Annotated in this window: 47 protein-coding genes (1 of these 47 running past the window's edge); 15 read left to right on the forward strand and 32 right to left on the reverse strand. The window is 66.4% G+C overall.

What is annotated here, in order from left to right; genetic code table 11:
* Positions 1-33 precede the first annotated feature (33 nt).
* From RM50_RS16065 to RM50_RS16090, 6 genes are read right to left on the reverse strand one after another with little or no spacing between them, the layout of a single operon-like run.
* Positions 34-366, reverse strand: coding sequence for a metal-sulfur cluster assembly factor (locus RM50_RS16065; protein ID WP_018761278.1), 333 nt, complete (start codon positions 364-366; stop codon positions 34-36).
* Positions 367-378: 12 nt separating this feature from the next.
* Positions 379-1,173, reverse strand: a complete 795-nt coding sequence (gene sufC, locus RM50_RS16070; protein WP_043454759.1) for a Fe-S cluster assembly ATPase SufC — start codon at positions 1,171-1,173, stop codon at positions 379-381.
* Positions 1,174-1,215: 42 nt separating this feature from the next.
* Positions 1,216-1,572, reverse strand: coding sequence for a non-heme iron oxygenase ferredoxin subunit (locus tag RM50_RS16075; protein ID WP_043454760.1), 357 nt, complete (start codon positions 1,570-1,572; stop codon positions 1,216-1,218).
* 20 nt (positions 1,573-1,592) lie between these two features.
* Positions 1,593-2,834: a Fe-S cluster assembly protein SufD gene (sufD, locus tag RM50_RS16080; protein WP_043454762.1), complete on the reverse strand. Its 1,242-nt coding sequence runs from the start codon at positions 2,832-2,834 to the stop codon at positions 1,593-1,595.
* The gene (gene sufB, locus RM50_RS16085) at positions 2,834-4,297 is read right to left on the reverse strand and encodes a Fe-S cluster assembly protein SufB (RefSeq protein ID WP_043454764.1); all 1,464 of its coding nucleotides are present in this window, start codon (positions 4,295-4,297) and stop codon (positions 2,834-2,836) included. The genes sufD and sufB overlap by 1 nt, the downstream gene beginning before the upstream one ends.
* Complete coding sequence (locus RM50_RS16090; protein ID WP_043454854.1) at positions 4,297-5,103, reverse strand: helix-turn-helix transcriptional regulator; 807 nt, start codon at positions 5,101-5,103, stop codon at positions 4,297-4,299. The genes sufB and RM50_RS16090 overlap by 1 nt, the downstream gene beginning before the upstream one ends.
* A gap of 156 nt (positions 5,104-5,259) precedes the next feature.
* Between RM50_RS16090 and RM50_RS16095 the strand changes: the two genes are divergently transcribed.
* The 3 genes from RM50_RS16095 to RM50_RS16105 are packed head-to-tail and all read left to right on the forward strand — an operon-like array spanning position 5,260 to position 7,962.
* Entirely contained in the window at positions 5,260-6,228 is a 969-nt protein-coding gene (locus RM50_RS16095) for an ABC transporter ATP-binding protein (RefSeq protein WP_043454765.1), read from the forward strand.
* Positions 6,225-6,992, forward strand: a complete 768-nt coding sequence (locus tag RM50_RS16100) for an ABC transporter permease (RefSeq protein ID WP_043454766.1) — start codon at positions 6,225-6,227, stop codon at positions 6,990-6,992. The genes RM50_RS16095 and RM50_RS16100 overlap by 4 nt, the downstream gene beginning before the upstream one ends.
* A 7-nt stretch (positions 6,993-6,999) precedes the next feature.
* On the forward strand, positions 7,000-7,962 hold the full coding sequence (locus tag RM50_RS16105; RefSeq protein ID WP_043454767.1) for a COX15/CtaA family protein: 963 nt from the start codon (positions 7,000-7,002) through the stop codon (positions 7,960-7,962).
* 139 nt (positions 7,963-8,101) lie between these two features.
* Here RM50_RS16105 and RM50_RS16110 read toward each other — a convergent pair whose 3' ends face one another.
* Together RM50_RS16110 and RM50_RS16115 are read right to left on the reverse strand one after the other, a co-directional pair.
* Positions 8,102-10,366 carry a SulP family inorganic anion transporter gene (locus tag RM50_RS16110; RefSeq protein WP_043454768.1) on the reverse strand — a complete coding sequence of 755 codons (2,265 nt, stop codon included), beginning with the start codon at positions 10,364-10,366 and terminating at the stop codon, positions 8,102-8,104.
* Between the two features lie 204 nt (positions 10,367-10,570).
* A complete protein-coding gene (locus RM50_RS16115) occupies positions 10,571-11,530 on the reverse strand; it encodes a heme o synthase (RefSeq protein ID WP_043454769.1) in 960 nt (319 codons plus the stop codon).
* 518 nt (positions 11,531-12,048) lie between these two features.
* Between RM50_RS16115 and tkt the strand changes: the two genes are divergently transcribed.
* Genes tkt through pgl form a run of 6 tightly spaced genes read left to right on the forward strand, consistent with a single transcriptional unit; the run spans position 12,049 to position 20,266 of the window.
* Positions 12,049-14,166 (forward strand): transketolase, encoded by a 2,118-nt coding sequence (tkt, locus tag RM50_RS16120; protein ID WP_043454856.1) that lies wholly within the window; start codon positions 12,049-12,051, stop codon positions 14,164-14,166.
* A 27-nt stretch (positions 14,167-14,193) separates the two neighbouring features.
* Positions 14,194-15,309, forward strand: coding sequence for a transaldolase (tal, locus tag RM50_RS16125; protein WP_043454770.1), 1,116 nt, complete (start codon positions 14,194-14,196; stop codon positions 15,307-15,309).
* 5 nt (positions 15,310-15,314) lie between these two features.
* Entirely contained in the window at positions 15,315-16,946 is a 1,632-nt protein-coding gene (locus RM50_RS16130; protein WP_043454772.1) for a hypothetical protein, read from the forward strand.
* A gap of 14 nt (positions 16,947-16,960) precedes the next feature.
* Complete coding sequence (gene zwf / locus RM50_RS16135; RefSeq protein ID WP_043454773.1) at positions 16,961-18,520, forward strand: glucose-6-phosphate dehydrogenase; 1,560 nt, start codon at positions 16,961-16,963, stop codon at positions 18,518-18,520.
* The gene (locus RM50_RS16140) at positions 18,517-19,458 is read left to right on the forward strand and encodes a glucose-6-phosphate dehydrogenase assembly protein OpcA (RefSeq protein ID WP_043454775.1); all 942 of its coding nucleotides are present in this window, start codon (positions 18,517-18,519) and stop codon (positions 19,456-19,458) included. The genes zwf and RM50_RS16140 overlap by 4 nt, the downstream gene beginning before the upstream one ends.
* Positions 19,448-20,266, forward strand: a complete 819-nt coding sequence (gene pgl / locus RM50_RS16145) for a 6-phosphogluconolactonase (protein WP_043454776.1) — start codon at positions 19,448-19,450, stop codon at positions 20,264-20,266. Before RM50_RS16140 ends, pgl begins: the two co-directional genes overlap by 11 nt.
* On the opposite strand, the gene RM50_RS16150 is transcribed toward pgl, so the two are convergent.
* From RM50_RS16150 to RM50_RS16230, 17 genes are all read right to left on the reverse strand, one after another.
* Positions 20,219-20,614, reverse strand: coding sequence for an RNA polymerase-binding protein RbpA (locus RM50_RS16150; RefSeq protein WP_043454777.1), 396 nt, complete (start codon positions 20,612-20,614; stop codon positions 20,219-20,221). The two genes, pgl and RM50_RS16150, sit on opposite strands and share 48 nt — an antisense overlap.
* Positions 20,615-20,739: 125 nt before the next feature.
* Positions 20,740-20,997, reverse strand: coding sequence for a preprotein translocase subunit SecG (secG, locus tag RM50_RS16155; protein WP_043454779.1), 258 nt, complete (start codon positions 20,995-20,997; stop codon positions 20,740-20,742).
* Positions 20,998-21,045: 48 nt separating this feature from the next.
* Positions 21,046-21,861, reverse strand: coding sequence for a triose-phosphate isomerase (tpiA, locus tag RM50_RS16160; protein WP_043454780.1), 816 nt, complete (start codon positions 21,859-21,861; stop codon positions 21,046-21,048).
* A gap of 109 nt (positions 21,862-21,970) precedes the next feature.
* The gene (locus RM50_RS16165; protein ID WP_043454781.1) at positions 21,971-23,197 is read right to left on the reverse strand and encodes a phosphoglycerate kinase; all 1,227 of its coding nucleotides are present in this window, start codon (positions 23,195-23,197) and stop codon (positions 21,971-21,973) included.
* 10 nt (positions 23,198-23,207) lie between these two features.
* On the reverse strand, positions 23,208-24,218 hold the full coding sequence (gene gap / locus RM50_RS16170) for a type I glyceraldehyde-3-phosphate dehydrogenase (RefSeq protein ID WP_043454782.1): 1,011 nt from the start codon (positions 24,216-24,218) through the stop codon (positions 23,208-23,210).
* A gap of 259 nt (positions 24,219-24,477) precedes the next feature.
* The gene (locus tag RM50_RS16175) at positions 24,478-25,104 is read right to left on the reverse strand and encodes a superoxide dismutase (protein ID WP_043454784.1); all 627 of its coding nucleotides are present in this window, start codon (positions 25,102-25,104) and stop codon (positions 24,478-24,480) included.
* A 102-nt stretch (positions 25,105-25,206) separates the two neighbouring features.
* Positions 25,207-26,187 carry a DNA-binding protein WhiA gene (gene whiA / locus RM50_RS16180; RefSeq protein ID WP_043454785.1) on the reverse strand — a complete coding sequence of 327 codons (981 nt, stop codon included), beginning with the start codon at positions 26,185-26,187 and terminating at the stop codon, positions 25,207-25,209.
* Positions 26,188-26,196: 9 nt separating this feature from the next.
* The gene (locus tag RM50_RS16185; protein WP_043454786.1) at positions 26,197-27,213 is read right to left on the reverse strand and encodes a gluconeogenesis factor YvcK family protein; all 1,017 of its coding nucleotides are present in this window, start codon (positions 27,211-27,213) and stop codon (positions 26,197-26,199) included.
* The gene (rapZ, locus tag RM50_RS16190) at positions 27,213-28,136 is read right to left on the reverse strand and encodes an RNase adapter RapZ (protein WP_043454788.1); all 924 of its coding nucleotides are present in this window, start codon (positions 28,134-28,136) and stop codon (positions 27,213-27,215) included. The genes RM50_RS16185 and rapZ overlap by 1 nt, the downstream gene beginning before the upstream one ends.
* A 68-nt stretch (positions 28,137-28,204) precedes the next feature.
* On the reverse strand, positions 28,205-30,232 hold the full coding sequence (gene uvrC / locus RM50_RS16195; RefSeq protein WP_043454790.1) for an excinuclease ABC subunit UvrC: 2,028 nt from the start codon (positions 30,230-30,232) through the stop codon (positions 28,205-28,207).
* A gap of 83 nt (positions 30,233-30,315) precedes the next feature.
* Entirely contained in the window at positions 30,316-30,984 is a 669-nt protein-coding gene (locus RM50_RS16200; protein WP_043454791.1) for a lysophospholipid acyltransferase family protein, read from the reverse strand.
* A complete protein-coding gene (locus RM50_RS16205; protein WP_043454793.1) occupies positions 30,971-31,687 on the reverse strand; it encodes an HAD hydrolase-like protein in 717 nt (238 codons plus the stop codon). Before RM50_RS16205 ends, RM50_RS16200 begins: the two co-directional genes overlap by 14 nt.
* 79 nt (positions 31,688-31,766) lie before the next feature.
* Positions 31,767-34,691: an excinuclease ABC subunit UvrA gene (gene uvrA, locus RM50_RS16210; RefSeq protein ID WP_043454795.1), complete on the reverse strand. Its 2,925-nt coding sequence runs from the start codon at positions 34,689-34,691 to the stop codon at positions 31,767-31,769.
* Positions 34,692-34,738: 47 nt separating this feature from the next.
* Positions 34,739-35,119: a GntR family transcriptional regulator gene (locus RM50_RS16215; RefSeq protein WP_043454797.1), complete on the reverse strand. Its 381-nt coding sequence runs from the start codon at positions 35,117-35,119 to the stop codon at positions 34,739-34,741.
* Positions 35,116-36,927, reverse strand: coding sequence for an ABC transporter ATP-binding protein (locus RM50_RS16220; RefSeq protein WP_043454799.1), 1,812 nt, complete (start codon positions 36,925-36,927; stop codon positions 35,116-35,118). Before RM50_RS16220 ends, RM50_RS16215 begins: the two co-directional genes overlap by 4 nt.
* Complete coding sequence (locus tag RM50_RS16225) at positions 36,924-38,672, reverse strand: ABC transporter ATP-binding protein (protein ID WP_043454801.1); 1,749 nt, start codon at positions 38,670-38,672, stop codon at positions 36,924-36,926. The genes RM50_RS16220 and RM50_RS16225 overlap by 4 nt, the downstream gene beginning before the upstream one ends.
* 137 nt (positions 38,673-38,809) lie before the next feature.
* A complete protein-coding gene (locus tag RM50_RS16230; protein WP_043454803.1) occupies positions 38,810-39,589 on the reverse strand; it encodes a trans-aconitate 2-methyltransferase in 780 nt (259 codons plus the stop codon).
* 97 nt (positions 39,590-39,686) lie between these two features.
* On the opposite strand from RM50_RS16230, the gene RM50_RS16235 reads away from it, so the two are divergent.
* The 3 genes from RM50_RS16235 (at position 39,687) to RM50_RS16245 (ending at position 44,164) form a co-directional block, all read left to right on the forward strand.
* Positions 39,687-42,230, forward strand: coding sequence for a DEAD/DEAH box helicase (locus tag RM50_RS16235; RefSeq protein WP_043454805.1), 2,544 nt, complete (start codon positions 39,687-39,689; stop codon positions 42,228-42,230).
* Between the two features lie 70 nt (positions 42,231-42,300).
* Positions 42,301-42,816, forward strand: coding sequence for a GNAT family N-acetyltransferase (locus RM50_RS16240; RefSeq protein ID WP_043454858.1), 516 nt, complete (start codon positions 42,301-42,303; stop codon positions 42,814-42,816).
* Between the two features lie 64 nt (positions 42,817-42,880).
* Positions 42,881-44,164, forward strand: a complete 1,284-nt coding sequence (locus RM50_RS16245) for an alpha/beta fold hydrolase (RefSeq protein WP_082007115.1) — start codon at positions 42,881-42,883, stop codon at positions 44,162-44,164.
* On the opposite strand, the gene RM50_RS16250 is transcribed toward RM50_RS16245, so the two are convergent.
* Together RM50_RS16250 and RM50_RS16255 are read right to left on the reverse strand one after the other, a co-directional pair.
* Positions 44,150-45,541 carry an MFS transporter gene (locus RM50_RS16250; RefSeq protein WP_052260291.1) on the reverse strand — a complete coding sequence of 464 codons (1,392 nt, stop codon included), beginning with the start codon at positions 45,539-45,541 and terminating at the stop codon, positions 44,150-44,152. The genes RM50_RS16245 and RM50_RS16250 overlap by 15 nt on opposite strands.
* 129 nt (positions 45,542-45,670) lie before the next feature.
* Positions 45,671-46,699 (reverse strand): TerC family protein, encoded by a 1,029-nt coding sequence (locus RM50_RS16255; RefSeq protein ID WP_043454809.1) that lies wholly within the window; start codon positions 46,697-46,699, stop codon positions 45,671-45,673.
* A gap of 303 nt (positions 46,700-47,002) precedes the next feature.
* Here RM50_RS16255 and RM50_RS16260 point away from each other — a divergent pair, with 303 nt between their 5' ends.
* Positions 47,003-48,322: an ABC transporter substrate-binding protein gene (locus RM50_RS16260; protein ID WP_043454812.1), complete on the forward strand. Its 1,320-nt coding sequence runs from the start codon at positions 47,003-47,005 to the stop codon at positions 48,320-48,322.
* Between the two features lie 91 nt (positions 48,323-48,413).
* Here the strand turns inward: RM50_RS16260 and uvrB are convergent, their stop codons facing one another.
* The gene (uvrB, locus tag RM50_RS16265; protein WP_043454814.1) at positions 48,414-50,528 is read right to left on the reverse strand and encodes an excinuclease ABC subunit UvrB; all 2,115 of its coding nucleotides are present in this window, start codon (positions 50,526-50,528) and stop codon (positions 48,414-48,416) included.
* Positions 50,529-50,609: 81 nt separating this feature from the next.
* Entirely contained in the window at positions 50,610-51,824 is a 1,215-nt protein-coding gene (gene coaE / locus RM50_RS16270; RefSeq protein ID WP_043454817.1) for a dephospho-CoA kinase, read from the reverse strand.
* A 61-nt stretch (positions 51,825-51,885) separates the two neighbouring features.
* Between coaE and RM50_RS16275 the strand changes: the two genes are divergently transcribed.
* Positions 51,886-52,575 carry an IMPACT family protein gene (locus RM50_RS16275; protein ID WP_043454818.1) on the forward strand — a complete coding sequence of 230 codons (690 nt, stop codon included), beginning with the start codon at positions 51,886-51,888 and terminating at the stop codon, positions 52,573-52,575.
* On the forward strand, positions 52,559-53,059 hold the full coding sequence (locus tag RM50_RS16280) for a GNAT family N-acetyltransferase (protein WP_043454819.1): 501 nt from the start codon (positions 52,559-52,561) through the stop codon (positions 53,057-53,059). The genes RM50_RS16275 and RM50_RS16280 overlap by 17 nt, the downstream gene beginning before the upstream one ends.
* An 81-nt stretch (positions 53,060-53,140) precedes the next feature.
* Here RM50_RS16280 and rpsA read toward each other — a convergent pair whose 3' ends face one another.
* The 3 genes from rpsA to polA all read right to left on the reverse strand — a co-directional run.
* Complete coding sequence (rpsA, locus tag RM50_RS16285) at positions 53,141-54,616, reverse strand: 30S ribosomal protein S1 (protein ID WP_043454820.1); 1,476 nt, start codon at positions 54,614-54,616, stop codon at positions 53,141-53,143.
* Positions 54,617-54,842: 226 nt separating this feature from the next.
* Entirely contained in the window at positions 54,843-56,141 is a 1,299-nt protein-coding gene (locus RM50_RS16290) for a GNAT family N-acetyltransferase (protein ID WP_043454821.1), read from the reverse strand.
* Positions 56,142-56,219: 78 nt separating this feature from the next.
* Positions 56,220-57,671, reverse strand: partial view of a DNA polymerase I gene (gene polA, locus RM50_RS16295; protein WP_043454822.1) — the 3' portion only. It continues 1,191 nt past the right edge of the window; 1,452 of the gene's 2,643 nt are visible here — the last part of the coding sequence; its start codon lies off the right edge, out of view; its stop codon occupies positions 56,220-56,222.

Consider the following 57,671-nt stretch of genomic DNA (forward strand, 5'->3'; position numbering starts at 1 on the left):
AAGGTAACCGCCCGTCGTCGTACTTCAGGCCTGTCAGATGTTGAAGCCGAGGGCCCGCATCTGGTCCTTGCCGTCGTCGGTGATCCGCTCGGGACCCCATGGCGGCATCCAGACCCAGTTCAGCCGCCAGTCGTCCACGACGCCGTCCAGCGCCTGGCCCACCTGCTCCTCGAGCACGTCGGTGAGAGGGCAGGCGGCGGTGGTGAGCGTCATGTCGATCAGGAGCGCACCGTCGTCATCGGAGTATTTGAGGCCGTACAACAGCCCCAGGTCCACCACGTTGACGCCGAGCTCAGGGTCGATGACGTCCTTGAGCGCCTCTTCGACGTCCTCCAGGGCCGTCCGGCCCGGCTTGATTTCGGTCATGACAAGTCCTAACTAGGCCTGTACTGCGGCGGGAGCCGCGACGGTGGCTGCGCCGGCGCCCTTGGCGTACCGGTCGTAGCCTTCTTCCTCGAGGCGGTCGGCCAGCTCGGGGCCGCCTTCCTCGACAACCTGGCCGTCCACGAACACGTGCACGAAGTCAGGCTTGATGTAGCGCAGGATGCGCGTGTAGTGGGTGATGAGCAGCGTGCCCATGTTCCCCTCGGAGTGCGCGCGGTTGACGCCCTCGGAGACGATCTTGAGCGCGTCGACGTCCAGGCCGGAGTCGGTTTCGTCCAGCACGGCGAACTTGGGCTTGAAGAGTTCCAGCTGGAGGATCTCCACGCGCTTCTTCTCACCGCCGGAGAAGCCTTCGTTGACGTTGCGCTGGGCGAAGTCGGCGTCGATGCGCAGCTTCTCCATGGCGTCCTTGACGTCCTTGGTCCAGGTACGCAGCTTGGGTGCTTCGCCGTCGATGGCGGTCTTGGCGGTGCGCAGGAAGTTGGTCATGGTGACGCCGGGAACCTCCACCGGGTACTGCATGGCCAGGAAGAGGCCGGCGCGGGCACGCTCGTCGACGCTCATGTCCAGCACGTCTTCGCCATCCAGGGTGATGGTGCCGCTGGTGACGGTGTAGCGGGGGTGTCCCGCGATGGTGGACGCCAGGGTGGACTTGCCGGAGCCGTTCGGGCCCATGATGGCGTGGGTTTCGCCGGTCCTGATGGTCAGGCTGACGCCCTTCAGGATCTCCTTGGTGCCCTGTTCCGTCTCAATGCTGACGTGCAGGTCCTTGATCTCAAGAGTTGACATGCTCTTCTTTCTTTTCGCTCGTAAGTCTGGTGCTGCGGGCGCTCAGTAGTTGTCTACTGCCGCGCCGTTCAAAACGTTGGTGACGTCCACGTAGACGTCGTCCCCGTCGAGTTCGACGGCGAAGACGGGCACGGGATCGTAGGCGGGGAGCTGGAGCGGCTGGCCGCTGCGCAGGTCGAACTGGGAGCCGTGGCCCCAGCACTCGATCGTGCAGCCTTCCACGTCGCCCTCGGACAGGGAAATGTCCGCGTGCGAGCAGGTGTCGCCGATGGCGTGGATGTCACCCATCGAATCCCGGACGACGGCCACAGGGTAGCCGTCGACCAGGATGCGCAGCGCCTGCTTGACCTGGATATCGCCGGCACTGCATACCAGCTCACCCTTGGGAGTCCCGCTCATACGTTCCTGCCTGCCTGTCCCTAGTAGTCGATTGCCGCGAGTTCGCGCTCAACAGCTTCGGTCAGCCGCTCTTCGAGGGCCGGGACCTTGATCTGCTGGATGATCTCGTTGAGGAAGCCACGGACCACCAGGCGGCGGGCGACGTCCTCGGGGATGCCGCGGGCCATCAGGTAGAACAGGTGCTCGTCGTCGAAGCGGCCGGTGGCGCTGGCGTGGCCGGCACCCTCGATCAGGCCGGTCTCGATCTCGAGGTTCGGCACGGAGTCGGCGCGGCAGCCGTCGGTGAGGACCAGGTTCTGGTTCTTCTCGTAGGAGTCGGTGCCTTCCGCCTGCTTCTGGATCAGAACATCGCCCACCCAGACGGTGTGCGCGCCCTTGCCCTGCAGCGCGCCCTTGTACAGGACGTTGGACGTGCAGTTGGGCTTGTTGTGGTCCACGAAGGAGCGGTGCTCAAGGTGCTGTCCGGCGTCGGCGAAGTAGAGGCCCAGGAGCTCTGCCTCGGCGCCTTCACCGGCGAAGCGGACGTTGGAGTTCAGGCGGACGATCTTTCCGCCGAGGGTCACCGCGATGTGCTTGTACACGGCGTCCTTGGCAACCTCGGCGTCGTGCTGTGCCAGGTGCTTGGCGTCGTCTTCCCAGAGCTGCACGGAAACCACGGTCAGCTTGGCGCCGTCGCGGACCAGGACCTCGACGTTGCCGTTGTGGTCGGCTGCTCCGTCGTGCTCGATGATCACCACGGCACGGCTGTTCGCGCCGGCTTCGATGACGAGGTGCGAGTTGGTGCGGCGGCCCGCGCCGTTGCCGGTCAGGACCAGGCGCACGGGGGCGTCAAGTTCGGCGTTCGCGGGGATGGAGATGAGCTGGGCGTCCGCGGCGTTGGCGGAGGCCACGACGGCGGCACGGTCAGCCGGCACCAGGGTGGCGCCACGGGGGGCCTCACCGGCGCGGAGGGTCCGCTGCGTCACGGATGCCGGCGCCTCTACGGTGACGCCCAGGGCGCCGTCCTCCGACGGGGTGTCGGACAGCAGGTTGGCCAGTTCGCGCACCGGGGTGAAGCGCCATTCCTCTTCCCTGCCGTTGGGCAGGGCGAAGTCGGCCACGTCATGGCTGGTAAGGCGTTCGGCGCGCGAGGACATGACCTGCGTGCCGTGGCTGTGGTGGCGGTCAACCTTGGAGGCGACGAGGTGTTCGCCCTCCTCGGTGAAACCGGCGATCGACGGCGCGCCGATGCGGGCCTTCTCGGTAGTTGCTTCGGCAGTCATTAACCGACGGATCCTTCCATCTGGAGTTCGATGAGGCGGTTCAGCTCAAGGGCGTATTCCATGGGCAGTTCACGGGCGATCGGCTCAATGAAGCCGCGCACGATCATGGCCATGGCCTCGTCCTCGGGCATGCCGCGGGACATGAGGTAGAACAGCTGTTCCTCGCTGACGCGGGAAACGGTGGCCTCGTGTCCCAGCTGGACATCGTCCTCGCGGATGTCGATGTACGGGTAGGTGTCAGAGCGTGAAATGGTGTCCACCAGCAGGGCGTCGCAGCGCACGGTGTTGGCCGAGTGCTTGGCGCCTTCGCGGACCTGCACAAGGCCGCGGTAGGCCGCACGGCCGCCGCCGCGGGCAACGGACTTGGAGATGATGGAGCTCTTGGTGTTCGGCGCGATGTGCACCATCTTGGAACCGGTGTCCTGGTGCTGGCCTTCGCCGGCGAACGCGATGGACAGGGTCTCGCCCTTGGCGTGCTCGCCCACCAGGTAGACGGCCGGGTACTTCATGGTCACCTTGGAGCCGATGTTGCCGTCCACCCATTCCATGGTGGCGCCGGCTTCGCAGACCGCGCGCTTGGTCACCAGGTTGTACACGTTGTTCGACCAGTTCTGGATCGTGGTGTAGCGGACGCGGGCGCCCTTCTTGACGATGATCTCCACCACGGCGGAGTGCAGCGAGTCAGAGGTGTAGATCGGCGCGGTGCAGCCTTCGATGTAGTGGACGTAGGAGTCCTCGTCGGCGATGATCAGGGTGCGCTCGAACTGGCCCATGTTTTCCGTGTTGATGCGGAAGTAAGCCTGCAGCGGGATGTCCACGTGGACGCCCTTGGGCACGTACACGAAGGAGCCGCCCGACCAGACGGCGGTGTTCAGCGACGCGAACTTGTTGTCGCCCACCGGGATCACGGTGCCGAAGTACTCCTGGAAGATCTCCGGGTGTTCCTTCAGTGCAGTGTCCGTGTCCAGGAAGATGACGCCCTGGGCCTCGAGGTCCTCACGGATCTGGTGGTACACCACCTCGGACTCGTACTGCGCGGCAACGCCCGAGACCAGGCGGCTGCGCTCGGCTTCCGGGATGCCCAGCTTCTCGTACGTGTTGCGGATGTCCTCGGGCAGGTCCTCCCAGGTGGCGGCCTGCTTCTCGGTGGAGCGGACGAAGTACTTGATGTTGTCGAAGTCGATGCCGGAGAGGTCTGCACCCCAGGTGGGCATGGGCTTGCGGTCGAAGTACTTCAGGCCCTTCAGGCGCAGGTCGAGCATCCACTCGGGTTCGCTCTTCTTGGCCGAAATGTCCCGGACTACCTCTTCATCGAGACCACGCCGTGCATTGGCGCCGACGTCGTTCTTGTCGGCCCAGCCGTACTCGTAGTTGCCGATGCCATGGAGCTCGGGATTCTTTTCCAGAATCTCCGAGATCACAGTGTTTTCGGCTACTGCTTTCTCTGATAGTTGGTCCGTCATCACGGCCTTTCTTGCTGATGGTTGATTTCTTCGTCCAGGCCGGCGGGGGCTGCAGCCGGCTCGGGGGCCGGTTTGGCAGACAGCCTGCCTGTAGGAATGTGGGTGGTGCAGACGTGGCCGCCGCGGGCCAGCGTGGAGAGCCTGCGGACATCGACTCCCACCAGCCTTGAGAAGACCTCGGTTTCGACGTCGCAAAACACCGGGAACCGGGCTGCAAGCTGCTGGATGGGGCAGTGTCCCTGGCAGAGCTGCACGCTGGAGAGCGCCGCAGGAAGGGGTGCCTTGGCCTCGATGGTGGCCGTGGACGCAACGAAGTTGTCGCGGCTGAGGGCGGCTGACAGGGCCTTCGCCCGGTCCCGGATATCCGGGCCGGCCTGCTCGATTTCGGGTGCGTAGCGGCGCTCCATGTCCGCGAAACGTTCGACGGCGAAGGCCCGGACCGCGTCAGGTCCCGCAACCTTTTGCAGCTGCTGGAGCGCAAGGGCGGCGATGTCCAGGTAATCATTGCCGAGGCTTGACTGGCCCTGGGAACTCAGGACGTAGCGGCGGGCCGGACGGCCGGCGCGCGCTCCGGGTTTGGCCACCCGCTTGACTTCGATGACGCCTGCGCGCGACAGGTGGTCCAGGTGGCGCCGGACGGCGGCCGGGGTGAATCCCAGCATGTCCCCCAGTTCGGCCGCACTGACGGGGCCGTGCTCCAGGACGGCAGCGAGGACCCGGTCCCGGGTCCGCTCGTCGGCATCGGCCAGAGGACTGGATCCACCAGTCCCGGGGCCGGCCACGGGCACAGCTGTAGCGTTGGTCATGGAATACACAACACAATCATGTCGTAATTTAGTCCCGGGCTCCAGTAAGGACAGGCTGACCTTTGGTTACCGACGGAATGTGACCACGGCACCGGTCGAGTCGAAGGGCTTCCCAACCCGGACGTAAGAAAATACTACGTCCCGTAGAATATTGTGGTGCGATCCCCCCAGTCCCCCGTCCTGTCCATCCATGGGCTCATCAAGGACGTCGGCCCCCTCTCCAGCCTGGACGGCAAGATGCTTCGGGTTGTCAGCGGCGTCTCCCTGGTGGCCGAACGCGGCCAGGTCACGGCCCTGCTCGGCGCCAACGGCGCCGGAAAAACCACAACCCTCGAATGCGCGCAGGGCCTGCAAAAGCGCACCGGCGGCAGCATCTCACTGCTGGGCCTGGACCCTGCAACGGCCGGCGCGGACCTGCGCTCCCGCGTCGGTGTCATGCTGCAGGACGGCGGACTGCCGCCCTCCGCCCGGCCCCTGCCCCTGCTGCGGCACATCGCCGGGCTGTACGCGCGGCCCTGGCCGCTGGAGGACCTGGTGGGCAGGCTCGCCATCGATACCTTCAGCCGGACCAGCGTCCGCCGGCTGTCGGGCGGCCAGAAGCAGCGGCTGGCACTGGCCGCCGCCCTCATCGGACGCCCCGAGGTCCTGTTCCTGGACGAGCCCAGTGCAGGCCTGGACCCCCAGTCCCGGCAGCTGGTGTTCGACCTGATCGCCGAACTGCGCAACAGCGGCATGGGGATCATCCTGACCACGCACCTCATGGACGACGCCCAGCGCCTGGCCGACTATGTCTACATCATCGACGGCGGACGCAACGTGGCCGAGGGGACGGTGCAGGAACTGCTGCAGCGCAGCCCGGCTGCCGGCCAGGGCGGCGACCACGTCCGGACGCTGGCGTTCGAGGGACCTGCCGGCCTTGACCTGTCAGCGGTGCTGCCGGCCGGCGTCGACATCTCCGAAACCCGGGCCGGAAGCTATTCCGTGACCGGCGTCCTGACCCCGCGCCACCTCTCCGCCCTTGCCCAGTGGTGGGAAGAGAAGGGGATCATGCCCGCATCAATGAGCCTCGAGGCGCGTAGCCTTGAAGACGTCTTTCTGGACATTTCAGGAAAGGACATCCGATGAGCAACGCAGCTGGCCTGGAGACGCAGCAGCCGGCGTCCCTGCTCCGGCGTGTCCTCCTGCAGGGAAAATACGAGGCGCTGACCATGCTGCGCAACGGCGAACAGCTGATCCTTGCGGTGGTGCTGCCGCTGCTGGCGCTCGTCGGTTTGACGGTCACACCCTTCCTGGACGGGATGGGCTCCAGCCGCATCAACGTGGCCGTTCCAGGAATCCTTGCCCTGTGTGCCATGTCCACGGCTTTCACCGGTCAGGGCATCGCCACCGGCTTCGACCGCCGCTACGGCGTACTCCGGTTCCTCTCCACCACGCCCCTGGGCAGGGGCGGCCTGATCGCCGGCAAGGTCCTGTCCGTCCTGGCCGTCCTGTGCGTCCAGGTGGTGGTGGTGGGCCTTGTCGCCCTGACGCTGGGGTGGCAGCCGACGGCGGCGGGCTGGCTTCCGGGGCTGGCCCTGCTCGCGCTGGGCGCGGCGGCGTTCACCGCCCTGGGCCTGCTGGTTGCGGGAACGGTCAGGCCTGAGGCAACGCTGGCCATCACCAATCTCCTCTGGATCCTGCTGGGCGCCATGGGCGGGATCGTCATCCCGGCCGAACGGCTGCCTGCTGCCGCCCAGGCGGTTGTGCATTTCCTGCCGTCCGGCGCCCTGGGCGAGTCGATGCGCGCAGCCTTCCTGGATGGTGCCGTCAACGGCGGCGCCGCCCTCATCCTGCTCCTCTGGACGGCCATCGCCGGAGCAGCAGCCATCCGTTGGTTCAAGTGGAATTGAGATAATCGTGACCACGGCTTCACGCCTCCCCCAGTTCGCCGGCCGCCTGGCCTCGCGGCTCCCCCGCACCGTGGACGTCCGCGTCCGCCGCCTCGCCGTCGCCTCGCTGATCGGCCAGACACTCCTGGTGGTGACCGGCGGCGCCGTCCGCCTGACCGCGTCAGGCCTGGGATGCCCCACATGGCCCCGCTGCACGTCTGATTCCCTGGTGAACACCCCCGCAATGGGCATCCACGGCTTCATCGAGTTCGGAAACCGGCTCCTGACCTTCGCGCTGGCCGCCGTCGCAGCCCTGATGCTGGTGTACCTGTGGAACCTCCGGAAGGAACGCCGGGACCTCTTCCTCCTGGCCCTCGGACTGCTGGCCAGCATCCCGGCGCAGGCGATCATCGGCGGTGTCACCGTCCTGACCAACCTGAACCCGTGGGTGGTGGGCCTGCACTTCCTGGTCTCCATGGCCCTGGTGGTCTTTGCCACCCTCCTGGTGAACCGGGCCTTCGGTCGTACGGGCCGCTTCCTTGCATCCCACCCCGCCGCCCTGCCCGCTGCCCTGCGCCCGGTGACGGCCGCCGTCGCCCTCTTCTCGGCGGTCGCCGTGATGCTCGGCGTGGTGGTTACGGGCGCCGGCCCGCATGCCGGGGACGCTGATGCGCCCCGCAACAACCTTGACTGGGACCTGTTCTCCCACATCCACGCCGTGCCGGCGTACCTGGTGACCGCCGGGACGCTGGTGGCCCTCGTCCTGGTCGTCAGGCGACGCATCAGGGGCCCCTTCCGCGCAGCCGTCCTGGCTCTCCTGGGCGTCACCGTGCTGCAGGCAATCATCGGGTTCACGCAGTACTACAACGGCATTCCCGCATTGTTGGTTGCTGCCCACATGCTGGGTGCTGCGCTGCTGATGGCGGCATCGACCAACGCGTGGGACATTGCCCACTCCAGCCCGCAGGAGACCTCCCGGCCGGGGCGGTAGGTCTCGGCAGTCCCGGGCGGCCCAGGAAATCGTTGGATTCCGGCTTCAGGACACGCCACACTCTCAAAGCACGGGGCGCCCCGGTCCATTGCGGACCGGGGCGCCTGGCGGTTCGGGCACTTCCTGCGGGTCTGCAGTCCTAGCGGCCCGGGGAAACGGCGGCGGTCCGCAGGCCGCCGTCGAACGCCGGGTCCAGGCTCTCAATGGAGTCCGCCGTGATCTGCAGGACTCGCGCCGTGGCGATGTCGTAGAACAGTCCCGTTGCCTGCACGCGGCCGCATGCCAGCGCGGGTCCGGCCACCGGATGTTCCTGCAGTTTCGCCAGCTGCACCGCCACGTTCACCATGGCCAGCTGGTCCACCCTGCCGTAACCGGCTGCGGCGGCCTGCCTGCCGACCGGATGGCCCGCCAACAGCTCCGTGTAACCCGGCCGGGCATGGTCGAGCCACTGCACGAACGCGTCGCCGAGGGAACGGTTGTCCCCGCCCCCGGCTTCCGCGAGCACGGCCTTCATGGCACCGCAATTGGAGTGCCCGCAAATCACCAGCGACTGCACCCCCAGGCCGTCCACCGCGAAGGACAGGGCCGAATCGATGGATGCGTCACGGCCGTGGCCGCACACCACGTTGCCGATGTTCCGAAGGGTGAGCAGGTCCCCGGGGCCGCTGCTGGTGATCAGGTTCGGGTTCACGCGGGAATCAACACAGGCCACGAACAGGCTGTCCGGGTTCTGCGTTTCCGTGAGGTCATGGACCAGCGGCCGGACCTGGTGGGCAAACCGCCGGTGGTACCGGTCGATGCCATGCAGCAGCGGCTCCTTCCGGGGCGGCAGGGGCAGTTCCGTGGCCACTTCCCGCCGCGGTGCGCGGTCTGCAGCGTCGTGGAACACGGTGTTGCCGTGCTCCTCGAGGCGTACGTTGCCGCCGGTGGCCTGGTGCTGCTGTTGCCAGGCGAGCAGGGCTTCCCGGAAGGGGTGGTCAACGTAATCGGCGTTGAGCTCCACCATCACGCTGGCTCCGGACGGCACGGCCTGCAGCGTGCTGTTGAGCCGCGGCAGGGCGAAGAAGCTGCATGAACCTCCGATGGTCACCCGCCAGGGAATTGACGGCGCGGCAGGCGGGTGGGCTTGGATGGGGGCCCGCAGGACGCGCCACAGCACACTGACGGCGGCCAGGGCCAGGCCGATCATCACGCCTTCGAGCAGGTTCAGGAACACCACGCAGGCCAGCGTCACGGCGTAAATGGCCAGGTCGCCGGTGCGCAGGCTGGTCCGGATGTCAGCCACCGTGATCAGGCGCGCGCCGATCACCACCAGGAGGCCGGCCAGGACCGCCAGCGGGATCAGCTGGATCAATCCGGCAAAGAGGGCGGAGAAGGCCAGGACCCACACGCCGTGCAGTACCGCGGAGGCCCGGGTGGCCGCGCCCGCTTCCACGTTGGTGGCACTGCGGACAATGACGCCGGTCACGGGCAGGCCTCCCAGTGAGCCGGACACAATGTTCGCGGCGCCCTGGCCGACCAGCTCCCGGTTCAGGTTGGTCCGGGTGCCGGTGTGCATCTTGTCCACCGCCACGGCTGACAGCAGTGATTCGATGCTGGCGATCAGTGCCATGGTCAGGACGGCAAAGGCAAAGGCGCGCCAGTTGCCGTCCGGAAGCTGAGGCAGCGCGATGGCATCGAAAATCGAACCGTCCAGTGCGATACGCTTCACGCCCGGCGCAAAGGCGACGGCCAAAGCGGTCCCTGCTGCCACGGCCGCCAGGGGGCCGGGAACGCGGCGGACAGCGGCCGGCAGGAACTTCCAGCACAGGAGGATTGCCACCACGGCCAGTCCGAGCAGTGCCGCGTGCAGTTCAAGGTTGGTGATGGCCGACGGCAGCCCGGCGAGGTTTTCCAGTGCAGAGCCGGCGGGCTGTCCGCCGAGGAGTACGTGGAGCTGCTGCAGGATGATGGTGATGCCGATCCCGGCGAGCATGGCCTTGACCACCACCGGCGAAACGGCGAGGGCGGCCCTGCCCACGCGGCTGATCCCCAGCAGGAGCTGCACGACGCCGGCCGCTGCGGTGATGGCGCAGGTAACCTGCCAGCCGAATTCCTGGACCAGGCCGGCGACGACGACGGTCAGTCCGGCGGCGGGTCCACTCACCTGGAGCGGTGAGCCGCCGAGGCTGCCGGCCACGATACCGCCGACGGCGGCGGCAATGAGTCCGGCCATGATGGGTGCCCCCGACGCTGCTGCGATGCCAAGCGAGAGGGGAAGGGCCACGAGGAACACCACCAGGGAGGCCGGTACATCGGCGGCAAGGTGCATGGTGGCGGCCGGACGGTGGAACCTGAAACGGCTGCCCCCGCCTCCGGGCGGGCTGTGGCTGGGGGCGGTGGCTGCGGTGGGACGGGCTTCCATGGTTTTCCTTTGCTCGGGGGAAGGGTCCGCTCCACCGTAAGCAGCCGGTCACTGTCAATGACAGTTAAAGTGACGCATATGACAAACCTGTCACACGGATTTGAGTGGCGGGAGGTGAGCCCGGACCCGGGGGAAGCCTTGCCGCTTAAACCAGAGAGGCGGCCCCCACGCCACGTGGGAGCCGCCTCTGCGGGACCTGCCTTGCTAGCCGGCCATGATCGCGTTTCCGACGAAGGGGTCCACCGCAAGGGCGATGAAGAGCAGGGTCAGGTAGCTGATTGATCCGTGGAAGACCTTCATGGCGCGCTTATCCGGAATGTCCTCGCGCTGGGCACGGGCATACAAGGCGTGCGATTCATAAAGGAACCAGGCTCCGGCGAGGACCGCGGTGACGGTATAGACCCAGCCCGCACCCCCGGCCGGGATCATGAGCAGCGAGCAGGCCACCATGGCCCAGGCGTAGAGGACCACCTGGACGGATACCACCTTGGCCCCGGCGATGGCGCCGAGCATGGGAACGTTCGCGTTTCGGTAGTCCTCGCCGTAGCGCATGGACAGGGGCCAGTAGTGCGGCGGGGTCCACAGGAAGATCACCATGAACAGGATGACTGCCGGCCATTCGACGGAGTTCGTGACGGCGGCCCACGCGATCAGCACGGGGAAGCAACCGGCCGCGCCGCCCCAGACAATATTCTGCGCGGTGCGGCGCTTGAGGATCATCGTGTAGATGACCACGTAGAAGAAGATGGCCCCCAGGCCCAGCCACGCCGACAGCGGATTGGCACCAAACCACAGGATCACGATGGATGCCGCCCCCAGCAGCCAGGAGAAGACCAGGGCCTCGCGGGGGGTCACTTCGCCGGTGACCAGCGGCCTGTTTTCCGTTCGGTGCATCAGCTTGTCGATGTCGCGGTCGATGTAGCAGTTGAAGGCCCCCGCGCTGCCCGCGGCGAAGGCTCCACCGACCAGCGTGGCAAGGATCAGCCCAAGGGACGGGAAGCCGCGCTCGGCGTAGATCATGGTGGGCAGTGTGCTGACCAGGAGGAGCTCGATCACGCGCGGCTTGGTGAGGGCGAGATACGCCTTTGCCTTGCGGGCAAACCCGGAACCTGCGGCCCGGGATGCGTTCAGCGGCGTATCTGTTGTGCTCACGGTGGCAGTCACCCGTTCTGTGTGGCAGTTGAGGCTGGCAAGCAGCTCCGGTCGTGCGGCCCGGACCCGGGCACAACACGAGGGAGGAAAAGCGCCTGGTGCGTGCAACAGCCGGGGAACTCCGGGCGGCGACAGCAATGCCCACCCGGTGTTGGCCTCCGAATATCATACCGCGCCGCCGGCCGTGTCCCGGCCCCGCCGTATGCGCAGATGATTGCTCGCGCACCGATTCGAGCAGATTAACTCAACCTCACGGAATGGTGATTCACAAAAGGGGAAATTGCGTCCACAACGTGAGATTTGCACCGCCCGCAGTATGGATAAGAGCTAAGCTGTCACCAGATCAGCACGCAGCAGGAAAGCAGTGGAAAACGCATTCCCTACGCTGTCCGTGACTGGAATCAAGGATCAACGTTTCGATGGTGGACGGCTGGTACGCAACGGCAGCGGGCGCCACACAGGGCGCCTTTGACCGAACCCCGTGTACCACCGCCACCAGCAAAGAGAGGGGCCCGGTTTTCGTGCCACATTTGGAAGAGCAAGAACTGTCATGGACCAGCCTGGACCAGCGTGCCGTGGACACCATCCGTGTCCTGGCCGCCGACGCCGTGGAGAAGGTGGGCAACGGCCACCCGGGTACCGCGATGAGCCTGGCGCCGGCCGCCTACCTGCTGTTCCAGAAGCTGATGCGCCATGATCCGCGTGATCCCCAGTGGCTGGGCCGCGACCGTTTCGTCCTGTCCCCCGGCCACACGTCGCTGACGCTGTACATCCAGCTGTTCCTGTCGGGCTACGGGCTGGAACTGAAGGACCTCGAGGCCCTCCGCACCTGGGGTTCCCTGACCCCGGGCCACCCCGAGTACAAGCACACCGCCGGTGTGGAGATCACCACCGGTCCGCTCGGCCAGGGCCTGGCCTCCTCGGTGGGCTTTGCCTACTCGCAGCGCCGCCAGCGCGGCCTGTTCGACGCAGACGCGCCGGCTGGCGAGTCGCCCTTTGACCACACCATCTGGGTTATTGCTTCCGACGGCGACCTGCAGGAAGGCGTCACGGCTGAAGCCTCGTCGCTGGCCGGCCACCAGGAGCTCGGCAACCTCGTGGTCATCTACGACGAGAACCACATCTCCATTGAGGACGACACCGACATCGCCTTTACCGAGGATGTCCTGAAGCGCTATGAGGCCTACGGCTGGCACACCCAGCGCGTGGACTGGACCCGCACCGGGGAATACAAGGAGGACGTCCAGGAGCTCTACAGCGCCCTGCTCGCGGCCAAGGCCGAAACCTCCAAGCCGTCCATCATCTCGCTGCGGACCATCATCGGCTACCCGGCCCCCAAGAAGCAGAACACCGGCAAGATCCACGGTTCCGCGCTCGGCGCCGAGGAAGTCGCAGCGCTGAAGGAAGTCCTGGGCTTCGACCCCGCCAAGTCCTTCCAGGTCGACCAGGAGGTCCTGGACCACGCCCGCAAGGTTGTGGAGCGCGGCGCCTCCGAGCGCAAGGAATGGGAAGAGTCCTTCAACGCGTGGCAGGCAGCCAACCCCGAAGGCGCGGCACTCCTGCAGCGCATCGAGGCGCAGGAACTCCCCGAGGGCGTCGATGCGGCGCTTCCGGTCTTCCCGGCCGGCAAGGACGTTTCCACCCGCGCGGCATCCGGCAAGGTCCTCAACGCCCTGGGCCCGGTCCTGCCCGAACTCTGGGGCGGTTCCGCCGACCTCGCCGAGTCCAACAACACCACCATCGAAGGCTCCCCGTCCTTCGTGCCGGCATCCAAGCAGACCGGTGCCTGGTCGGGCAACCCGTACGGCCGCGTCCTGCACTTCGGCATCCGCGAGCACGCCGCCGCATCGATCGTCAACGGCATCAGCCTGGCCGGCAACACCCGGGCCTTCTCCGGAACGTTCCTGATCTTCAGCGACTACCAGCGCCCCGCCATCCGCCTCGGCGCCCTGATGGGCGTTCCGTCGCTGTACGTCTGGACGCACGACTCCATCGGCCTGGGCGAGGACGGCCCCACCCACCAGCCGGTGGAACAGCTCGCCTCACTGCGCGCCATCGTGGGCCTGGACGTGGTCCGCCCCGGCGACGCCAACGAAGTGGCTGCCGCGTGGAAGACCATGCTCGAAAACCACGCCAACCCTGCAGGCATCGTCCTGACCCGCCAGAACATTCCCACCTGGGAACGCGGGGAGGGCGACGCCGATGGCGACACCTTCGCTTCCACCGCCGGCGTGGCAAAGGGCGGCTACGTCCTGGCCGAGGCATCGAAGGACGGCGCCACGGTTCCGGCCGACGTCATCCTGATCGCCACGGGCTCCGAGGTCCAGCTGGCCGTCCAGGCACGCGAAGCCCTGCAGTCCGAGGGCATTGCAGCCCGGGTTGTCTCCATGCCCTGCGTCGAATGGTTCAAGAAGCAGGACGCGGCATACCGCGAATCCGTCCTGCCGGCGGCCGTCAAGGCACGCGTGTCCGTCGAAGCAGGCCTCGCCCTGGGCTGGCGCGAATTCGTCGGCGATGCCGGCCGTTCCGTCAGCCTCGAGCACTACGGCGCTTCCGCCGACTACAAGCGCCTCTTCCAGGAGTTCGGCATCACGGCGGAGGCAGTGGCCGCCGCCGCCAAGGACTCACTCTCCAGCCTCCAGGCCTGATCACCAATCTTTGAGGAGATAAACACCATGACTACTCCCACCCAGCAGCTCTCCGACGCCGGAGTCTCCATCTGGCTCGACGACCTCTCCCGCGGACGCCTGGAAACCGGCACGCTCCGCAAGCTCATCGAAGAGAAGAACGTCGTTGGCGTCACCACCAACCCGTCGATCTTCCACGCTGCGATCACCTCCGGCACGGACTACGACCACATCATTGCCGCCAAGGCAGCCGCAGGTGCCAGCGTCGAAGACACCATCTTCGAGATCACCACCACCGACGTCGCCGACGCCTGCGATCTCTTCGCCCCCGTGGCTGCCGCTACGAAGGGCGTGGATGGCCGCGTCTCCATCGAGGTCGACCCCCGGCTCGCCTGGGACACCGCCGGAACCATCGCCGAGGCCAAGCACCTTTACCAGCGCGTCAACAAGGACAACGTCCTCATCAAGATTCCTGCGACGGTGGAAGGCCTCGAAGCCATTACGGCAACCCTGGCAGAGGGCATCAGCGTCAACGTGACCCTGATCTTCTCCCTGGAGCGCTACCGCGCCGTCATCAACGCCTTCCAGTCCGGGCTGGAGCGGGCAAAGGAGAACGGCCATGACCTCTCCAGGATCCACTCGGTCGCCTCGTTCTTCGTCTCGCGCGTCGACACCGAGATCGACAAGCGGCTGGACAAGATCGGCACGGAGGAGGCCAAGACCCTCAAGGGCAAGGCCGGAGTGGCCAACGCCCGCCTTGCCTACCAGGTCTACGAGGAGCTCTTTGCCACCGAGCGCTGGGCCCTCCTGGCGGATGCCGGCGCACTCCCCCAACGCCCCCTCTGGGCCTCGACCGGCGTCAAGGACCCGGCCTACCCGGACACCCTCTACGTCACCGAACTAGTGGCACCGGGCGTGGTGAACACCATGCCGGAGAAGACCCTGGACGCCACGTTCGACCACGGCGTGGTCACCGGCGATACCGTCACCGGCACCTATGATGAGGCGAACGCAACCCTCGACGCCCTGGAAAAGCTGGGCGTCAGCTACAACGACGTCGTCGCGCTCCTTGAAACCGAAGGCCTGGACAAGTTCGTGGCCAGCTGGAAGGAACTCCTGGCCGACGTCGAAGGCGCCCTCGCCTCTGCACGAAAGGCTTCCTAACACCTATGAGCACTCTCAGCTACGACGCCACCGGCGCTGCCCAGCAGGCGCTTGAACAGCACCTTCCCGCCCTCGTCGAGGACAGGATCGCCACCCGGATCTTCGCCAAGGACCACACCCTGTGGGGTCCGGACGCCGAAGCCGAGTCGGCAATCCGGCTCGGCTGGGTGGAAGCCGCAACCGTTTCACAGCCTTTGGTCAAGGACATCCTGGAACTCCGTGACGCTTTGCGTGGCGAGGGTGTCAGCAGGATCGTGCTCTGCGGCATGGGTGGATCCTCGCTGGCCCCCGAGGTCATTGCGGGTACCGCCGGCGTCGAGCTGACAGTGTTGGACAGCACGGACCCGGACCAGGTCCGTGCTGCCCTTGCGGACCGGCTGGCCGAAACCGCGATCGTGGTCTCGTCCAAGTCCGGCTCCACCCTGGAAACCGACTCGCAGCGGCGTATTTTCGAGCAGGCTTTCACCGAAGCCGGCCTCGACGCCAAGAGCCGGATCATCATCGTCACGGATCCGGGTTCGCCGCTGGACAAGGCATCCCGCGAAGCAGGCTACCGCGCCGTCTTCAACGCGGACCCCAACGTTGGCGGCCGTTATTCGGCCCTGACCGCGTTCGGCCTGGTCCCCTCCGGCCTGGCCGGCGTGGACATCCAGGCATTCCTGGACGAGGCGGAAGAAGCTGCCGAAATCCTCAACGACGACGCTCCCGAGAACATCGGCCTTGCCTTGGGCACGGCGCTGGGTGGGACCACCCCCCTGCGGAACAAGATCGTCATCGCGGAAGACGGCTCCGGCATTGTTGGGTTCGCGGACTGGGCCGAACAGCTCATCGCCGAATCCACGGGCAAGCTGGGCACCGGCGTCCTGCCGGTGGTGGCGGGTCCAAATGCTCCGGAGGTCACCTCGGGTGCTCCCGACGTCCTGGTGGTGCGCCTCGTCGCCCCGGATGCCGACGTCGAACTCGGCGAAGACCAGGTGGCCATCGCCGGCGGCCTTGCCACCCAGATGATGGTGTGGGAGTTCGCCACGGCGGTGGCGGGCAGGCTGCTGGGGATCAACCCCTTCGACCAGCCCGACGTCGAAGCTGCCAAGGTGGCGGCGCGCGGCCTGCTGGATGCCCAGCCCGAGCCGACGCCCGCAGCATTCGTTGACGGGGCCATCGAGGTGCGCGGCGGCGACTGGCTGGGAGACGCTTCAACTGCCGAAGGCGCAGTCAAAGCGCTGCTCGGCACGCTTGCTGCGGACAGCTACCTGAGCGTCCAGGCATACTTCGACCGGCTCGCCTTCGCCGGTCTGGAGGGAATCCGTGATGAGCTCGCAGCCACAACGGGACGGCCCGTAACCTTCGGCTGGGGCCCCCGCTTCCTGCACTCCACCGGACAGTTCCACAAGGGTGGTCCGGCCATCGGCGTGTTCCTCCAGGTCACAGCCGAGCCCGCCGGGGACCTTGCCATCCCGGACCGGCCCTTTACGTTCGGCGAGCTCATCGCCGCCCAGGCTGCCGGCGACGCGCAGGTCCTGGGTGAGCACGGCCGTCCCGTGCTGCGCCTCCACCTGACCGACCGTGCCGCGGGCGTTGCCCAGTTGCAGGACCTCGTCTCTGCCCTGTCCACCCGCGCATCCGCAACCGAAAGCTAAGGCACAGAAGCACCATGCCAGAAACTGAATACGGCAGGAAAGGCGCGGGCCGCGGGCGTAATCCGTTGCGGGATCCGCGCGACCGCCGCTTGAACCGGATTGCCGGTCCCTCGTCGCTTGTGTTGTTTGGGGTCACGGGTGACTTGGCCCGGAAGAAGTTGATGCCCGCGGTGTATGACCTGGCGAACCGGGGGTTGTTGCCGCCGAGTTTCGCGCTGGTGGGTTTTGCCCGCCGGGAATGGGACAAGGAGGATTTCGCCGCCGAGGTCAAGGCGTCGGTGCAGGCGCATGCGCGCACGCCGTTTGATGAGGCGGTCTGGAACCAGTTGTCCGAGGGCATCCGGTTTGTCCAGGGCGAGTTCGACGACGACGCCGCATTCGAGCGGCTCGGCGAGACGATCAAGGAACTCGACGACGTCCGGGGCACCCGGGGAAACCATGCGTTCTACCTCTCGATTCCGCCGAAGGCGTTCGAGCAGGTCTGCCGGCAGTTGTCCAAGCACGGCCTGGCGCAGGCCGACGGGGACAAGTGGCGGCGCGTCGTGATCGAGAAACCGTTCGGGCACGACCTTGAATCGGCGCGGCAGTTGAACGACATTGTCGAATCGGTGTTTCCGCCGGACGCGGTGTTCCGGATCGACCACTACCTGGGCAAGGAGACGGTACAGAACATCCTGGCGCTGCGCTTCGCGAACCAGTTGTTCGAGCCGCTGTGGAACGCGAACTATGTGGACCATGTCCAGATCACCATGGCGGAGGACATCGGCACGGGCGGCCGGGCAGGGTATTACGACGGCGTGGGCGCGGCCCGCGACGTCATCCAGAACCACCTGCTGCAGCTGCTGGCGCTCACGGCGATGGAGGAGCCCATCTCCTTCAACGCCGATGACCTGCGCGCGGAGAAGGAAAAGGTCCTCGCCGCGGTCAAGCTCCCCGAGGATCTGTCCACGCATTCGGCGCGGGGCCAGTTCACCGGTGGCTGGCAGGGCGGCGAACAGGTCCAGGGCTACCTGGAAGAGGAAGGCATCCCTGCCGATTCGACCACGGAAACCTACGCGGCGATCCGGGTGGACATCCACACCCGCCGCTGGTCCGGGGTGCCCTTCTACCTGCGCGCCGGCAAGCGCCTGGGCCGGCGGGTCACCGAGATCGCGGTGGTTTTCAAGCGCGCACCGAACCTGTTGTTCCGTGACCACGGCGAGGATGATTTCGGGCAGAACGCCGTGGTAATCCGGGTCCAGCCCGATGAGGGCGTCACCATCCGGTTCGGGTCCAAGGTCCCCGGGACCCAGATGGAAGTCCGCGACGTGACCATGGACTTCGGCTACGGGCACTCGTTCACCGAGTCCTCCCCGGAGGCTTATGAACGGTTGATCCTGGACGTGCTGCTCGGTGAGCCGCCGCTGTTCCCGCGGCACGAGGAAGTGGAGCTGTCCTGGAAGATCCTTGACCCGTTCGAGGAATACTGGGCCTCGCTGAACGAGCAGCCCGAGCCCTACGCCCCAGGCTCCTGGGGCCCGGCCAGCGCTGATGAACTGCTGGCCCGTGACGGACGAACCTGGAGAAGGCCATGATCGTTAACCTGCCCGACACCACCACCTCGAAGGTCTCCAAGAAGCTCATGGCCCTGCGCGAGCAGGGCGGCGTGATTGCCCTGGGCCGGGTACTGACCCTGGTGGTCGTGACCAAGTCAGGGCTCGAGGAAGAAGCGATCGAGGCCGCGAACGACGCCTCCCGCGAACACCCCTGCCGGATCATCGTCCTCGCCGACGCCGGCAAGGACGCGCAGGACCGGCTCGACGCGCAGATCCGCGTCGGCGGGGACGCGGGTGCCTCCGAGGTGATCGTGCTGCGCGGCTACGGACAGCTCGCGCGCGAATCCGAGTCCCTGGTGGCTGCGCTGCTGCTCCCGGACGCTCCGATCGTGGCCTGGTGGCCGCACGGAGCCCCGGAGAACGCCTGCGAAACCTCCATCGGCGCAATCGCGCACCGCCGGATCACCGACTCCGCGAACGAACCCGACCCGCAGGCCGCGCTGGAGAGGATCCACCACACCTACAAGGCCGGCGACACCGACCTTGCCTGGACCCGGCTGACCAACTGGCGGATCCAGCTGGCCGCGGCCCTGGACGAAGTGGACTCCTCACCTGTCACGGCCGTCGCCGTCGAAGGGGCCTCCGACTCACCCTCGACCATCCTGCTGGCCGCCTGGCTCACCCTGACGCTGGACGCCCCCGTCACCATCGTCGCGGACCCGGCCGGAACCGGAATACGCCGTGTCCGCCTCAGCCGCCCCGGCGGCGATGTCCAGCTCTTCCGCCCCGGACTCTCGGTCGCCGAGCTCACCCAACCCGGCCAACCGGCCCAACGGATCTCCCTCCCACGCCGCAGCCTCCGCGATTGCCTTGCCGAAGAACTCCGGCGGCTTGACCCCGACGAAGTTTTTGGCGAAGTGATTACTATTGGACTGCCACGTACCAATCTAAGGAGCGTCCGACCCAGTGAGCGTTGACCCACGAGTAAGCATCCATCCTGATTCGTCCGTCCTCATGGCCGCCATTGCGGCACGCCTGATCACCAAGCTCGTTGATGTCCAGGACAAGTACGGCGAAGCCACCGTGGTGCTCACCGGGGGAACCGTGGGGATCGGTACGTTGAAGGCCGTAGCGGATTCTCCCGCGGCGCCTGCCGTCAACTGGTCAAAGGTCAACTTCTGGTGGGGCGACGAACGCTTCGTTGGCTCGGATGACCCGGACCGGAACACCAAGCAGGCGTATGACGCCTTGCTGTCACATATACCGGTGGATCCGGACCGGGTGCACTCACCGGGTTCCACGGACGAGTTCGGTTCCCCCGAGGAAGCGGCTGAGGACTACGCCCGCCAACTCCGGGACGCCGCAGCAGCGGAGCACGCCGCTGACATGTCCGACGACAGGCCGGAGGAGCCCTCAACTCTCCCCCGCCTCGATGTGGTGCTCCTGGGCGTCGGACCCGACGCCCACATCGCCTCGCTGTTCCCGGAGCAGGCCGGGATCCGTGAAAAGGACAAGACCGTGGTGGGTGTCCGGAACTCCCCCAAGCCGCCCCCGCTGCGGATCTCCCTTACCCTTCCCGCCATCAATACGGCGGCGGAGGTGTGGATGGTTGTGGCCGGGGAAGATAAGGCCGGCGCGGTGGGACTGGCATTGGCGGGAGCCAATCCCGTGCAGGTGCCTGCCTCCGGCCCCAGGGGAACCTCCCGCACCCTGTGGCTGATCGACGAGAACGCGGCCTCACGCGTCCCGCAGCAGCTGGTCCGGAAGGACGCCGCGGGCGCGTAGCCTTTCCAGCGCTCCGGCCAGGACGTCTTCGGCGTCCTGGTCGGAGCGCCGTTCTTTAACGTATTCCAAGTGCGTCTTGTAACCCTCGTCAAACAGGTCCTCAGGTGCCGCGGCCTGGCCGTCCCGGGTAGCCGGCGCTCCGCAGCGCCTGCAGTCCCACGTCCGGGGGATCTGGTCTTCGGGCATTTTCAGGAACACAGGCTGGGTCTCATGCCCGCTCGCGCACCAATAGGACACCCGGATACGGGGCGGGGGCTGGGAGGTCGAGTCGTTCGGATGCAGGCTCGATCCGGAACCCGCCACCACTCCGGCGCGGGTTCCCCGGAAACCTGATGCTGGATGGACCATAACAACTCCCTGACGTTAGGCGCCGTTAAACAAAAAACTGTGGCTGCCGGAAACCGACAGCCACAGTTTAAAGGGCAGGTCCAAGGGCCGGGAGGGCCGAAAGTACCTTGTGCCAGGCCCTGGGGTCAGGAATCCCCGCCGCCGCTGAACCGCATGATCAGGCCGAGGGCGATGATCACCACGCCCCAGGTGACACCCAGGATGATGGTGAAGCGGTTGAGGTTGCGTTCGGCCACACCGGAAGAGCTCAGGCCCGAGCTCATGCCGCCGCCGAACATGTCGGACAACCCACCGCCGCGGCCTTTGTGCAGGAGGATCAGGAGCGTCAGCAGGAGGCTCGTGATGCCCAGGAGGATCTGCAGGATGACATGAAGAACGTCCACGACGGCCTTTCGGGAGTTGGGATTGCGGGAGTATGTGCTGGTGTGGGACTAGTCCGCGACCAGGTGGCTCTCGAACCTGACAATATTAGCAAACTCGGCAGGATCGAGGCTGGCGCCACCCACCAGCAGGCCGTCGACATCGCGCTCCTTCAGGATGGCGGCCGCATTGTTGGCCTTGACCGAACCGCCGTAGAGCAGGCGGGTCCTGGCCGCAACATCGGCATCGAAGATGCTTTCCAGTTCCGCGCGGATAGCGGCGCACATCTCCTGTGCATCCTCCGGGCCTGCCACGTGGCCGGTGCCGATGGCCCAGACGGGTTCGTAGGCAACCACGAGATCAGATGCCTGCTCTTTGGTGAGTCCTGCCACCCCGGCGCGGAGCTGCTCCAGGGTGTGCTCCACATGGGTCCCTGCCTGGCGGATTTCCAGGCCCTCCCCCACGCAGAGGACGGGAACGAGGCCGTGCTTGAAGGCCGCCTTCACCTTGGCATTGAGGACCTCGTCCGACTCGTTGTGGATGGTGCGGCGTTCGCTGTGGCCGACGAGGACGTAGGAGCAGCCCAGCTTGGCCAGGAACTGGCCGGAGATGTCACCCGTGTAGGCACCGGAATCGAACTGCGACAGGTCCTGGCCGCCGTAGGCGACCTGCAGGTCGTCGCCCTGGACCAGGGTCTGGACACCGCGGAGATCGGTGAACGGCGGGAAAACGGCCACCTCGACGCGGCTGTAGTCATGCTTGGCGTCAGAGAGGGTCCAGGCCAGCTTCTGCAGGAGGGTGATGCCCTGCACGTGGTCCATGTTCATTTTCCAGTTGCCCGCGATGAAGGGCTTGCGGTCGAAAGCGCCGTTCGTTGACGTAGTCACGTAATCTCCAAAAAAGTTTTTTATATGTGTTCGGCCGGCAGGCTGCCGCGGGCAACCTGCCGGCCGGAGGACTGCATGGTCCGGTTACTGCGGGACAGTAGCGGGAGTGCTACCGGTCCAGGACGCTGAGGCCCGGAAGTTCCTTGCCTTCGAGGTACTCCAGGCTGGCACCGCCACCGGTCGAAATGTGGCCGAACTGGTCATCGGTGAACCCCAGGGTGCGCACGGCCGCAGCAGAATCGCCACCGCCTACCACGGTGAAACCGTCGGTGGCGGTGAGGGCCTGGGCGATGGCCCGGGTGCCTGCCGAGAATGCCTCGAATTCGAAGACACCCATGGGGCCGTTCCAGAAAACCGTCCGGGCCGTCTTGATCCGTTCGGCAAAAGCGGCCGAGGTGTCGGGTCCGATGTCGAGGCCGATGCCCTGGGCGCCAAAGCTGCTGCCCTCGATGGCGTCGGCCGCCACGGTTTCGTGCCTGGCGTCTGCGGCGAACTTCTCTGCGACGACGACGTCCGTGGGAACCACGAATTCCGTGCCGGCGTCCGCTGCCCGCTTCAGGTAGTCCTGGACCACGGGGATCTGGTCTTCCTCAAGCAGGCTTGAGGCGACCTTGTGGCCCTGCGCTGCCAGGAAGGTGAAGAGCATCCCGCCGCCCACCAGGATGGTGTCGGCCTTGCCGAGCAGGTTGTCGATGACGGCCAGCTTGTCCGAGACCTTCGAACCGCCAAGCACCACGACGTACGGGCGCTGGGTGTCGCTGGTCAGCTTCTTGAGGACTTCCACCTCGGTGTGCACCAGGTCGCCCTGGTACGACGGAAGCCGGGTGGCGACGTCGTAGACGCTGGCGTGCTTGCGGTGCACGGCGCCGAAGGCGTCGTCCACGAAGGCACCGTTGGTGCCGGTAAGGGCGACCAGTTCGTCGGCGAAGGCGCCGCGCTCGGCGTCGTCCTTGCTGGTCTCGCGGGCGTCGAAGCGGACGTTCTCCAGGACCAGCGCTTCACCGTCCTGCAAGGCCGCAGCCGCTGCCTTGGCAGCGTCACCGACGGTATCGGCTGCCAGGGTGACCTTGAAGCCCGCCAGTTCGGCAAGGCGGTCCACCGCGGGACGCAGGGAGTACTTTTCATCAGGGGCGCCCTTGGGGCGTCCAAGGTGGGCTGTTACCAGCACGCGGGCACCGGCGTCCGTGAGCTTTGCCAGCACTGGAAGCGAGGCCTTGATGCGGCCGTCGTCAGTCACTGTAGAGCCGTCGAGCGGCACATTCAGGTCACTTCGAACCAGAATGTACCGCCCGCGGACACCTTCAGCGATCAGTTCGTTGAGGGTGTGTGATGTCATGTGTCTAACCCTAGCCCAGCTTGGATGCGACAAGCTCCGTAAGGTCCACGAGGCGGTTGGAGTAGCCCCATTCGTTGTCATACCAGGAAACAACCTTGACCTGGTTGCCAATGACCTTGGTCAGGCCGGCGTCGAAGATGGAGGACGCGGGGTCTCCGACGATGTCGGAGGAGACGATCGGCTCTTCCGTGTAGGTCAGGAAGCCCTGGAGCTCGTCAGACTCGGAGGCACGCTTGAGGGCTGCGTTGACTTCCTCGACGGTGGTCTCGCGGGAGACGGTGACGGTCAGGTCGGTGGCGGAGCCGGTGGGCACGGGGACGCGGATGGCGTAGCCGTCAAGCTTGCCCTTGAGCTCCGGCAGGACCAGGCCGATGGCCTTGGCGGCACCGGTGGAGGTGGGCACCATGTTGATGGCGGCGGCGCGGGCACGGCGCAGGTCCTTGTGCGGGCCGTCCTGCAGGTTCTGGTCGGCGGTGTAGGCATGGACGGTGGTCATGAGGCCACGCTCGATGCCGAATTCGTCGTTGACGACCTTGGCCAGCGGGCCGAGGCAGTTGGTGGTGCAGGATGCGTTGGAAATGATGTTGTGCTTGTCGTTGTCGTAGAGGTTGTGGTTCACACCCATCACGATGGTGATGTCCTCATCCGACGCGGGAGCGGAAATCAGGACCTTCTTGGCGCCGGCTGCGATGTGCTTCTGCGCGTCGGCTGCCTTGGTGAAGAAACCGGTGGATTCGATGACGATGTCCACGCCCAGTTCGCCCCAGGGCAGGTTGGCGGGATCGCGTTCCGCCAGGACCTTGACCACATTGCCGTTGACGACGATGTTGCCGTCCTTGACCTCGATGGTTTCCTTCAGCCGCCCGCCGACGGAGTCGTACTTGAACAGGTGCGCCAGGGCTTCGGGGCTGGTGAGGTCGTTGACTGCAACGATCTCAAGGTCCGCGCCTTGGGCAAGTGCTGCGCGGAAGTAGTTGCGGCCAATGCGGCCGAAGCCGTTGATACCAATACGGGTCGTCACTTTTACAGTCTCCTTGGTGCTTTGAGAAGCACTACTAGTTGAGCGGGCGTTCAAGCCAACTAACAGATCCCGCACGCCATTGGGCAGAGATGATTAACACGGAGGGCGACCAGCCTCATTGCTGAAGGCTAACCGCCTTCCGTGACCTATCTTACGTTTAACTGGGTCCGCCCCCGCAAGTGCGGGGGCGGACCGTCCACATCCCGGCCGGTTTAAGTCCGAATGTGAAGTTTGTTACAGCGGGGTATAACCCCGGTCACTACGGGAGGGTGATGAGGCCCGTGGCGTTGGCGCGTGCTGCCTCGAAGCGCTGGGCGACGTCCGCCCAGTTGACGATGTTCCAGAACGCCTTGACGTAGTCGGCCTTCACGTTGACGTAGTCCAGGTAGAAGGCGTGCTCCCACATGTCCAGCATCAGCAGCGGGGTGGTGCCCAGTGCCGTGTTGCCCTGCTGGTCGTAGAGCTGCTCGATAACCAGGTTGCCGCCGATGGGTTCGTACGCCAGGAAACCCCAGCCGGAGCCCTGCAGGCCAAGTGCCGCGGCGGAGAACTGGGCGCGGAACGCATCGAAGGAGCCGAAGGCGTCGTCGATTGCGGCTGCCAGCTCACCTTCGGGCTTGTCGCCGCCGTCCGGGGAGAGGTTCTTCCAGAACACGGAGTGGTTGATGTGGCCGCCGGTGTGGAACGCGAGGTCCTTCGACAGGCGGTTGATGTTGGCGAAGTCGCCCTTTTCGCGGGCCTCGGCCAGCTGTGCCAGGGCGTTGTTGGCACCTGCCACGTAGGCGGCGTGGTGCTTGCTGTGGTGCAGCTCCATGATCCGCGCAGAAATGTGCGGTTCGAGGGCGGCGTAGTCGTAGCTGAGTTCCGGCAAAACGTACTCGGTCACAAAATCCTCCAATATCGTGGACCCCAGGGTCCGGTTGGTACCTCTCGGATTGTGCATCCGGGCAGCGGGTGCCCGGAATCCTTTTTTGATTCTATGGGGCGCTTACTCGTCCAGCATTTCCGGCGTCACATTGGCGTCCGTGCCGGGAATCCCCAGGTCAAGGGCGCGCTTGTCGGCCATGGCGAGCAGGCGGCGGATGCGGCCGGCAATGGCGTCCTTGGTCATGACGGGGTCGGCGAGCCGGCCCAGTTCATCCAGGCTTGCCTGTTTGTGGGCCACGCGGAGTTCGCCCGCATACTTCAGGTGGTCCGGAACGTCGTCGCCCAGGATTTCCAGGGCCCGCTCCACCCGCGCACCGGCGGCAACGGCTGCCTGCGCAGAGCGGCGCAGGTTGGCGTCGTCGAAGTTGGCGAGCCGGTTGGCCGTGGCCCTGACCTCCTTGCGCATGCGGCGCTCCTCCCACACCATCAGGGCGTCGTGGGCGCCCATCCGGGTCAGCAGCGCAGCGATGGTGTCCCCGTCGCGGATGACCACCCGGTCCACTCCCCTGACTTCCCGTGCCTTGGCCTGGATGTCCAGGCGGCGGGCGGCGCCCACCAGGGCCAGGGCGGACTCAGGGCCGGGGCAGGTGACCTCCAGCGACGACGAGCGGCCGGGTTCCGTCAGCGAACCGTGGGCCAGGAACGCGCCGCGCCAGACAGCCTCGGCGTCTGCCGCCGAGCCATTGACGACGGCGGACGGCAGCCCGCGCACGGGGCGGCCCCGGCCATCGAGCAGGCCGGTCTGCCGCGCCAGCGCCTCACCGTCGCGGACCACCCGGACCACGTAGCGGCTGGCGCGGCGCAGTCCGCCGGCGGACACGACGATGATTTCGCTTTGGTGTCCGTACACCTCGGCGATGGCGGCCCGGAGCCGGCGGGCAGTGGACGCCAGGTCCACTTCCGCCTCGATGACGATCCGGCCCGAGATGATGTGCAGTCCGCCGGCGAACCGGAGCATGGCGGAAACTTCTGCCTTGCGCACTGATGACTTCTTGATGTCCAGACGGGACAGTTCTTCCTTGACCGATGCTGTCAGTGCCATGGCACCTTCCTAACTGTTCCCAAAAATGTCCTGGTACGCCGTGGCCAGCCGGAGCGGCTCGTGGACGGGGCGGCGTCCCGACGCCCCTACTTTACCCAAGACCACCTCGGCGCCGATCATGCCGGCCGCCTTCTCGAACTCCTGCCGGTCCGGTACGGACGCCGGGTCCGCGAGGACGACGTCGACGCTGAACTCGGGGGCGTACCGGCGCAGGACGCGCAGATGGTCCGCCGCCGTCATGCCGGAGGTCTCCTTCGTGTCTGTGGCGAGGTTCATGGTCAGGCACCGCTTGGCCGGCGTGCTGCACAGGGCCTGCCGCATTTCGGGCAGCAGCAGGTGCGGCAGGACAGACGTGTACCAGGAGCCCGGGCCCAGGACCACCCAGTCCGCAAGCTCGATGGCGGTCAGGGCATCCGTGCAGGCCGGTGCCGCTTTGGGCAGCAGCCGGACTTCCTCCAGTGAACCGGCCACGGCGCAGCGTGCCTGGCCCCGGATGGTCTGCAGCGCGGTTCCTCCGTCAGGGGCGCTCACCCGGACGTCGCCTTCGATGGTCAGCGGAACCGTGGACATGGGCAGGACCTGGCCGCGGGCACCTAGCAGGGCGCCGGCCCATTTGAGCCCGGCCACGGTGTCCCCGAGCAGTTCCCAGAGCGTGATGATCAGTAGGTTGCCCATGGCGTGCTCATCCAGCGAACCGCCAGGGCCTTTGCCGGGGCGGAACCGGTGCTGCATGACGTCACGCCAGGTCCGGCCCCAATCGGTGTCGTCACAGAGCGCGGAGAGCGCCATGCGCAGGTCTCCGGGCGGAAGGACGCCGTACTCCTCGCGCAGACGCCCGGACGAGCCGCCGTCGTCCGCCACCGTCACCACCGCGGTGAGTTCGGAGGTGAGCAGGCGCAAGGCAGAGAGCGAGGCCGCCAGGCCGTGGCCGCCGCCCAATGCCACCACATTGGGACCCTTGTCCTGCTGTCCCGGGCCTTTGCCGGCCGGCGGCACCAGGGGCAGGGCTCCGGTGAAAAGCGCCATTACTCGCGGCCCAGATCCCGGTGCGCGGTGGTCACCGTGACCCGCGGGTACTGCGCGAGTTTCTTGGAGAGTTCGACGGCGACCGCGACGGAGCGGTGCTTGCCGCCGGTGCAGCCCACCGCGATGGTGGCGTAGTGCTTGTTCTCCCTGCGGTACCCCTCCAGGACGGGTTCCAGCGCCAGGACGTAGCGGTCCACGAAGTTCTTGACGCCCTCCGCCTCCAGCACGTAGTCGCTGACATCCTTGTCCAGGCCGGTCAGCGGGCGCAGCTGGGGCACCCAGTGCGGGTTGGGGATGAACCGGACGTCCGCCACGTAGTTGGCATCGACGGGCAGGCCGTACTTGAAGCCGAAGCTCATCACGTTCAGGCGCAGTGCCACCGGGCCGGTTTCGCTGAACAGTTCAGTGATGGCGGTGGCCAGGCCGTGGACGTTGTAGTTGGAGGTGTCCAGGACGACGTCGGAGCTGTCGCGCAGTTCCTGCAGCAGCTCGCGTTCCGCGGCGATGCCGTCGAGGATGCGTCCGCCGCCCTGCAGGGGGTGCGGACGGCGTCCCTGCTCGAAGCGCCGGACCAGGACGTTGTCGCTGGCATCCAGGAACAGGACGCGGAAGGTGACGCCGCTCGCCGCCAGTGCGCCCAGCGCCGCACGGATGTCGGCGAAGAGGCCCTTGCTGCGGACGTCGATCACCACTGCCAGCCGGGGAATGGACTGCGGGGCATGCGATACCAGTTCCGCCAGCGTGCCCAGCATCTGGGGCGGGAGGTTCTCCACGACGTACCAGCCGTGGTCCTCCAACGCGTCGGCGGCAGTGCTCCGGCCGGCGCCGGACATTCCGGTGACCACCAGCAGCTCCGCTTCGAGCGGCTTGACGGGCTCCAGCCCGTCGTGCCCCGCTCCGGATTCCGCCGTCGTGTCTGCCATGAAGCCTGCCCCGTTTCCTTGTTGTCCGCAGGGCAACCGCAGTGGCGCCGCCCCGTCCTTTACCCTAGCTAAGATTCAATGATTTCGCCGGTGGACATGTTGATGGCGGGCACGGATGCAGATTCGGTCCCGTCCCCGGCGAAGTGGTTCACGATGGCGGTGGCCAGGGCCGGGCCGATGCCCTTGGCCTGCGCAAGCTCTTCGGCGCTGGCCGCCTTCACTCCCTTGACGGACCCGAAGTGTGCCAGCAGGGCCTTCCGCTTGGAGGCGCCCAGCCCGGGGACGGCATCCAGCGCCGATACGGTCATGGCCTTGCCGCGCTTCTGCCGATGGAACGTAATGGCGAAGCGGTGCGCCTCGTCCCGGATCCGCTGCAGCAGGTACAGCCCCTGCGAGGTGCGGGGCAGGATCACCGGGAAGTCGCTGTCCGGCAGCCACACTTCCTCCAGGCGCTTGGCGAGGCCCACCACGTAGACATCGTCGATGCCCAGGTCCTTCAGGGCCCGGGCCGCCGCGTTCACCTGTGGCTGCCCGCCGTCCACCACCACCAGGTTGGGCGGGTAGGCAAACTTCGCCTTGGGCGCAGGCGTGGTGCTGTCCAGCACCGTGCTGCCCGGGGCGGGGTCTGCGGCGTCTGGGCTGTCCGACAGGTCCGCGGGATCCGCGGCAAGGACCGATTCGTCCACCTGGGCCGATTTGTCCTTAAGGTAGTGGCGGAACCGGCGGGTCAGGACGTCGTGCATCGCCGCCGTGTCGTCGGCGGCCGCGGGACCGGTGATCGAGAACTTGCGGTAGTCCGACTTCTTGGGCAGGCCGTCCTCCACCACCACCATGGAGGCCACCACGTTGGTGCCCTGGACGTGGGACACATCGAAGCACTCGATCCGGAGCAGGGGCACCGGCAGGTCAAGGGCTTCCTGGAGTTCCTGCAGCGCCTGGGACCTGACCGTGATGTCTCCTGCCCGCCGCGTCTTATGCAGCTTCAGGGCGTGTTCGGCGTTTTCCCGCACGGTGGACATCAGGGCGGCTTTGTCCCCGCGGCGGGGCACGCGGATGTCCACCTTGGCACCGCGGATACCGCCCAGCCAGGTGGCGAGGTCGTCGGTGTTGCTGGGCTCCACCGGAACCAGGATTTCCCGGGGCAGCCGGCCGTGGGTGTCGCCGTCCTCGCCGTAGACCTGCAGCAGGAGGTGTTCCACCAGGTCGGGGGTGGTGAAGTCCTCCACCTTTTCCACCACCCAGCCGCGCTGGCCTCGGATCCTGCCGCCGCGGACGTGGAACACCTGGACGGCGGCTTCGAGTTCATCCTCGTGCAGGGCAAAGACGTCGGCGTCGGTGTCTTCGGCCAGCACGACGGCATTGCGTTCAAAGACCTTGCGGAGGGCCGTGATGTCGTCGCGCAGCCGCGCCGCGTGCTCGTAATCCAGTTTCGCCACGGCGTCGGCCATCTGCTTTTCGAGCTTGTTGATGAACCGCTTGGCCTCGCCGCCCATGAAGGCGCAGAAGTCCTCGGCCAGTGCCCGGTGGTCCTCGGGCCCGATGCGCCCCACGCAGGGCGCGGAGCATTTGTCGATGTAGCCCAGCAGGCACGGCCTGCCGCTGGCCTCGGCACGCTTGAAGACGCCCGCGCTGCAGCTCCGGACGGGGAAGACCCGCAGCAGGGTGTCCATCGTTTCCCGGATGGCGCCGGCCGTGTAGGGACCGAAGTAGCGGGTCCCTTTCCGCTTGTCCCCCCGCATGACCTGCACGCGCGGATACTTTTCGCTCATGGTGACAGCGAGGTAGGGATAGGTTTTGTCATCCCGGAACACCACGTTGAAGCGCGGTTTGAATTCCTTGATCCAGGTGTATTCCAGCTGCAGCGACTCCAGTTCGCTGCCCACCACGGTCCATTCGACGCTGCTGGCCGCGTGGACCATCGCGTAGGTCTTCGGCAGCAGCCCGGCCGGGTTGGCGAAGTACGAGTTCAGCCGGGACCGGAGGCTTTTCGCCTTGCCGACGTAGATGACCCGCCCGTGCGGATCACGGAAACGGTAGACGCCGGGGTTGGTGGGTATTTCACCGGTTTTGGGCCGGTAACTTGCTGGATTTGCCACCTATCAAGTCTACTGAGTCGCGCCGTACCTCATTGACAGCAGCGCCCCATTGGCTGCGGGCGGGCTGTCAACGGGGCCCGGGTCTATTCGACAGTCTTGCTCTGGTTGTAGCTTGCCGAACGTTGCTGGCCGCTGAGCCCGGCGATTGCGTCCATGATCCGGTCCGTGACTTCCCGGCGGGCGGGCAGGGAGTGGTCGGGTCCGGTCTTGTCGAAGTACAGCGGTTCACCCACCTTCATGGTGAAGTGCTGCGGCCTGACCCCTTTTTCCCCGGCGCGCTGGAGCTTCTCGGTGCCGATCAGGCCCACCGGGATTACGGGTGCGCCGGTGGTAAGGGCCAGCCAGCCGACACCTGTGCGTCCCCGGTAGAGGATGCCGTCCCGTGACCGGGTGCCTTCGGGGTAGATGCCGATACCGCGGCCTGATTCGAGGATGTCCAGCAGGGTTTTGAGCGCCTGGACGCTTGCGGCCTGTTCACCGCGCTCCACCGGAATGGAACCCACCGATTCGAAGAAGGCCTTCATGACCTTGCCCTTGACGCCGCCGGTGGTGAAGTACTCGGCTTTGGCGAAGAAGGCGACCGGGCGGGGCATGAGTGCCTGGACGATCACGCTGTCGAAGAAGGAAAGGTGGTTGGGGGCCACGATAAAGGGCCCGTCGGAGGGGACGTTTTCGAGTCCGACGACGGTGGGCCGGCAGGTGCCGGCGATCAGGTTGCGCGTGGTCCAGCGGACGGCATCAAACATTTCCATCGTTGCTCACCCCGCTCATGGCCGCTGCGTGGATGGCCTGCAGCCGTCCGATAACGGCCACCAGTTCCTCGCCGGTCGTGACGACCGCGACGGAGCCGGCTTCCTCCAGTTCCCCCTCCGGAGCGAAGCCCCAGCTCACCCCGATGCAATCCAGTCCGTTCGCGATGGCGCCGGCGACGTCCTGGGCGCGGTCCCCCACCATGATGGCGTGCTGGGTGTCCAGGTCCCGGAGGGCGGCGGCGATGATCTGGGTCTTGCCCAGCGGCACGCCCTCAACTGCCGTTTCATCGTCGGCGGAACCGTGGATGCCCTGGAAGAACCCGTCGATGCCGTGGTGTGCCAACACTTTATGCGCCAGGCGCTGGGGTTTTTGGGTGGCCACGGCCACAGGGTGGCCCGCAGCCGCGAAGGATTCGAGGATGTCCCGGATGCCCGGGTAGAGCCGGCTCTGGCCGATTCCGGTGGCGACGTAGTACTCGCGGTACCGGCGGACCACTTCTCCGAGTTGGTCCGCCGGTACCTTTGCCACGTTGAGCAGTGAGTCGCTGAGCTTGGGGCCGATCATCGCATCGAGCAGTTCCTGGCCGGGAACCGGGAGCCCCAGCTCCCGGAGGGCCGATGCAATTCCCTCAGTTATTCCACCGGCCGGATCGACAAGAGTGCCGTCCAGGTCAAAGATCACGGGCACAGTTGTTGAAGTCACCGGGTTAGTTTCTCACGACAGCAGGAGTGCCTGAAACTCACATTCCCCTGCGGGAATATTCGGGCAGATTTTCCGTCCGTCAGCCCAGGATCTCCGCAAGGAACTTCCCGGTGTGGCTCGTGGTGGACTTGGCCACCTGCTCCGGGGTACCCGCGGCCACGATCTGGCCTCCACCCGAACCGCCGTCCGGGCCCAGGTCCACCAGCCAGTCGGCGCTCTTGATCACATCGAGGTTGTGCTCGATGGTGATCACCGTGTTGCCCTTGTCCACCAGCCCCTGAAGGACCATCAGCAGCTTGCGGATGTCTTCGAAGTGCAGGCCCGTGGTGGGTTCGTCCAGGACGTAGATGCTGCGCCCGTTGGACCGTTTCTGCAGTTCCGCGGCCAGCTTGACGCGCTGCGCTTCACCGCCGGAAAGGGTGGTGGCGGGCTGGCCCAGGCGCACGTAGCCCAGGCCGACGTCCACCAGGGTGTTGAGATGGCGGGCGATGGGTGAGAAGGCCGCGAAGAACTCCGCACCCTCCTCGATGGGCATGTTGAGCACGTCCGCGATGGTCTTGCCCTTGTAGTGCACCTCGAGGGTTTCCCGGTTGTACCGGGCGCCGTGGCACACTTCGCAGGGGACGTAGACGTCCGGCAGGAAGTTCATCTCAATCTTCAGCGTGCCGTCGCCGGAGCACGCCTCGCAGCGGCCGCCCTTGACGTTGAACGAGAACCGGCCGGGCAGGTAGCCGCGCACCTTGGCCTCGGTGGTCTCCGCGAAGAGTTTGCGGATGTTGTCGAAGACCCCGGTGTAGGTGGCGGGGTTGGACCGCGGGGTACGGCCGATGGGGCTCTGGTCCACGTGGACCACCTTGTCCAGGTGCTCCAGTCCCTGGACGGTCTTGTGCCGGCCGGCCACCTGTTTGGCGCCGTTGAGCTTGTTGGCCAGCACCTTGTAGAGGATCTCGTTGACGAGCGTGGACTTGCCCGAGCCGCTGACGCCGGTCACGGCTGTGAACAGCCCAAGGGGGAATGCGGCGTCGACGTTCACGAGGTTGTTCTCGCGGGCACCGACAACTTTGATTTCGCGCTTCTTGTCGTATTTGCGGCGCTTTTTGGGCACCTCAATAGCCTTGCGGCCAGACAGGTAGTCGCCGGTCAGGGAGTCCTTGTTGTCCAGCAGCTCCTTGTAGGTGCCGGAGTGGACCACCTGGCCGCCGTGTTCGCCGGCACCGGGTCCGATGTCAACGATCCAGTCGGCGACGTGGATGGTGTCCTCATCGTGCTCGACGACGATGAGGGTGTTGCCCATGTCGCGGAGCCGGGTGAGTGTTTCAATGAGCCTGCGGTTGTCCCGCTGGTGCAGGCCGATGGACGGTTCGTCGAGGACGTAGAGGACCCCCACCAGGCCGGAACCAATCTGGGTGGCAAGCCGGATGCGCTGTGCTTCGCCGCCGGAAAGGGTGGCGGATGGACGCTCAAGGTTGAGGTACTCCAGGCCAACGTCCAGGAGGAACGTGAGGCGGGCCTGGATCTCCTTGAGGACCTGGTGCGCGATCTGTGCCTCGCGGCCGGTGAGGACCAGGTTGTTCAGGAAGTCCGCGCACTCCCGCATGGGCAGGGCGGCCACTTCGGCAATGGACTTGCCGTTGATCAGCACAGACAAGGATGCAGGGTTAAGGCGGGCGCCGTTGCAGGCGGGGCAGGGAACCTGCCGCATGTACTCCTCATAGCGGTCGCGGGCCCAGTCGGAGTCTGTCTCACCGTGCTTGCGGTGCACGTACTGGATGGCGCCCTCGAAGCCGGTGCTGTATTTACGTTCCCGGCCAAAGCGGTTCCGGTACTGCACCACTACTTTGTGGTCCTTGCCGTGCAGGATGGTCTGGCGCACGTCCTTGCCCAGCTTCTCCCACGGGGTGGTCATGGAGAAGCCGACTTCCTTGGCCAGGCCTTCCAGGAGCCGGTTCCAGTATTCGGTGGTGGCGGTGCCCAACGACCAGGGGGCGATGGCGCCCTCGGACAGGGACAGCTCCGGGTTGGGAACGATCAGTTCCTCATCCACCTCGAGCCGGGTGCCGATGCCGCTGCAGGCGGCGCAGGCACCAAAGGGATTGTTGAAGGAGAAGGAACGGGGCTCGATCTCGTCGATGGCGAGCGGGTGCTCGTTGGGGCAGGCAAGGTTTTCGGAGAACGCCCGGATCCGGCCCGGCGCGTCAGCCTCAAGGTCGACGAACTCCGCCAGGACGCGGCCCTCGGCCAATCCCAGCGCGGTCTCGATGGAGTCGGTCAGGCGCTGGCTGATCCCTTCCTTCACCACCAGGCGGTCCACCACCACTTCGATGGTGTGCTTGAACTGCTTGCCGAGCTTGGGCGGATCACTCAGCTGGACCAGGTTGCCGTCCACCCGTGCCCGCGAGTAGCCCTTGGCGGTGAGCTCCTTGAAGAGGTCCACGAACTCGCCCTTGCGCCCGCGCACCACGGGGGCCAGGACCTGGAAGCGGGTGCCCTCGTCGAGTTCCAGGAGCTGGTCCACAATTTGCTGTGGCGTCTGCTTGGACACCGGCTCCCCGCATACGGGGCAGTGCGGCCTGCCGACGCGCGCCCACAGGAGGCGCATGTAGTCGTAGATTTCGGTGATGGTGCCCACCGTGGACCGCGGGTTCTTGCTGGTGGATTTCTGGTCGATCGACACCGCGGGCGAGAGACCTTCGATGAAGTCGACGTCAGGCTTGTCCACCTGGCCCAGGAACTGGCGCGCATAGGCGGACAGTGATTCCACGTAGCGCCGCTGGCCTTCGGCGAAGATGGTGTCGAACGCAAGCGAGGATTTGCCGGACCCGGACAGCCCGGTGAAGACGATCATGGCGTCGCGCGGCAGGTCAAGGTCCACGTTGCGCAGGTTGTGCTCCCGCGCCCCCTTGACCACGAGGCGGGAGAGGTCCGGGCGTGCCGGAGCGGCAGCGGCGGGGACGGTGGCGGCGATGGAGGCGGCAGGGGTTTCTTCAGCTAAGGCTTTAGGCACCCCATTATGCTAATCGAAAACTTTTTCGAACACTGACGGTTCCGCCGTCAGGGAACATCGTAGGCGGCGGCGAGGATCTTCACCGCTTCGGCGAAGCTGGCACCTTGGGATTTTGCGACGGCGGCATACGCGGCGGCGGCGGCAGACAGCCCGCCCAGCCGCTCGTCACGGGCAGAGACGACCGTGCCGTTCCGCCCGCGGGTGGCGACGACGCCTGCCGCTTCCAGCTCCTTGTAGGCCCGGGCCACCGTGTGTGGGGCGACGTCCAGCGTTTCCGCCAGTGCCCGCACCGCTGGGAGCCTGGTGCCCGGTGGCAGTGCGCCGTTGTCGGCCAGGTGGATGATTTGCAGCCGCAGCTGTTCGAACAGCGCCACGCTGCTGGCGGCGTTGGGCCGCCAGGAGCCGGGAAAGTCACCGGTGCCGTTCACAGGCCGCCCTCCAGGACGCCGGCCCTGCCGTCCCGTTCGGCGAACTGTGCGTTGTACAGCCTGGCATAGTAGCTGTTGGCAGCAAGCAGGTTGGCGTGCGTGCCCTGCTCAACGATGCGTCCGTGGTCCATGACCAGAATTAGATCAGCGTTGCGGATGGTGGACAAACGGTGGGCGATCACGAAACTCGTCCGCCCGTGGCGGAGGCGCTGCATTGCCTGGCGGATGAGCAGTTCTGTCCTGGAGTCCACCGAGCTGGTGGCCTCGTCCAGGACCAGCACGGCACGTCCGGCCAGTTGCGCCCTGGCGATGGTGATGAGCTGCCGCTGCCCCTGGCTCAGTGGTTCGCCGCCGTTCTCCAGCACGGTGCCGTAGCCGTGCGGCAGGGACCTGATGAAGCGGTCCGCGTAGGTTGCCTCGGCGGCGGCAACAATGGCCGTATCCGGGGCGCCCGGCCGTCCGTAGGCGATGTTGTCCCGGATGGTTCCGGCAAAGAGCCAGGAATCCTGGGGCACCACGCCGAACCGGGACCGGAGCCGGTCGCGGGGGATGTTGGCGATGTCCGTGCCGCCGATGCTGATCCGCCCCGATGAGGGTTCCAGGAACCGCATCAAGAGATTGATGACGGTGCTCTTTCCCGCACCGGTGTGTCCCACGATGGCCACGGCCTGGCCGGGTGCCACCGTGAAGCTGAGGTTCCTGACGGCGGGGACGGCTCCGGGGTAGCCGAAGGTGACGTCGTGGAAGGCGATGCTGCCGGCCGGGGGTGCATCGGCCGCCCCGCCGGGCGGCTCCTCCGGGTCTTCACCGGCATCCAGGAGCACGAAGACCCGGGCCGCGGACGCCGCGCAGGACTGCATGACGTTCAGCAGCCCGCCGATCTGCCCCACCGGCTGGGTGAACAGGCGGCTGAACTGGATGAAGGCCTGGACGCCGCCAATCGTCATGGTGCCGGCGATGACCTGCAGCGCCCCGACGACGGCAACGGCGATGTAATTGAGGTTGGACACCAGCACCATCAGCGGCTGGACCACCCCGGCTGAATACTGGGCTTTGGCGGCCGCCCGCGCCAGCCGGCCGTTGCTGCGGCGGAAGACCTCGGCAGCCTGTGCCTGCTGTCCGAAGGCCTTGATGACCTCATGCCCGCTGATGAACTCCTCGACGTACGCGTTCAGTTCGCCGGTCTCCTTCCATTGCCGGCCAAAATGCTCCTGGGACCGCCGGGCCACCACCACGGTGATCCAGGTGGAGAGGGGAACGGTGGCGACGGCGATGGCAGCGAGCAGCGGGGAGATCCACAGCATCATGGCCAGTGAGCCGCACAGCATCAGCACCGACACGATCAGCTGGGTCAGGACCTGGTTGAGGGCCTGGGCAATGTTGTCGATGTCGTTGGTGGCACGGCTCAGGACGTCGCCGCGGGACCGTTCACGGAAATAGGTCGAGGGCAGGCGGTGCAGCTTGTCCTCCACCGAGGCGCGCAGCCCGTACATGACTCCCTGGACGGCATGGGCCGTCAACGCCCCCTGCGCCCAGTTGAACAGGGAGGCGAAGACGTACATCACCGACACCGCCGCCAGCAGGATGCCAAGCCGCTGGTCCAGGCTGCCCTGGAAGATGGCTTCCACCACAACGTCGGTGGCGTCGCCGAGATACTTCGGGGCGGCGACATTGAGGGCCGCGAAGGCGCAGGTGGCGGCCACCGCTCCCAGCATTTGCAGGCGGAAGGGACGCAGGAGGCCGAGGAGCCTCCGGGCGGTGGGCCAGAACCTGTGCTCCGTTTCCCCGGTTTCCTCCCCCGCCCTCACGGGGCGCCATCCAGGGCCAGCTGTGACTCGGCAATCTCCCGGTAGGTGGCGGATGTTTCCAGCAGGTCCTGGTGGGTTCCCTGCGCAACCAGCCGGCCGCCGTCGAGCACCAGGATGAGGTCGGCATCCTCCACCGTGGCAATGCGTTCGGCCACTACCACCACCGTGGCTGCGGCCAGAACCTGGTCCAGGGCTTGCCGGAGCCTGGTGTCGGTGTCGTAGTCGAGGGAGGAGAAGCTGTCGTCGAAGAGGCAGAGGGGCGCCCTGCGCAGCAGTGCCCTGGCAATGCACAGACGCTGCCGCTGGCCACCTGACAGGCTGGCACCGCCCTGGCCCACCGGCGTGGCCAGCCCCAGGGGAAGGTCACGCATGAACCGCATGGTCTGCGCTGTTTCCAGCGCATCCCACAGTTCGTCGTCCGTGGCCTGCGGGTCCGCCATCCGCAAATTGCCGGCGATGGTCCCGGTGAACAGGTGCGAGTGCTGGGGCACGACGGCCATGGCGGCGCGGAGTTGGTCCAGGGGCAGGTCCCTGATGTCGTGGCCACCCAGGGTGATCCGCCCTGCGGTGGGGTCGAGGAACCGCGGAATGAGGTTAAGCAGGGTCGTTTTGCCGCTGCCGGTGGCGCCGACGATTGCCGTGGTAGTGCCGGGAGCCGCGGTGAAACTGACGTCCGCAAGAACGGGCGCTTCTGCTCCTGGATACGAGAAGGCGACGTCGTGGAACACCAGCGGCACCGGCCTGCCTGCCGCATCCGGCATTGGCTGCTGTTGTGCCCGGGAAGCGGTGGTGACGGACGGATCTGTGTCCAGGACGGCCTGGATGCGTTCCGCGCAGACCGCGGCCCGCGGCGCCGTCATGAGCACGTACATGGCCATCATGATCGCCAGCAGGATCTGCATGATATAGGCGATGAAGGCCGTGAGCGCGCCGAGGTTCATCTGTCCCGCCTGGATGCGGTGGCCGCCGAACCACACCACGGCCACGGAACTCAGGTTCACCACCACCATGATCATCGGGAGCATCCCGGCCACCAGGAGGGCGGACTGGAGGTTGTTGGCGGTGAGGCCTGCGTTGGTGGTGGCAAACCGCCGTGCTTCGTGCCTCTGGCGGACGAAGGCGCGGATGACGTCCACGCCTATGATCTGCTCACGCAGGATTCCGCCCGACCGGTCCAGCAGGTCCTGGCCCTCGCGGTACAGCGGAATCAGTCGGCGGACGACCAGGTACATGATCAGCAGGAGCAGGGGCACGACGGCGATCACCACCACGGACAGCGCCACATCCTGCTGCAGGGCCAGCACGATGCCGCCGACGCCCATGGCCGGCCCCGCGAAGAGCATGGTGAAGACCAGCACGGCGAACGCCTGAATCTGCTGGACGTCGTTCGTGGCGCGGGTGGTCAGGCTTTGGGTGCCAAAGAGGGCCACGTCCTGCGAGGACAATGACTGGATCCGGGCGAAGACTTCGGCCCGCAGGCGGTGCCCGATCCGCATGGCGACGACGGCGCCCAGGTAGCCCGCCGCGATGGCAGCAGCCGCCTGCACCACGGCCACGACAGCCATCAGGGCACCGAGCCGGGAGATCACCTCAGGCTTCCCCGCGACGATGCCATCGTCGATGATGGCGGCGTTCAGGGTGGGCAGCAGCAGGTTGGCGCCGGCCTGGACCAGCTGGAGGACAAGGATTACCCCGACGCCCGTGTACTGTCCTTTGAGCTGCCGCTTCATGAGTCCGACCAGCAAGATACCCCCTGTAATGCCTACGGCCGAAGAGGGGGCCAGCGGCTTGACCCCTCAATCAGTGGCCATTGTAAGCCAGATCACTTTTCTTTGCTGTCAAGGCGTGTGACTGGCAGGGAAACCTGCCGGCCACCGGGTTGTCAGTCCAGTTTGCGGCCTACGGCGAAGATCCTGCGGAAGGGAAAAATGGTCCCGTGGGGACCGGGCGGATAGGCCTCCCGCAAGGCGGCGGCGTATTCGGTTTCGAACTGCCTGGCGTCTTCCCCGTCAAGTGCTGCCATGACCGGCCGCAATGCCGTGCCGCGGACCCATTCCAGGACGGGGTCGGGTCCCGCCAGGACCTGCTGGTAGCTGGTCTCCCACGCGTCGGCGGCGCACCCGGCGTCCAGCAGGATGCCCAGGTAGTCCGCCGGTTCGCCCACCGATTCTCCACCCCGCAGCACGCCGCCCAGCTTTTCCGACCAGCGCTCCGAGGCGGCGAGGCCCCGCATCAGCGCATGGGAGGGGGCGTTGAAGTTTCCCGGTACCTGCATGGCAAACCAGGCTCCGGGCCGCAGGGCCGCCAGCCACTTTGCCATCAGCTCCTGGTGGCCTGGAACCCACTGCAGGGCGGCGTTGCTGACCACAACGTCCGTCCCGGAATCGGGCATCCATCCGGCGATGTCAGCCTGCATGAACTGCAGGCCGGGCAGGCCGGCTGCCAGGGGCGCGGCCTTCGCAAGCATTTCCGCGGATGAATCGATGCCCTGGACGGCTGCCCGCGGCCACCGTTCCGCCAGCGTTGCCGTGAGGTTCCCCGGCCCGCAGCCGAGGTCCACCACGCGCCCAGGCGCGGAGGCGTGGATCCGGGCCGTGAGGTCAAAGAAGGGCCGGTCCCGGTAGTCACCGAACTGGACGTACTTAGCGGGATCCCATTTCATGTTTCTTCTCCAGGTTCTGACGCACTCCGGGCCAAGCCGTAGCCTAACCCGCCGGGACGCTGAACCCGCCGGCAACGTGGCACTAAGGTTGAAGTCAATGAAACTCGTTGACCAGCTGACCGACCTGCACGCCCCCGACCCGGCCGGCGCCGTCGACCCTGACGCCCTGTACTCCCGGTTTGTTGAGTGGACGGAAAGCCGGGGCCTTTCCCTGTACCCGGCCCAGGACGAGGCCATCGTGGAGCTGGCAACGGGTGCGAACGTCATCCTGGCAACGCCCACCGGGTCCGGGAAATCCCTGGTGGCCATCGCCGCGCACTTCCAGGCCCTGGCGCAGGGGCGGCGGAGCTACTACACGGCGCCCATCAAGGCCCTGGTGTCCGAAAAGTTCTTCGCGCTCTGCGACATCTTCGGCGCGGAAAACGTGGGGATGATCACCGGCGACTCGGGGGTCAACCAGGATGCGCCCATCATCTGCTGCACGGCGGAGATCCTGGCGAACACGGCCCTCCGCGAAGGGGCCGCCGCCGATCTGGGTGCGGTGATCATGGATGAGTTCCATTTCTACTCCGACCCGCAGCGCGGCTGGGCGTGGCAGGTCCCCCTGCTTGAACTTCCGCAGGCCCAGTTCCTCCTGATGTCTGCCACGCTTGGCGACGTCACACGGTTCGAGGAGGGGCTGACGGCGCTGACGGGCCGCGCCACCACCACAGTCAGTTCAGTCGAGCGTCCCATCCCGCTGCACTACTACTATCAGCAGACTCCCGTCCACGAGACGCTCGAAGAGCTGCTGTCCACCCGCCAGGTGCCCGTTTACGTGGTGCATTTCAGCCAGCTCGAGGCGATCGACCGCGCCCAGAACCTGATGAGCATCAACGTTTGCACCCGGGAGGAAAAGGACAAGATCGCCGAGTTGATCGCCAACTTCCGGTTCGCCGCCGGATTCGGCAAGACCCTCAACAGGCTGGTGCGGCACGGCATCGGCGTCCACCACGCCGGCATGCTGCCCAAGTACCGCCGGCTGGTGGAGCAGCTGGCGCAGGCGGGCCTGCTCAAAGTCATCTGCGGGACGGACACCTTGGGCGTCGGCATCAACGTGCCGATAAGGACGGTGCTGCTCACCGCCTTGAGCAAATACGACGGCGTCCGCACCCGCCTGCTGAACCCGCGTGAGTTCCACCAGATCGCGGGCCGGGCAGGCCGGGCGGGCTACGACACCGCCGGAACCGTTGTGGTGCAGGCCCCCGAGCACGTGATCGAGAACGTCAAGGCGATGGCGAAGGCCACCGCCAAATTCGGGGACGACCAGAAGAAGCTGCGCCAGGTGGTAAAGAAGAAGCCGCCGGAGGGCTTCGTGTCCTGGGGCGAACCGACGTTCAACCGGCTGGTCGAATCCGTCCCGGATCCGCTGACCTCCAGCTTCACGGTGACGCACGCCATGCTGATGAACCTCATGGAACGCCCCGGTGATCCGTTCGCCGCGGCGCGCAGGCTGCTCACCGAAAACCACGAACCGCGCGCTTCCCAGCTGCGGCTGATGAAGAAGGCCCTGGGCATTTACCGGGAACTGCTCGCCGCCGAAGTGATCGAACGCATCCCGCCGGAGGAACAGGGCACCGATGGACGCACCGTCAGGCTGACCGTCCACCTGCAGCCGAACTTCGCGCTGAACCAGCCGCTCTCCCCCTTCGCACTTGCCGCACTGGAACTCCTTGACCCGGAGTCGCCGTCGTACGCCCTTGACGTGGTCTCCGTGATCGAGGCGACGCTGGAGAAGCCGCGGCAGATCCTGTCCGCCCAGCAGAAGAAAGCCCGCGGCGAAGCCATCGCTGCCATGAAGGCGGACGGCATCGAGTACGACCAGCGGATGGCCATGCTGGAAGAGGTCACCTACCCGCAGCCGCTGGCCGGGATCCTCGGCGAAGCGTTCGAGGTGTACCGGAAAGCCGCCCCGTGGGTGGGCGACTTTGAGCTGGCACCCAAGTCCGTGGTCCGCGACATGTACGAGCGGGCGATGAATTTTGGCGAATTCGTCCAGTTCTACGGCCTGGCCCGCTCCGAAGGGATCGTCCTGCGGTACCTTGCCGATGCTTTCAAGGCGCTGCGCCAGACGGTGCCGCAGGACATGCTCCGCGAGGACCTGGCGGACCTGACCGCGTGGCTCGGCGAACTGGTGCGGCAGGTGGACTCCAGCCTCCTCGACGAATGGGAGGAACTGACCTCCGGGGCAGCGCCCACGCCGCATGACGCACCACCGCCCCCGCCGCCGTCGCTCACCGCCAATATCCGGGCGTTCCGGGTGATGGTGCGCAATGAGATGTTCCGCCGGGTGGAACTGTTCGCGGATGAGGACGCCACGGCGCTTGGAGAGCTCGACGGCGGCTCAGGCTGGGACGCCGACCGGTGGGAAGATGCCCTGGACGACTACTTCGACGAACACGACGACATCGGGACCGGACCGGATGCACGCGGCCCTGGACTGCTGATTATCACCGAGGAACCCGGCCACTGGAAGGTGCGCCAGATCTTCGACGATCCGGCGGGCCACCACGACTGGGGAATTTCGGCCGAGGTGGATTTGGCTGAATCGGATGCCACCGGAACCGCCGTGGTCAGGGTCGCCGGCGTCAACCGGCTGTAGCGGACGGACGGCCGCTGCCGCGATGGTGGTGTGCCCGTATGGCGGCCGGGCCGGCGGTAAGCTCGGAACCATGAGTGTAATCCGCCCCGCAACCCGGCAAGACGTGCCCGCCATCCTCCGAATGATCCACGAACTGGCCCATTACGAGAAGGAACCCGACGCCGTCCGGAACACCCCCGGAATGCTGGAGCAGGTGCTTTTTGGCGACAACCCCCGCGTGTACGCGGCCATGGCTGAAAACGCGGCCGGCGACGTGCAGGGCTTCGCGCTGTGGTTCCTCAACTACTCCACCTGGGAGGGTGTGCACGGCATCTACCTGGAGGACCTGTACGTCAGCCCCGAAGCCCGCGGCGAAGGGCACGGCAAGGCCCTGCTGCAGCACCTAGCCGCGATCGCCGTCGAGAACGGGTACGCACGCGTGGAATGGAGCGTGCTGGACTGGAACGAGCCCTCCATCAATTTCTACCGCCGCCTGGGGGCCCGCCCCATGGACGGCTGGTCCACCTTCCGCCTGGCCGGCGAGGCGCTGGACCAGTTCGGCCGGTCGGAATCCAGCAGTTCCCTGCCTGCCGCTTCCCGTGGCTGACGCTCCGGTGGCACGGTTGGCTGCAGCCGGGCATGAGATCAGGGCCAGGCACGAGTTCCGTGGCATGCGCACCGTGGAGCACTACTTCACGGTGCCCCTGGACCATTTCGGACCGGAGGGCGGCAGCGGGCAGTCACCGGAAACCATCACCGTCTTCGCCCGCGAGTACGTCTCCGCGGGACACAGCGAGGAAGCCGCCGCGCAGCTGCCCTGGCTCCTGTTCCTGCAGGGCGGCCCCGGCGGCCGAGGCAACAGGTGGGGTTCTTTGGGCGGCTGGAGCAAAGCCGCTGCCCAGGATTTCCGCATCCTCATGCTGGACCAGCGCGGCACCGGGCTCTCCACACCCATCGACCGCAGGACCCTGCCCGGCCGCGGGTCACCAGCCGAACAGGCCGCCTACCTGGAGCATTTCAGGGCGGACTCAATCGTGGCCGACGCGGAGCTGATCCGCAATGCCCTCGACTCACCGCCCTGGACCATCTACGGCCAGAGTTACGGTGGTTTCTGCGCCTTGACGTACCTGTCCTTCGCCCCCAGGGGCCTGCGCGAAGTGCTCATCACCGGCGGCCTGGCCCCGCTCAGCGGCAGCGCGGACGACGTCTACCGGGCCACCTTCCAGCGGGTGGCGGCCCGGAACGAGGAGTACTTCGGCTGGTATCCCGAGGACCGGGACACCGTGGAGAGGATCGCCCGGCACCTGCGCACCGTCCCGGAATTCCTGCCCGACGGCGAACGCCTCACCGTGGAACGGTTCCAGATGGCGGGGGCCTACCTGGGCGGAAACACCCGCGTGGACAGCCTCCACTACCTGCTGGAGGACGCCTTCGTGGCCACAGCCGGGGGGCCCCGGCTCTCGGACACGTTCCTGGAACAGCTCCACGGCGTGGTCTCGCGCCGCTCCAATCCGCTGTATGCGCTGATGCATGAATCCATCTATGCGCAGGGGCAGGCCACCAACTGGTCGGCCTGGCGGATGCTCGCGGAAAACCCCTGGTTCCGGCCGGACACCGAGCCGCTGCTGCTGACGGGCGAGATGGTGTATCCGTGGTACTTCGAGCAGGACCCCGCCCTGCAGCCGCTGCGGGAAGTGGCGGACCTGGTGGCCGGCAAGCAGGACTGGAAACCGCTCTATGACCTGCAAGTGCTTGGCTCCAACTCCGTTCCCGTGGCGGCGGCCGTCTATACGGACGACATCTACGTGGACCGGGATCTCTCCCTCCGGACTGCGGCCCAGGTCCGTGGCCTGCAGGTCTGGGAAACGGCCGACTTCCACCATGACGGGATTGCCGACGACGGCGAAAGGATCTTTGCCCGCCTGCTCGGCATGGCGCGTTCAGGCGGCCGCTGACCGCCGGCGCGAGGTGCGTGCCACGACGGCGGCGGCCAGGACTGCCGCCCCGATGGCCCCGCCGAGCAGGTTCAGGCCCAGGTAGCCGGCGAATCCGAGGACCAACCCGGAGAAGGCCCCGCCCACGGCTCCAGCGGCGCCCATCAGCGTGTCCGAAGCGCCCTGCACCGCCACCCGGACGTCCTGCCCTACGCTGTCGGCCAGCAGGGTGGATGCCGAGATGGTGGCCGCGGACCAGCCCATGCCCAGCAGCACCAGGCCCACTGCCACGGCGGCGGTGGATGACTGCCCGAATCCGGCGACGGCCACCGCGGCGACCAGCACCGTGAAGCCGATCATGATGGTCTCCACCCTGCCGGCCCGGTCGGTCAGCCAGCCCATGACCGGCGAGAGGGCGAACATCCCGGCGATGTGCAGCGAAATCGTAAAACCAATGATCACCAGCACATCCCCTTCGGCAATGTGCCCGGCGTGGGACCCTGGTCCTTCCACCAGGTGCTGCAGGTGCAGGGGGGTCATGGACATGACGCCGACCATCACCGCATGCGCGGCCACCACGGCAGATACGGCCAGCAGCGCCATCCCTGAGCCCCGGATGGCCCGCAGGGCGCGGCGCAGCGATCCCCGGCCGGCTGCCGTGGCGGCCGGAACGACGCCGGCGGGTGCCGGCAGTACGCCGGGCACCGGCGCCTTGTTCCCCGGAGCGGCGGGGAGGACGTACGGGGATGCATTGCCGGCCGAGGACAGCCGGCGCGCCAGCAGCAGGGGGTCGGGGCGAAGACCGGCATACACAAGGACGGTGGCGATGAGGAGCCCGGCGCCGGAGATGACGAACGGACCGGCAATGGGCGGCAGGCCCAGCGCCATCCCGACGGCGGTCCCCGGCTGGATCAGGTTGGGCCCGGCAACGGCGCCCACAGTCACCGCCCAGACCACGGTGGACAGCGCCCTCCCGCGGTGCCCGGCCGCAGCGAGATCAACGGCAGCAAACCTTGCCTGCAGGCTGGCCGCCGTCCCTACACCGATTCCGGCAGATCCCAGGACCAGCAGGATGAAGAGGCCGCTGACGACGGCCAGCACCATGAGGACGGCCCCTGCCAGGGCCGCCGACAGGCCTGCCACCTGCCCGGCCCGGCGGCCGTGCCGTTCCGCCAGCGCGGCCAGCGGAAGTGCTGCGGCGGCTGCCCCCAGGGTCATGACGGTGGCGACGGAGCCCGCCCAGGCGCTGGAACCGGAGAGTTCTACAGCCAGGATGGAACCGATGGACACGGTGGATCCCGTACCGAGTCCACCGAAGACCTGGGCCAGGCTCAAGAGCACAATGGTGCGCCGCTGCACCTGGGCCACGCCCTGTTCCTCAACAAGTGTGCGGGCCATGATCCGAGCATAGTCCTGTGCAGTCGACCGCCACAGGGGTTCTGCACCCCTGCATCCGGCCGGTCATTAACCAGGACATCCCGGCCGCGGGGCGGCCGGGATGTCCTGGTGCAACACAAGGGTCCGTACTTATTCGACGTCGCTGTGGCTCTTGCGGGCGTCTTCCTCGAGCCGTGGATCGATCGTGGCGAGCTGGGCCTTGGAGCTGAGCAGGCTGGCGACGACGGCAATGATGATGGTGCCCACGATGACGGCGAGCGAGACATAAGTGGGGATCTCCGGCGCCCACTCGATATGGTGGCCGCCGTTGATGAAGGGCAGCTCGTTGACGTGCATGGCGTGCAGGACAAGCTTGATGCCGATGAACGCGAGGATGAAGGACAGGGCGTGCTTCAGGTAGATCAGCCGGTTCATCAGCCCGCCAAGCAGGAAGTACAGCTGGCGCAGGCCCATGAGGGCGAACAGGTTGGCCGTGAAGACGATGAACGGGCTCTGGGTCAGGCCGAAAATCGCGGGAATGGAATCGACCGCGAACAGCAGGTCGGTGAGGCCGATGGTGATGAAGACGATCACCATGGGGGTGAACACCTTCTTGCCGTTCACCGTGGTCCGCAGCTTGCCGCCGTCGAACTTTTCGGACATGGGGATGACTTTGCGGATCCTTGCGATCAGCGGGTTCTCGCGGTCTTCCTCCTCTTCGCCCTCGTCCTGGGCCTGTTTCCAGGCCGTCCAGAGCAGGAACGCCCCGAAGATGTAGAACACCCAGCTGAACTGTTCAATGACGATGGCGCCAAGCATGATGAAGATTCCGCGCAGGATCAGGGCGATGATGATGCCCACCATCAGCACTTCCTGCTGGTATTTCCGCGGTACCGAGAACCTGGCCATGATGATGATGAACACGAACAGGTTGTCGATGCTGAGGCTGTATTCCGTGACCCAGCCGGCCACGAACTGGCTGCCGAACTCCGCACCCGTGAAGGCGAACATGGCACCGGCGAACACCATGGCGAGGGCGACGTAGAAGGCCACCCAGAGGCCGGCTTCCTTCATGGACGGTTCGTGCGGGCGCCGGACCACCAGGAGGAGATCGGTCAGGAGGATGAGGCCGAGGACGACGAACGAGCCGACCTCAAACCATACGGGCAAATCGGGCACAAGGAAGCCTTTCGCAGGGTACACAAAATCGGTGTAAGTCTCTCCGGCCTGCCTGTGCACTTGGTGCTGATACGGCGGCCCGCTACGCCCGGCGGGGCAACTGTGCCCTGCGTGCTGACGATCGTAGCGCTTGGGATACTCCCCTACGTGCTTTAACTGTACCCCAGGGAGGTGGGGGTCTGCGCCGGCTGGATAACGGTTTCCAGAAATCCGTTGACGGCGGGCCGCCGGACTTGTGATAATCGCAACCAGCGAGAAACCGTTTTCTCACACTCCCGTGTTTCTTCCAGAAAGTCATGGTCAATGAAGACTCCTCTCCGCAGCAATCGAATGGTCAAGACCCTCGCCACTGCCGCCGCCCTGGCCCTGCTGGCCTCAGGCTGCTCGTCATCCTCCGCCGGCGACAGCGGCGGAAACGTCACCGTCCGGTTCACCTGGTGGGGCAACGACCTCCGGAACAAGCAGACCCAGCAGGTCATCGACGCGTTCCAGGCATCACATCCGAATATCAGGATCCAGGCCGAGCCCGGGGTATGGAGCAGCTACTGGGACAAACTGGCCACCACCACAGCCGCCAACGACTCCCCCGACATTATCCAGATGGACCAGGCCTATATCGCCGAATATGGCGGCCGCGGCGCACTGCTGGACCTGTCCAAACAGGGCAACATCGACACGTCCAAGATCGACCGGGACGCCCTCACGTCAGGCCAGGTCGACGGCAAGCAGTACGGCCTGAGCACGGGCCAGAACGCCAAGGCCGTGATGATCAACACCAAAATGTTCCGGGATTACGGTGTCCCCATCCCGGACGACAAGACCTGGACCTGGGATGACTACACGACGACTGCGGCACAAATTGCCGCAGCAGCCGCAAAGGCAGGCCAGACGAACTACGGCAGCTCCTACTCCCTGACGGATTCGGACCTGAACACCTGGGCAATGCAGCATGGCGGCTCGCTGTACTCGGCGGACCGCGGCCTCGGTTTCACGGAGGACACCGCCACCTCGTTCTTCCAGAACGTGCTGAACCTGCGCAACCGGAATGCTGCCCCGCCCGCCAACATCGCCACCGAAGACATCAGTGCCCCCGTCGAACAGACTCTCTTCGCCACGGGCAAGACGGCCATGTCGTGGTGGTGGACCAACCAGGTCAATGCGCTCCAGTCCGCACTCAAGACCGAGGTCAAAATCCTGCGGGCACCGAGCTCCACCGGCAGCGCCAGGGACAACGGCATGTCCTACAAGCCGTCAATGTTCTGGTCGGTTTCCTCGCGCAGCAAGCACCCCAAGGAAGCCGCCGAGGTGGTGAACTATCTGCTCAACAACCTGGACGCGGCCAAGACCATCCTGACGGAGCGCGGCTTCCCCACCAACTCGGAGGTCCAGGCGGCGATCGATCCGCTGCTCACGCCCGCGGACAAAGCTGCTGCGGCCTTCCTGAAGGACATCAAGCCGGACCTGAAGAACGTACCCCCGGTGCCACCCACAGGTTCCTCCGGGGTCCAGGCGCTGATCCAGCGGTACTGCACCGATGTCTTGTTCGACCGAAAGTCCCCGTCCGACGCGGCCAAGGGACTTATCCAGGAAGCCCAGGGCATGATCGACTCGGCAAGGAAATAGGCGGCTGGACCGGCAAGAACGACGGCGGCACCCCACCCGGGGTGCCGCCGTTGCGCTAGGTTCCCGCTTGGCCGGGCCCGGGCCTCCCCCGTCAGGCGTGGCCTGCGGCCTGCATCTGCCGCAGTTCCTTCTTCAGTTCGCTGACTTCGTCGCGGATCCGGGCAGCCACCTCGAACTGCAGTTCCGCGGCTGCGCCGTGCATTTGCTCCGTCAGTTGTTCGATCAGGCCCACCAGGTCCTCAGCCGGCGCGGCGGCCAGCCCGTCCGAACGGACCTGGGCGGCGCCCTTCTTGGCCCCGGCCTTGTTTGCCCCGGTGATTCCGCGCTTGCCCTTGCCGTAGTCGAAGCTGCCCAGCAATGCATTGGTGTCCGCGTCCTCGCGGGCCAACTGGTCGGTGATGTCCGCGATCTTCTTGCGCAGCGGCTGCGGATCCACGCCGTGTTCCTTGTTGTAGGCAACCTGGATGGCCCGGCGCCGGTTGGTTTCATCGATGGCGTTGGCCATGGAGTCGGTGATCCGGTCCGCGTACATGTGCACCTGACCGGAGACGTTGCGGGCGGCACGGCCAATGGTCTGGATCAGTGACGTGGAGGACCGAAGGAAGCCTTCCTTGTCCGCATCCAGGATGCTCACCAGCGAGACCTCGGGAAGGTCCAGGCCTTCGCGGAGCAGGTTGATGCCCACCAGCACATCGAAGCTGCCCAGCCGGAGTTCCCGGAGCAGCTCGACGCGCCGCAGCGTGTCCACGTCCGAGTGCAGGTACTCCACCTTGATCCCGTGGCCCAGGAGGTAGTCCGTCAGATCCTCCGCCATGCGCTTGGTCAGGGTGGTGACGAGGACGCGCTCGTCCTTTTCCACTCGGGTGCGGATCTCCCCCAGGAGGTCGTCGATCTGCCCCTTGGTGGGTTTGACGATCACTTCGGGGTCGATCAGGCCGGTGGGGCGGATGATCTGCTGGACGAAACCGTCGGCCTTGCCGAGTTCGTACTTGCCCGGGGTGGCGGACAGATAGACGGTCTGGCCGATCCGTTCCAGGAACTCGTCCCACTTCAGCGGCCGGTTGTCCATGGCTGACGGCAGCCGGAAGCCGTGGTCCACCAGGGTCCGCTTGCGGGACATGTCCCCTTCGTACATGGCACCGATCTGCGGGATGGTGACATGGGATTCGTCCACCACCAGCAGGAAGTCGTCCGGGAAGTAGTCCAGGAGGCAGTGCGGCGCGGACCCGCCGGGACGGCCGTCGATGTGCCGCGAGTAGTTTTCGATGCCGTTGCAGAACCCCATCTGCTGCATCATTTCCAGGTCATAGGTGGTGCGCATGCGCAGCCGCTGCGCCTCCACCAGCTTGTTCTGGCCTTCCAGCACGGCCAGCCGCTCGGCGAGCTCGTCCTCGATGGTCTTGATGGCGCGGCTCATCCGCTCCGGCCCGGCGACATAGTGCGAGGCGGGGAAGACGTACATTTCCGTTTCCTCGCGGATCACCTCGCCCGTGACGGGATGCAGGGTGTAGATGTTTTCCACCTCGTCGCCGAAGAACTCGATCCGCAGGGCCAGTTCCTCGTACATGGGGATGATCTCCACGGTGTCGCCGCGGACGCGGAACGTGCCGCGGTGGAAGTCCATGTCGTTGCGCGCGTACTGCATGGAGACGAACTTCCGCAGCAGATGGTCGCGGTTCATCTCCTGGCCCTTGCGAAGCGTCACCATGCCGGCAATGTATTCTTCCGGCGTGCCCAGGCCGTAGATGCAGGACACGGTGGCCACCACCACGACGTCGCGGCGCGTCAGCAGGGCGTTGGTGGCCGAGTGGCGGAGCCGCTCCACTTCCTCGTTGATGGAGGAGTCCTTCTCGATGAAGGTGTCCGTCTGGGGAACGTAGGCCTCGGGCTGGTAGTAGTCGTAGTAGGAGACGAAGTATTCCACCGCGTTGTTGGGCAGCAGTTCGCGGAATTCGTTGGCCAGCTGCGCGGCGAGGGTCTTGTTCTGCACCATCACCAGGGTGGGGCGCTGGACCTGTTCGATGAGCCACGCCGTGGTGGCGCTCTTACCGGTACCCGTGGCACCGAGCAGCACCACGTCCTTCTCACCGTTGTTAATGCGCTCCGTCAGTTCCGCGATGGCAGCCGGCTGGTCACCGGCAGGCTTGAATTCGCTGATGACTTCGAAGGGCGCTACAACACGGTTGACTTCCTGCGCAAGGCTCATGGATCTAATTTACCGCCGGGCACCGACACTGGACGGCCCCTTCCGTTACAGGCGAACAGCGTCCGGCATTCGGGGTGCTGTTCAGGACGGGTACGACGGCGGCTCCCACCCGGCTGCCTCCGCCCAGGCCGACATCAGCGGCCAGGCGACATCGGTGAACCAGGGTTCCTTGGCTTCCGCATAGCCCCGGGTGGTGCCTGAACCGGCAAACCGTGCGGCGAGGCCCACCTTGTGCGCCTGGTAAAGCCGAAGCGCGGCGGGATCGCTCCGCAGCCAGTCACGGAACAGAAGGGCATAACGCCACCCGGCCGAGCCTGCAGCCCGGACATGGACGTTCACAGCCCGGCACGGGTCCGCATTGGCGTGGAACCGCTTGAGCCACTGGGACGGGTCGGGTGCGTACGGCTTGGGCGTGTCCGACCCTACGCCCCGGACCTGCGGGAACCCGGCGGCAGTGAGGAGCGGGGCCAGCCTTTCGGCAGCCTCAAGGTCCGGCACCGCAACCTGCAGGTCGATGACGTCCTTGGCGGCCAGGCCGGGAATGGAGGTGGAGCCAACGTGGTCCACCGCCAGGATGAGGCCGGGAGCAGCCGCCAGAAGCCGCGCCGCGATCCTGGCTGCCTCCCGTTCCCACTCCTCACGGTGCGGCTCCAGCACCGGTCCGCCATGGCGTGGAGCGCGTGTCCCCGCGGCAAGGTTGTGGGCATACGGCACCAGCCGCGCGTCCCAGAGCCGGTCCACCTGGTCCAGGACGTGCTGCAGCGTGCCGGAGTTGTCCAGGACGACGTCGGCCGCGGCCAGGCGGTCCCCGCGGGTGGCCTGGGCGGCCATCCGGGCACGCGCCGCATCCGGGGTCATCCCCCGGATGTCCAGCATGCGCTGCATCCGCACATCGTCAGGGGCGTCCACCACCACTACGAGGTGGAATGCGGTGCCCTGGCCGGTCTCCACCAGGAGGGGGATGTCCTGGACCACCACCGCGTCGGGCGCAGCTGCAGCGGTGATGGCTGCGGCCCGGGCACGCACCAAGGGGTGGACGATCGCGTTCAGCGCAGAAAGGCGTTCCGGGTTGCCGAACACCGCCCCGCCAAGCCGCGGACGGTCAAGCCGCCCGTCGTCGTCGAGCATCCCGGGACCGAACTCCGCCACGATGCGGTCCAGCCCCTCAGTCCCCGGTTCAACCACCTCCCGGGCCAAGGCGTCGGCGTCCACCAGCACGGCGCCGCGTTCCTTGAGCCGCCCGGCCACCACCGATTTTCCCGAGGCGATTCCGCCCGTCAATCCGATCTTCAGCACCCTCCCACCCTACTGAACAGGTGGGCGCGACCAGCCCACCGGAAGCACTTAGACTGGGCGGGTGCAAGATCACGACAGCCGGGCAACTGCCTACACCACGCTGGCAGCGGGGAAGGACTTCCGGCACGAACTCGAGGTCAAGCGCTCCAGGTTCATCACGGTCCTGCGGAGGGCCGGTACGGAAGACGCCGCCCGGGACCTCGTGGCCGGCCTGCGCCGCGAGTTCCACGATGCCCGCCACCACTGTTCCGCATTCGTCATCGGCGCGGACCGGACCGTCCAACGGTCCAGTGACGACGGCGAACCCGCCGGCACCGCCGGTATTCCGATGCTGGAGGCCCTGCTGAAGCGCGAAACGGCACCCGGGGTGAGCGACCTCAGCGACGTCAGTGCCGTCGTCGTGCGCTATTTCGGCGGCATCCTGCTCGGCGCTGGCGGGCTTGTGCGCGCCTATTCCGAATCCGTGTCCACCGCACTTGACCTGGCGCCCCTGGTCCGCCGCAGCAGGCTGAGGATCTGTTCCATGGCGGTACCGCACGCTGAAGCGGGGCGGCTGGAGAACGACCTGCGCGCTGCAGGCACGGTCATGGCGGACACCAGCTACGGGGAACGGCACGCGGTGCTGCGGATTGCCGTCCCGGACGACGCCGCAGCGATTGCCGCTGCAGCGGACCGGATCCAGCAGCTGACGGCCGGCACCGCCACCCTCGCAGCCGGGGGAACGGAATGGGTGGATGAATCCGTCGGCTGACGTCAGCCTGGTGGACGTGGATCAGGAAGTGGCGGACCAGCTCCTGGCACTGGCCAAACGCGACGCCTCCCCGGATGAGGTCGCTCCCCCGCTGGGCGGCCCCGGCTGGAACCTTGAACGTACGGCCTGGTTCTTCAGCTACCACTCCGCCGCCGCCGCGGGCCTGGACGGACCGGCAGCGGAAAAATCATGGGCGGTGTTCTGTGGCCAGTCCATCGCCGGTTCCGTCCGCCTCAAGCGTGACGGCGCCGCCCTGGTCCCCACGGCGGAGACGGGGATTTGGCTTGGCCGGAGTTTCCGTTCCCGCGGCATCGGCGGCGCCGCCCTTGACCTTGTCCTGGCGGAAGCCCGGCGGGCCGGCCTGCAACGCGTCATCGCCCGCACGCTGGCCGGAAACAGCAGCGCACAGCGGCTGCTCGCCGCAGCCGGGGCGGCACTGACGCAGGACAGCGACGGAACAGTCCTCGCCGTCGTCGACCTTTAGTCGCATCGCCTTAAAGGCAAGAGACCCCCTGCCGGTGTGGCAGGGGGTCTCTTGGAGCCCGGTTACCCGGGCCGGTGGCAATTAGTTGCCGGTCAGCTTCTCACGCAGGGCAGCAAGTGCCTCGTCCGAAGCCAGGGTGCCGGCACCGGAGTCGGTGGCAGCAGGCTCAGAGGAGTAGCTGGTGGCGCCGGAGTCGCCGTCACCGGACGTTGCGGCAGCAGCGTCGTCGGCAGCGTGCTGGGCAACCTGCTTCTTGTGGGCTTCCCAACGTGCCTGGGCGTCAGCGTACTGCTGCTCCCAAGCGGCGCGCTGTGCTTCGTAGCCCTCGAGCCATTCGTTGGACTCGGGGTCGAAGCCCTCGGGGTACTTGTAGTTGCCCTCTTCGTCGTACTCTGCGGCCATGCCGTACAGGGCGGGATCGAATTCGGTGCTGTCAGCGTCGACGCCCTCGTTGGCCTGCTTGAGGGACAGCGAGATGCGGCGGCGCTCGAGGTCGATGTCGATGACCTTGACGAACAGTTCGTCGCCAACGGACACAACCTGCTCGGCCAGTTCAACGTGGCGCACGGCGAGCTCGGAGATGTGGACCAGGCCTTCGATGCCGTCTTCGACGCGGACGAACGCACCGAACGGAACCAGCTTGGTGACCTTACCCGGCACAACCTGGCCCAGGGCGTGGGTGCGGGCGAAGGTCTGCCACGGATCTTCCTGCGTAGCCTTGAGCGACAGGGAGACGCGCTCGCGGTCCAGGTCGACCTCGAGGACCTCGACGGTGACTTCCTGGCCAACTTCGACAACCTCGGACGGGTGGTCGATGTGCTTCCAGGACAGCTCGGAAACGTGGACGAGGCCGTCTACGCCGCCCAGGTCCACGAAGGCACCGAAGTTGACGATGGAGGAAACAACGCCGGGACGGACCTGGCCCTTTTCCAGCTTGTTGAGGAAGGTGGAGCGGACCTCGGACTGGGTCTGCTCGAGCCATGCACGGCGGGACAGAACAACGTTGTTGCGGTTCTTGTCCAGTTCGATGATCTTGGCTTCGATCTGCTGGCCGATGTACGGAGCCAGGTCGCGCACACGGCGCATCTCGACGAGGGATGCGGGCAGGAAGCCGCGCAGGCCGATGTCGAGGATAAGACCACCCTTGACAACCTCGATGACGGTACCGGTGACAACACCGTCTTCTTCCTTGACCTTCTCGATGTCGCCCCAGGCACGCTCGTACTGAGCACGCTTCTTGGAGAGGATCAGACGGCCTTCTTTGTCTTCCTTGGTGAGCACCAGGGCTTCGACCTGATCGCCAACGGAGACGACGTCTCCGGGGTCAACGTCGTGCTTGATGGACAGCTCGCGGGAGGGGATGACACCTTCGGTCTTGTAACCGATGTCGAGCAGGACTTCATCGCGGTCGACCTTGACGACGGTACCTTCGACGAGATCTCCGTCGTTGAAGTACTTGATGGTGGCGTCGACAGCTGCGAGGAAGTCCTCAGCGGTACCGATGTCGTTGATGGCGACCTGCGGGGTACCGGGCTTCTCGGTGGAGGTGATGGTCATGTAGTAGGGGCTCCGTTGTGGATAGTTAGTCGGTCAGGCAAACCGGCGCGCCCGCGTCATGGAACGCAGGCGCGATTCGCGGTGAATCCGACGGATCCTCCGGGTCATCCTGATTTTGTGCATTACTTTCTGGGTGCGGCCCCGGGGGCCGCAAGTGCGTGCACGCGCGGTACACGCCCGTTCATTGTAGTCATTGCGGGCAACCGGGGTCAAAGCGGCCGTTGGTTCAGAAGTGCGTCAGGCAGTGGGTGGCCCGTTCCACAGCAAACATCTGCTGCGCCTTGAATGCGGCGCCTTTGGCATGTTCCGAGATCCTGCCGGCTGCCGCCAGTGTCACCGGGCAGACGCCGCCGAGGTAGATCGAGGACAGCGCGGAGACATCCATGGCCAGGTCCGGGCCCTCCCCCGGGTCGATGCGTTCGACGGCGGCCTGGCCGCCCTTAACCTCCAGCGCGAACGTTCCTGCCGTGAAGCCCAACGGGTCCCCCACTTCCAGCACGAGCCTTCCGTCCGAGGGGTAGTGCCGGGCCGCCAGGGCCTCCCGGACATCGAGGATCCGGAGCCAGAGCATGTCGCGGGGCTCGGAGGCTTCAACGCAGCGGGAGTCTTCGAGGGCCCATGGCAGCGGATCATCGACCATGGCTTCTTCCCACGTGACGCTCTCGACCAGGTCGATGGCAGCAAGGTACTGCCAGAGTTCCAGGTACGCGGTGTCGGTGGCGGCCACCAGGTCCACCACTTCCATGGTGTACGGCCGGGCGTCCCAGCCGGCGAACTTATAGGACACGTACCCGTCCACCGACCCGTCGGGCCCGTAGTGCAGCGCAACTTTGACTTTGGGATCCTCGTCCTCGGCCCGGCTGATGGATCCGGATGCGAGCTGGCGGTAGAACTCGTGCCGCCCGATCGAACCGGGCGTGAGGCGGTGCAGCTGTTCGAAGACGGCCGGCGCCAGGTCAAGGAGGACCTTGGGGTCGGCCACCTCCACCCGGCCCGTGGCAGGGTGGTTGAGGACGAAGCGGCGGCTGGTGTCGACCTTGATGGACTGCTCCCGGGTGGCCACCCCGAACCCGAACCTGCTGTAAATCGAGGCCTCCGATGCAGTCAATGCCGCCATCGCCAGCCCTTCCCGGCGGGCGAGGCCCAGCTCCTCTGCCATCATGCGGCGCAGCAGCCCCCTGCGCCGGTGTGACGTCCGGACGGTCACCGCGGTGACCAGCCGCGTGTCGAGCATACGGCCAAAGCCGATGTTCAGTGTTTTATCAAAGGTGCCGAAGGTTGCCACCGGGACGTTGGCCCCGAGGGCGTGGTCGGCCACTGGCCCCACCTGGTAGGCGCCGGTCATCACCCGCCCGTCGGCACGCTGCATCGCGATGCCCCTGTCCACCCGTTCGTCGCTGCGGCGGGCATCATGGAACCCGAAGGCGACGGCCCGCATCCAGTCGACGGTCTGCGGGTAGGCAGGATCTTCTTTGGCAGCCGGCTCGAAGCGCCGGATTTCATAGTTTCCACTCAGATCACCCATTTACCTGAGCCTAGTCAATGAATCCGGCGCCTGACCAGCAAAAACGCCCCGGCTGGTGCCGGGGCGCCGCGGGCGCCGTCAGTGGCCGGCGTCGTACCAGCTGGGTCCGACGCCGATCTGGACTTCCAGGGGCACGCTGAGGTCCGCGGCCGCTGCCATCTGCTCGGTCACCAGTTTCTCCACGGCTGCCCGCTCCCCCGCCGCGACTTCCAGGACGAGTTCGTCGTGGACCTGGAGTAGCATGCGGGATTTCAGGCCCTGCGCGTGCAGTTCGGCGTGGACGCCGAGCATGGCACGTTTAATGATGTCCGCGGCGGACCCCTGGATGGGGCTGTTGAGCGCGATCCGTTCCGCGTTTTCGCGCAGCTGCCGGTCGGTGCTGGTGAGGTCCGGCAGGTAGCGGCGGCGCCCCTCGATGGTGGCCGTGTAGCCGTCCACCCTGGCCTGGTCCACCACGCCCCGGAGGTAGTCGCGGACGGCGCCGAAGCGGTCGAAGTAGTCCTTCATGAGGGTGCGGGCCTCGTCCACGGAAATTTCCAGCTGCTTGGACAGCCCAAAGGACGTCAGCCCGTAGGCCAGGCCATAGGACATCGCCTTCACCTTTGAGCGCATGGCGCTGGTGACCTGGTCCGTGGGGACGTGGAAGATGTTGGACCCGACGAAGCGGTGCAGGTCCTCGCCGTCCTTGTACGCCTGGATCAGGCCCTCGTCACCGGAGAGGTGCGCCATGATCCGCATCTCGATCTGCGAGTAGTCGGCGGACAACAGGCATTCGTAGCCATCGCTGACAACGAAGATCCCGCGCACTCGGCGGCCTTCCTCGCTGCGGATGGGGATGTTCTGCAGGTTGGGATTGTTGGACGAGATCCGGCCGGTGGCGGCCACGTTCTGGGCGTAGGTGGTGTGGATGCGGCCGTCCTCCGCCACCGACTTCTTCAGGGACTCGATCATCTGGCGGAGCTTCGCGGCCTCGCGGTGCGCCATGAGCTGGACCAGGAACTCGTGCCCGGTCTTTTCCAGCAGGTTCTTCAGGGACGCGGCGTCCGTGGTGTACCCGGATTTGATCTTCTTGGTCTTGGGGAGCTGGAGTTCGTCGAACAGGACGGTCTGCAGCTGCTTGGGCGAACCGAGGTTGACCTCGTGGCCAATGGCGGCGAAGGCCTGTTCCTGCGCCTGGTCGATGACCCGGGCGAGGTCGGCAAGCTGATCGTCCATCTTGTCCATGTCGATGGCGATGCCTGCAAGCTCCATATCCGCCAGGACACGGCTGACCGGCAGTTCAAGCGTGGACAGCAATTCCTCCGCGCGGCGTTCCCTGAGTTCGCCTTCGAAAAAGCGGCTCAGCGCCAGCACGACGGCGCCGGCCTGCACCAGCGCGTCGGCCGCGGCGGCATCCCCGCCGTCGAAGGACAACTCCAGCTGCCCGGCCTTGGCCGTGGAGGCCGGAATCCCGACGTTCAGGTGGTGCTGGGCAAGCTCGGCCAGCTCATAGGTGCGCCGGTCGGGCTGGATGAGGTAGCCGGAGATGGA

Origin of the sequence: Pseudarthrobacter phenanthrenivorans (genome assembly GCF_000813845.1) — a bacterium.
GTDB lineage: Bacteria > Actinomycetota > Actinomycetes > Actinomycetales > Micrococcaceae > Arthrobacter > Arthrobacter phenanthrenivorans_B.

Bases quoted from the DNA above. Each gene is read 5' to 3' on its own strand.
- RM50_RS16280 (WP_043454819.1), top strand. From the start codon at position 52,559: ATGAATCCGTCGGCTGACGTCAGCCTGGTGGACGTGGATCAGGAAGTG.
- RM50_RS16230 (WP_043454803.1), bottom strand. From the start codon at position 39,589: ATGAAATGGGATCCCGCTAAGTACGTCCAGTTCGGTGACTACCGGGAC.
- RM50_RS16200 (WP_043454791.1), bottom strand. From the start codon at position 30,984: ATGGAAATGTTTGATGCCGTCCGCTGGACCACGCGCAACCTGATCGCC.
- rapZ (WP_043454788.1), bottom strand. From the start codon at position 28,136: ATGGCAGACACGACGGCGGAATCCGGAGCGGGGCACGACGGGCTGGAG.
- zwf (WP_043454773.1), top strand. From the start codon at position 16,961: ATGCCAGAAACTGAATACGGCAGGAAAGGCGCGGGCCGCGGGCGTAAT.
- sufB (WP_043454764.1), bottom strand. From the start codon at position 4,297: ATGACGGACCAACTATCAGAGAAAGCAGTAGCCGAAAACACTGTGATC.
- RM50_RS16185 (WP_043454786.1), bottom strand. From the start codon at position 27,213: ATGGCGCTTTTCACCGGAGCCCTGCCCCTGGTGCCGCCGGCCGGCAAA.
- tal (WP_043454770.1), top strand. From the start codon at position 14,194: ATGACTACTCCCACCCAGCAGCTCTCCGACGCCGGAGTCTCCATCTGG.
- RM50_RS16260 (WP_043454812.1), top strand. From the start codon at position 47,003: ATGAAGACTCCTCTCCGCAGCAATCGAATGGTCAAGACCCTCGCCACT.
- RM50_RS16250 (WP_052260291.1), bottom strand. From the start codon at position 45,541: ATGGCCCGCACACTTGTTGAGGAACAGGGCGTGGCCCAGGTGCAGCGG.
- RM50_RS16165 (WP_043454781.1), bottom strand. From the start codon at position 23,197: ATGACATCACACACCCTCAACGAACTGATCGCTGAAGGTGTCCGCGGG.
- RM50_RS16240 (WP_043454858.1), top strand. From the start codon at position 42,301: ATGAGTGTAATCCGCCCCGCAACCCGGCAAGACGTGCCCGCCATCCTC.
- RM50_RS16065 (WP_018761278.1), bottom strand. From the start codon at position 366: ATGACCGAAATCAAGCCGGGCCGGACGGCCCTGGAGGACGTCGAAGAG.
- RM50_RS16100 (WP_043454766.1), top strand. From the start codon at position 6,225: ATGAGCAACGCAGCTGGCCTGGAGACGCAGCAGCCGGCGTCCCTGCTC.
- sufC (WP_043454759.1), bottom strand. From the start codon at position 1,173: ATGTCAACTCTTGAGATCAAGGACCTGCACGTCAGCATTGAGACGGAA.
- RM50_RS16235 (WP_043454805.1), top strand. From the start codon at position 39,687: ATGAAACTCGTTGACCAGCTGACCGACCTGCACGCCCCCGACCCGGCC.
- RM50_RS16075 (WP_043454760.1), bottom strand. From the start codon at position 1,572: ATGAGCGGGACTCCCAAGGGTGAGCTGGTATGCAGTGCCGGCGATATC.
- RM50_RS16245 (WP_082007115.1), top strand. From the start codon at position 42,881: ATGCGCACCGTGGAGCACTACTTCACGGTGCCCCTGGACCATTTCGGA.
- RM50_RS16290 (WP_043454821.1), bottom strand. From the start codon at position 56,141: ATGGGTGATCTGAGTGGAAACTATGAAATCCGGCGCTTCGAGCCGGCT.
- sufD (WP_043454762.1), bottom strand. From the start codon at position 2,834: ATGACTGCCGAAGCAACTACCGAGAAGGCCCGCATCGGCGCGCCGTCG.
- whiA (WP_043454785.1), bottom strand. From the start codon at position 26,187: ATGGCACTGACAGCATCGGTCAAGGAAGAACTGTCCCGTCTGGACATC.
- RM50_RS16110 (WP_043454768.1), bottom strand. From the start codon at position 10,366: ATGGAAGCCCGTCCCACCGCAGCCACCGCCCCCAGCCACAGCCCGCCC.
- uvrB (WP_043454814.1), bottom strand. From the start codon at position 50,528: ATGAGCCTTGCGCAGGAAGTCAACCGTGTTGTAGCGCCCTTCGAAGTC.
- RM50_RS16140 (WP_043454775.1), top strand. From the start codon at position 18,517: ATGATCGTTAACCTGCCCGACACCACCACCTCGAAGGTCTCCAAGAAG.
- RM50_RS16150 (WP_043454777.1), bottom strand. From the start codon at position 20,614: ATGGTCCATCCAGCATCAGGTTTCCGGGGAACCCGCGCCGGAGTGGTG.
- rpsA (WP_043454820.1), bottom strand. From the start codon at position 54,616: ATGACCATCACCTCCACCGAGAAGCCCGGTACCCCGCAGGTCGCCATC.
- RM50_RS16090 (WP_043454854.1), bottom strand. From the start codon at position 5,103: ATGACCAACGCTACAGCTGTGCCCGTGGCCGGCCCCGGGACTGGTGGA.
- RM50_RS16130 (WP_043454772.1), top strand. From the start codon at position 15,315: ATGAGCACTCTCAGCTACGACGCCACCGGCGCTGCCCAGCAGGCGCTT.